The sequence below is a fragment of the Lentzea albidocapillata subsp. violacea genome, assembly GCF_900100275.1.
In the GTDB taxonomy this organism is placed as follows: domain Bacteria; phylum Actinomycetota; class Actinomycetes; order Mycobacteriales; family Pseudonocardiaceae; genus Lentzea; species Lentzea violacea.
Genome location: NZ_FNET01000004.1, coordinates 227,626 through 285,296 on the forward strand (window position 1 = coordinate 227,626; position 57,671 = coordinate 285,296).

The 57,671-nt window shown below is 70.3% G+C and carries 49 protein-coding genes (2 of these 49 only partly in view); 27 read left to right on the forward strand and 22 right to left on the reverse strand.

What is annotated here, in order from left to right:
• On the reverse strand, nt 1–944 hold the start of the coding sequence (locus BLR21_RS11525) for an alpha-L-fucosidase (RefSeq protein WP_090005824.1). Its footprint begins 1,936 nt before the window's first position; 944 of the gene's 2,880 nt are visible here — the first part of the coding sequence; its start codon is at nt 942–944; its stop codon lies beyond the left edge, outside the window.
• Between the two features lie 201 nt (nt 945–1,145).
• Here BLR21_RS11525 and BLR21_RS11530 point away from each other — a divergent pair, with 201 nt between their 5' ends.
• The gene (locus tag BLR21_RS11530) at nt 1,146–2,012 is read left to right on the forward strand and encodes a DUF4231 domain-containing protein (protein WP_090005825.1); all 867 of its coding nucleotides are present in this window, start codon (nt 1,146–1,148) and stop codon (nt 2,010–2,012) included.
• A 13-nt stretch (nt 2,013–2,025) separates the two neighbouring features.
• On the opposite strand, the gene BLR21_RS11535 is transcribed toward BLR21_RS11530, so the two are convergent.
• Entirely contained in the window at nt 2,026–2,412 is a 387-nt protein-coding gene (locus tag BLR21_RS11535; RefSeq protein WP_090005826.1) for a hypothetical protein, read from the reverse strand.
• Nucleotides 2,413–2,442: 30 nt separating this feature from the next.
• Here BLR21_RS11535 and BLR21_RS11540 point away from each other — a divergent pair, with 30 nt between their 5' ends.
• The 10 genes from BLR21_RS11540 to BLR21_RS11580 are packed head-to-tail and all read left to right on the forward strand — an operon-like array spanning nt 2,443 to nt 11,915.
• Entirely contained in the window at nt 2,443–2,988 is a 546-nt protein-coding gene (locus BLR21_RS11540; RefSeq protein ID WP_090005827.1) for a helix-turn-helix domain-containing protein, read from the forward strand.
• A 27-nt stretch (nt 2,989–3,015) separates the two neighbouring features.
• Nucleotides 3,016–4,095, forward strand: a complete 1,080-nt coding sequence (locus BLR21_RS11545; protein WP_090006044.1) for an NAD(P)/FAD-dependent oxidoreductase — start codon at nt 3,016–3,018, stop codon at nt 4,093–4,095.
• Entirely contained in the window at nt 4,092–4,274 is a 183-nt protein-coding gene (locus tag BLR21_RS44530) for a 2Fe-2S iron-sulfur cluster-binding protein (protein ID WP_090005828.1), read from the forward strand. The genes BLR21_RS11545 and BLR21_RS44530 overlap by 4 nt, the downstream gene beginning before the upstream one ends.
• A complete protein-coding gene (locus tag BLR21_RS11555; RefSeq protein ID WP_090005829.1) occupies nt 4,271–5,464 on the forward strand; it encodes an NAD(P)/FAD-dependent oxidoreductase in 1,194 nt (397 codons plus the stop codon). Before BLR21_RS44530 ends, BLR21_RS11555 begins: the two co-directional genes overlap by 4 nt.
• Nucleotides 5,461–6,354 carry a dihydrodipicolinate synthase family protein gene (locus BLR21_RS11560; protein ID WP_090005830.1) on the forward strand — a complete coding sequence of 298 codons (894 nt, stop codon included), beginning with the start codon at nt 5,461–5,463 and terminating at the stop codon, nt 6,352–6,354. The genes BLR21_RS11555 and BLR21_RS11560 overlap by 4 nt, the downstream gene beginning before the upstream one ends.
• Nucleotides 6,351–7,343 carry a proline racemase family protein gene (locus BLR21_RS11565; protein WP_090005831.1) on the forward strand — a complete coding sequence of 331 codons (993 nt, stop codon included), beginning with the start codon at nt 6,351–6,353 and terminating at the stop codon, nt 7,341–7,343. Before BLR21_RS11560 ends, BLR21_RS11565 begins: the two co-directional genes overlap by 4 nt.
• A gap of 17 nt (nt 7,344–7,360) precedes the next feature.
• Nucleotides 7,361–8,227: a hypothetical protein gene (locus BLR21_RS11570; protein ID WP_090005832.1), complete on the forward strand. Its 867-nt coding sequence runs from the start codon at nt 7,361–7,363 to the stop codon at nt 8,225–8,227.
• Nucleotides 8,228–8,281: 54 nt separating this feature from the next.
• Entirely contained in the window at nt 8,282–10,726 is a 2,445-nt protein-coding gene (locus tag BLR21_RS42405) for an ABC transporter permease (protein WP_176929591.1), read from the forward strand.
• 20 nt (nt 10,727–10,746) lie between these two features.
• Nucleotides 10,747–11,322, forward strand: coding sequence for an ATP-binding cassette domain-containing protein (locus BLR21_RS11575; RefSeq protein ID WP_256334636.1), 576 nt, complete (start codon nt 10,747–10,749; stop codon nt 11,320–11,322).
• Nucleotides 11,319–11,915, forward strand: coding sequence for an ABC transporter ATP-binding protein (locus BLR21_RS11580; protein ID WP_030477166.1), 597 nt, complete (start codon nt 11,319–11,321; stop codon nt 11,913–11,915). Before BLR21_RS11575 ends, BLR21_RS11580 begins: the two co-directional genes overlap by 4 nt.
• A gap of 51 nt (nt 11,916–11,966) precedes the next feature.
• Here the strand turns inward: BLR21_RS11580 and BLR21_RS11585 are convergent, their stop codons facing one another.
• Together BLR21_RS11585 and BLR21_RS11590 are read right to left on the reverse strand one after the other, a co-directional pair.
• Nucleotides 11,967–12,413: an Lrp/AsnC family transcriptional regulator gene (locus BLR21_RS11585; RefSeq protein WP_030477165.1), complete on the reverse strand. Its 447-nt coding sequence runs from the start codon at nt 12,411–12,413 to the stop codon at nt 11,967–11,969.
• Nucleotides 12,410–13,531, reverse strand: coding sequence for a M24 family metallopeptidase (locus tag BLR21_RS11590; RefSeq protein ID WP_090005833.1), 1,122 nt, complete (start codon nt 13,529–13,531; stop codon nt 12,410–12,412). The genes BLR21_RS11585 and BLR21_RS11590 overlap by 4 nt, the downstream gene beginning before the upstream one ends.
• 28 nt (nt 13,532–13,559) lie before the next feature.
• Between BLR21_RS11590 and BLR21_RS11595 the strand changes: the two genes are divergently transcribed.
• Entirely contained in the window at nt 13,560–14,504 is a 945-nt protein-coding gene (locus BLR21_RS11595) for a 5'-3' exonuclease (RefSeq protein ID WP_176929593.1), read from the forward strand.
• A 16-nt stretch (nt 14,505–14,520) separates the two neighbouring features.
• On the opposite strand, the gene BLR21_RS11600 is transcribed toward BLR21_RS11595, so the two are convergent.
• The 16 genes from BLR21_RS11600 to BLR21_RS11675 form a co-directional block, all read right to left on the reverse strand.
• Nucleotides 14,521–15,177, reverse strand: coding sequence for a hypothetical protein (locus BLR21_RS11600; RefSeq protein ID WP_143027686.1), 657 nt, complete (start codon nt 15,175–15,177; stop codon nt 14,521–14,523).
• Nucleotides 15,178–15,205: 28 nt separating this feature from the next.
• On the reverse strand, nt 15,206–16,375 hold the full coding sequence (locus tag BLR21_RS11605; RefSeq protein WP_176929594.1) for a GNAT family N-acetyltransferase: 1,170 nt from the start codon (nt 16,373–16,375) through the stop codon (nt 15,206–15,208).
• Between the two features lie 104 nt (nt 16,376–16,479).
• Entirely contained in the window at nt 16,480–17,190 is a 711-nt protein-coding gene (locus BLR21_RS11610; protein ID WP_090005836.1) for a DUF4333 domain-containing protein, read from the reverse strand.
• A 181-nt stretch (nt 17,191–17,371) separates the two neighbouring features.
• Nucleotides 17,372–20,113, reverse strand: coding sequence for a DEAD/DEAH box helicase (locus BLR21_RS11615; RefSeq protein WP_090005837.1), 2,742 nt, complete (start codon nt 20,111–20,113; stop codon nt 17,372–17,374).
• A gap of 379 nt (nt 20,114–20,492) precedes the next feature.
• Nucleotides 20,493–22,337, reverse strand: a complete 1,845-nt coding sequence (gene htpG / locus BLR21_RS11620; protein ID WP_090005838.1) for a molecular chaperone HtpG — start codon at nt 22,335–22,337, stop codon at nt 20,493–20,495.
• A 45-nt stretch (nt 22,338–22,382) separates the two neighbouring features.
• On the reverse strand, nt 22,383–23,243 hold the full coding sequence (locus BLR21_RS11625) for a diacylglycerol/lipid kinase family protein (protein WP_090005839.1): 861 nt from the start codon (nt 23,241–23,243) through the stop codon (nt 22,383–22,385).
• Nucleotides 23,240–24,148: a twin-arginine translocase subunit TatC gene (gene tatC / locus BLR21_RS11630; protein WP_090006047.1), complete on the reverse strand. Its 909-nt coding sequence runs from the start codon at nt 24,146–24,148 to the stop codon at nt 23,240–23,242. The genes BLR21_RS11625 and tatC overlap by 4 nt, the downstream gene beginning before the upstream one ends.
• Nucleotides 24,149–24,261: 113 nt before the next feature.
• The gene (gene tatA, locus BLR21_RS11635) at nt 24,262–24,552 is read right to left on the reverse strand and encodes a Sec-independent protein translocase subunit TatA (protein WP_030477156.1); all 291 of its coding nucleotides are present in this window, start codon (nt 24,550–24,552) and stop codon (nt 24,262–24,264) included.
• Nucleotides 24,545–24,817 carry a bacteriophage holin gene (locus tag BLR21_RS11640; RefSeq protein WP_143027687.1) on the reverse strand — a complete coding sequence of 91 codons (273 nt, stop codon included), beginning with the start codon at nt 24,815–24,817 and terminating at the stop codon, nt 24,545–24,547. Before BLR21_RS11640 ends, tatA begins: the two co-directional genes overlap by 8 nt.
• A gap of 9 nt (nt 24,818–24,826) precedes the next feature.
• Nucleotides 24,827–25,807 (reverse strand): helix-turn-helix transcriptional regulator, encoded by a 981-nt coding sequence (locus BLR21_RS11645; protein WP_090005841.1) that lies wholly within the window; start codon nt 25,805–25,807, stop codon nt 24,827–24,829.
• Nucleotides 25,804–26,769 (reverse strand): helix-turn-helix transcriptional regulator, encoded by a 966-nt coding sequence (locus tag BLR21_RS11650; RefSeq protein WP_090005842.1) that lies wholly within the window; start codon nt 26,767–26,769, stop codon nt 25,804–25,806. The genes BLR21_RS11645 and BLR21_RS11650 overlap by 4 nt, the downstream gene beginning before the upstream one ends.
• A 61-nt stretch (nt 26,770–26,830) precedes the next feature.
• Nucleotides 26,831–27,682, reverse strand: a complete 852-nt coding sequence (locus tag BLR21_RS11655) for an alpha/beta fold hydrolase (RefSeq protein WP_338061042.1) — start codon at nt 27,680–27,682, stop codon at nt 26,831–26,833.
• Between the two features lie 151 nt (nt 27,683–27,833).
• Nucleotides 27,834–28,835: a WD40/YVTN/BNR-like repeat-containing protein gene (locus BLR21_RS11660; protein WP_090005843.1), complete on the reverse strand. Its 1,002-nt coding sequence runs from the start codon at nt 28,833–28,835 to the stop codon at nt 27,834–27,836.
• Between the two features lie 49 nt (nt 28,836–28,884).
• On the reverse strand, nt 28,885–31,578 hold the full coding sequence (locus BLR21_RS11665) for a helix-turn-helix transcriptional regulator (protein ID WP_090005844.1): 2,694 nt from the start codon (nt 31,576–31,578) through the stop codon (nt 28,885–28,887).
• 770 nt (nt 31,579–32,348) lie between these two features.
• Nucleotides 32,349–33,497: a cytochrome P450 gene (locus tag BLR21_RS11670; RefSeq protein WP_218130850.1), complete on the reverse strand. Its 1,149-nt coding sequence runs from the start codon at nt 33,495–33,497 to the stop codon at nt 32,349–32,351.
• Between the two features lie 71 nt (nt 33,498–33,568).
• A complete protein-coding gene (locus BLR21_RS11675) occupies nt 33,569–34,870 on the reverse strand; it encodes a glycosyltransferase (protein WP_090005845.1) in 1,302 nt (433 codons plus the stop codon).
• 192 nt (nt 34,871–35,062) lie between these two features.
• On the opposite strand from BLR21_RS11675, the gene BLR21_RS11680 reads away from it, so the two are divergent.
• From BLR21_RS11680 to BLR21_RS11730, 11 genes are all read left to right on the forward strand, one after another.
• Nucleotides 35,063–36,655 (forward strand): flavin monoamine oxidase family protein, encoded by a 1,593-nt coding sequence (locus BLR21_RS11680; protein WP_090005846.1) that lies wholly within the window; start codon nt 35,063–35,065, stop codon nt 36,653–36,655.
• Nucleotides 36,652–39,729: a ferritin-like domain-containing protein gene (locus BLR21_RS11685; protein WP_090005847.1), complete on the forward strand. Its 3,078-nt coding sequence runs from the start codon at nt 36,652–36,654 to the stop codon at nt 39,727–39,729. The genes BLR21_RS11680 and BLR21_RS11685 overlap by 4 nt, the downstream gene beginning before the upstream one ends.
• 1 nt (nt 39,730) lies before the next feature.
• Nucleotides 39,731–40,942, forward strand: a complete 1,212-nt coding sequence (locus BLR21_RS11690; protein WP_090005848.1) for a cytochrome P450 — start codon at nt 39,731–39,733, stop codon at nt 40,940–40,942.
• The gene (locus BLR21_RS11695) at nt 40,939–41,748 is read left to right on the forward strand and encodes an SAM-dependent methyltransferase (RefSeq protein WP_090005849.1); all 810 of its coding nucleotides are present in this window, start codon (nt 40,939–40,941) and stop codon (nt 41,746–41,748) included. The genes BLR21_RS11690 and BLR21_RS11695 overlap by 4 nt, the downstream gene beginning before the upstream one ends.
• A gap of 12 nt (nt 41,749–41,760) precedes the next feature.
• Nucleotides 41,761–43,182: an NDP-hexose 2,3-dehydratase family protein gene (locus BLR21_RS11700; protein ID WP_176929595.1), complete on the forward strand. Its 1,422-nt coding sequence runs from the start codon at nt 41,761–41,763 to the stop codon at nt 43,180–43,182.
• A 1-nt stretch (nt 43,183) separates the two neighbouring features.
• A complete protein-coding gene (locus BLR21_RS11705; protein ID WP_090005850.1) occupies nt 43,184–44,146 on the forward strand; it encodes an NAD-dependent epimerase/dehydratase family protein in 963 nt (320 codons plus the stop codon).
• Nucleotides 44,143–45,252 (forward strand): DegT/DnrJ/EryC1/StrS family aminotransferase, encoded by a 1,110-nt coding sequence (locus tag BLR21_RS11710; RefSeq protein WP_090005851.1) that lies wholly within the window; start codon nt 44,143–44,145, stop codon nt 45,250–45,252. Before BLR21_RS11705 ends, BLR21_RS11710 begins: the two co-directional genes overlap by 4 nt.
• A 16-nt stretch (nt 45,253–45,268) precedes the next feature.
• Nucleotides 45,269–45,886: a dTDP-4-dehydrorhamnose 3,5-epimerase family protein gene (locus BLR21_RS11715; RefSeq protein WP_090005852.1), complete on the forward strand. Its 618-nt coding sequence runs from the start codon at nt 45,269–45,271 to the stop codon at nt 45,884–45,886.
• Nucleotides 45,887–45,927: 41 nt separating this feature from the next.
• Nucleotides 45,928–46,761 (forward strand): SAM-dependent methyltransferase, encoded by an 834-nt coding sequence (locus BLR21_RS11720; RefSeq protein ID WP_218130853.1) that lies wholly within the window; start codon nt 45,928–45,930, stop codon nt 46,759–46,761.
• 63 nt (nt 46,762–46,824) lie between these two features.
• On the forward strand, nt 46,825–49,617 hold the full coding sequence (locus tag BLR21_RS44395) for a cytochrome P450 (RefSeq protein ID WP_090005853.1): 2,793 nt from the start codon (nt 46,825–46,827) through the stop codon (nt 49,615–49,617).
• A gap of 1 nt (nt 49,618) precedes the next feature.
• The gene (locus tag BLR21_RS11730) at nt 49,619–50,629 is read left to right on the forward strand and encodes a methyltransferase (protein ID WP_090005854.1); all 1,011 of its coding nucleotides are present in this window, start codon (nt 49,619–49,621) and stop codon (nt 50,627–50,629) included.
• 51 nt (nt 50,630–50,680) lie between these two features.
• Here BLR21_RS11730 and pafA read toward each other — a convergent pair whose 3' ends face one another.
• The gene (pafA, locus tag BLR21_RS11735) at nt 50,681–52,039 is read right to left on the reverse strand and encodes a Pup--protein ligase (RefSeq protein WP_090005855.1); all 1,359 of its coding nucleotides are present in this window, start codon (nt 52,037–52,039) and stop codon (nt 50,681–50,683) included.
• Nucleotides 52,040–52,155: 116 nt separating this feature from the next.
• On the opposite strand from pafA, the gene BLR21_RS11740 reads away from it, so the two are divergent.
• Genes BLR21_RS11740 through BLR21_RS11755 form a run of 4 tightly spaced genes read left to right on the forward strand, consistent with a single transcriptional unit; the run spans nt 52,156 to nt 57,352 of the window.
• Nucleotides 52,156–53,520: a bifunctional phosphatase PAP2/diacylglycerol kinase family protein gene (locus BLR21_RS11740; RefSeq protein WP_090006052.1), complete on the forward strand. Its 1,365-nt coding sequence runs from the start codon at nt 52,156–52,158 to the stop codon at nt 53,518–53,520.
• 40 nt (nt 53,521–53,560) lie between these two features.
• On the forward strand, nt 53,561–54,319 hold the full coding sequence (locus BLR21_RS11745) for an IclR family transcriptional regulator (RefSeq protein WP_090005856.1): 759 nt from the start codon (nt 53,561–53,563) through the stop codon (nt 54,317–54,319).
• A 50-nt stretch (nt 54,320–54,369) separates the two neighbouring features.
• Nucleotides 54,370–55,839 carry a glycerol kinase GlpK gene (gene glpK / locus BLR21_RS11750; protein WP_256334637.1) on the forward strand — a complete coding sequence of 490 codons (1,470 nt, stop codon included), beginning with the start codon at nt 54,370–54,372 and terminating at the stop codon, nt 55,837–55,839.
• Nucleotides 55,832–57,352: a glycerol-3-phosphate dehydrogenase/oxidase gene (locus BLR21_RS11755; protein ID WP_090005858.1), complete on the forward strand. Its 1,521-nt coding sequence runs from the start codon at nt 55,832–55,834 to the stop codon at nt 57,350–57,352. The genes glpK and BLR21_RS11755 overlap by 8 nt, the downstream gene beginning before the upstream one ends.
• Here BLR21_RS11755 and BLR21_RS11760 read toward each other — a convergent pair.
• Nucleotides 57,349–57,671, reverse strand: partial view of a hypothetical protein gene (locus BLR21_RS11760; protein WP_256334638.1) — the 3' end only. It continues 496 nt past the right edge of the window; 323 of the gene's 819 nt are visible here — the last part of the coding sequence; its start codon lies off the right edge, out of view — the gene reads right to left on this strand; it ends in the stop codon at nt 57,349–57,351. The two genes, BLR21_RS11755 and BLR21_RS11760, sit on opposite strands and share 4 nt — an antisense overlap.

Genomic DNA, 57,671 nt, shown 5'->3' on the forward strand with positions numbered 1-57,671 from the left:
GCGGGCATCCTGCCGTTCACCATCGGTGTCTCGGCCATCAGCGACTTGATCGACGAGCCCGCGTTCGTGATGTAACGGCCGGTGTTCAGGCGCGTGTCGACGGCGTGGTTCCCGCCGTCGTACCACCAGGCGCCGGTGCTGGGCAGCTTGTAGCAGGCCTCGGACAGGCGCGGCATCGGCGTGAACGTCGCCGCCGGGTAGTCGTAGGACGGGAACATGCCGGTCTTCTGCTCGTTCGAGACCGTGTCCATGATCGGCGTGTCCTCGTTGTTGTTGCTCAGCAACCACGTCGGCCGCAGCTGCCGGACCTGCTCGTAGAGCCTGTTGCGCTCCCAGTACTCGTTGTCGTTGTCGATCCAGAACCCCGCGAGGTCGTCGTAGTTCCTCATGACCTCGAAGAAGAGGTCGTAGCTGTACCTGCCGAAGCCCTCGCGCGTGGTGAGGTCGACCTGCTCGCCCTTGTGGGCCGAGTAGGCGGCCGAGTCGAGCATCTGGACGCCCTGCTCGCTGTGCCACTGCGGGTCGTCGGTCATGTAGAGGATGACCTTGACACCCTTGGCCTTGCCCGCCCGGACGAGCTCACCGAGCAGGTCGCGTTCGGTGGCACAGCTCCCAGGGATCTTCGACGGCCACGGCCGCGCGTAGCCCAGCCTGCTGTGGAACGTCGCCAGCACGACGTAGGAGGCGCCGAGCTTGCGCGCCTCGTCGATCCAGTAGTCGGCGGTCCAGCCGCCACCGGTGACGTCGCGTTCCCACTCGGCGCAGTTCAGGTGCTTCGGGGCGGTGAACATGCCCCAGTGCAGGAACAACCCGGCGGTGGACTGCCGCAGCCAGTCCTGTCGAGGATGCTGTACCTCGGCCTGCGCCGGCCCCCGGGCCACCACGGTGAGCAGGCTTGCGAGCACCACGGCCACCACGGCCGCGCACACACGACGTAATCCCATGCGCCACGCTCTTCTCGTCCGGGGCGGCGGCGAGAACATCCGATGATTGCAACCGGAACGAGCCCGGTCAAGTCCTCGTCTTGGCGCAAACCCCGCTACTCATCGGAGCAATTCGCGATCACCCGCGCGGTCGGGCGCCGCCGTGGTAATCAAACCCTGGCCTGACCACGATCAACTTCGGCGCGCGAGAGCAGGACCTGGATGAACGACGAGCACCTGCCCGGCTTCTACCACGACGCGGAGGCGGTCTCCCGGCTCGGGCAGCGGCTCACGCTGCTGTTCAGCCGGGTGCGACTGATCGGCGCGGTGGTCGCGGCGGTGGGCGGTGCGTTCAAGTGGCAGATCGGCGGCGGTGTCGACGTCTGGGCCTGGGTGGCGCTGGGCGGGTTCCTCATCGCGCTGTTCGGCGAGCTGCTGCTGTGGGTGATGCATCCGGAGCTGAAGTGGAACGCGGGCCGGACCGTCGCCGAACGGGTGAAGTCGCTGGCATGGCGCTACGCCGTGGCGGGCGCCCCGTTCCAGGGCGGCGCCCAGGACCCCCGCAGGGCCTTCGAGCTCGCCATCGCCGACGCGGTCAGGGACCACCGCGGGAAGGTCCTGCTCACCAGCGAGAACGACACGGGCGAGCAGGTCATGACCGAGCTGCGGACCAGGCCGTTCGACGAGCGCAGGACCACCTACCGCGAAGACCGCGTGCGACCGCAGCTGCAGTGGTACCGCGACAGGTCGGCGATGAACGAGACCCGTGCGAACGTGTTCCGTGTCCTGATGATCGCCGGAGAGCTCGTCGCGATCGTCTTCGCCATCCTGCGCATCAACGGCGTCTGGGACGTCGACCTGTCCGGCGTGATGGCCGCGGCCGTCGCGGGCGGTGCGGCGTGGATCGGGCTGCGCCAGTACGAGAACCTCAGCGTCGGCTACGCGGCGGCGGCCGGCGAGCTTGCGGAGATCTACCACCGGCTCCCCCACGCCATGGAGAGCGACTGGGCCGCCACGGTCGCCGAGACCGAGGCCGTGATCGGCAAGGAGCACTCCGCCTGGCTCGCGTCGCGGCCCAGCGCGACCTGACCGGCGCGTGCCGTCAGCCGAGCGCCTCGACGACCTTGGTCACCATCGCGCGTTCCGCCACCGCCACCTCGCCGTCCGCGCCGGCCACCGAACGGCACATCTCCGACACGGCGGCGCGGAAGATCGCCACGTCACGCGGTTCGTTGGCGTTGATGATCGCCACGGAGTCCCGCAGCGCGGCCAGGACACCGGACTCCACATCGGACGCCGTGCCCTTCGGCAACGAGGGCGGGGCGGCGGCGATGATGGCGCGCAGGTCGTCCGAGAGCAGGGTGATGGCCCTGACACCGGCCTGGCTCTCCTCGTCGACCGAGCCGGGGTCCGCGGTGGACACCAGCACCATGGCACCGAAAACGGCCGTGCGGAGGGTCTGCCCCTCCGCCTCCGTGTACGCAGTCATGGGCGCCAGCCTATGCAACGATCACCGACCATGAGTGCGGGTCAGGTGCTTGGCGCCAACATCAGGGCGTTCCGCGAGCAACGCGGGCTGTCGCTGTCGGAGCTCGCGCGGCGGTCGTCCATCGCCAAGGGCACGCTGTCCCAGCTGGAGAGCGGCGCGGGCAACCCGACGATCGAAACAGTGTTCAGTTTGTCGAACGCTCTGGACGTGCCGGTGTCGGAGCTCGTGACCGAGCGGACGTCGCCGGACGTCGTGCTGGTGCGCGCCCGTGACGTCGAGGTGCTCAGCAGCAACGCCGTCGACCTGCGACTGATGCGGCGGATGGACATCGGGGACACCGTGCTGGAGATCTACGACCAGCGGGTCCGGCCCGGAGCCACGCAGACCAGCGAAGGTCATCCCGGCAAGGAGCACGTGCTGGTCACGAGCGGCCGGCTGCGGGTGGGACCGGTGGACGCGCCGTACGAGCTGGGGCCGGGCGACTACGTGTGCTTCCCCGGCTCGATGCCGCACTCGTACGAGACCGTCGGCGACGAGGTCAGCTCGGTACTGGTGCTGGAGTATCCGAAGCACTAACGTTCATTCTATTGAACGGAGGTGGCGATGCAGCCGGACGTCGTGGTCATGGGCGCGGGCATCATCGGGGCCGCGTGCGCCCAGGCCCTGAGGGCGCGCGGACTCGGTGTGCTCGTCGTCGACCGTCACGGACCGGCGTCGGGCACCAGCGCGGCCGGCGAGGGCAACGTGCTGGTCAGTGACAAGGAGCCCGGTCCGGAACTCGGCCTCGCCCTGGCGAGCCGCGACCTGTGGCCGGAACTCGCGCTGGACGCCGAGTGGGAGGAGAAGGGCGGACTGGTCGTCGCCACGACCTCCGGGGCCGTCGTCCCGCTGCAGTCCTTCGCCGCCGCCCAGCGCGCGGCGGGCGTCGACGCCTGCGAGATCACCGCGGCGGACGCTCTGGCCCGCGAGCCGCACCTCAACCCGGAGATCACCGCCGCCGTCCACTACCTGCAGGACGCGCAGCTCAACCCAGTCAAGGCGACCCGGACCCTGCTGCGCGGCATCGAGGTCAGGCGCACCGAGGTGTCCGCGACGGACGGACGCAGCGTGACGACGCCCGAGGGCGTGATCAGCTGCGGCGCGGTCGTCAACGCCACCGGCCCGTGGGCGCGGAACTTCGGCGTCAACGTGCTGCCCCGGCGTGGCGTGGTGCTCGTGACCACGCCGATCCCCGGCAAGATCCGGCACAAGGTCTACGACGCGGACTACGTCGGCGCGGTCGCGAGCGGCGACGCGGACCTCCAGACGTCCGGTGTGGTCGAGTCGACGCAGGCCGGCACCGTGCTGATCGGGTCGAGCCGCCAGCGCAAGGGCTTCGACGACACGATCGAGAGCAAGGTGCTGAAAGCACTGGCGCGCAAGGCGATCGCGATGTTCCCGATGCTGACGAACGTCCCGGTCATGCGCGCGTACGGCGGTTTCCGCCCGTACGCGCCGGACCACCTGCCGATCATCGGCGAGGACCCCCGCACGCCCGGCCTGTGGCACGCGACCGGCCACGAGGGCGCGGGCGTCGGTCTCGCCCCGGCGACCGGACGCCTGCTCGCCCAGCTGCTCACCGGCGAGAACCCCCTGGTGGACCCCCACCCGTTCCGCGTGGACCGGCCGGAGGTGATGGTGTGAGAGTGACGTTCAACGGCCTGCCCCGCGAGGTCGCGCACGTCGCGGAGTTGTTGCCCGGCAGGTACTTCTGCGGCATCGGCGTGTGCTTCGGCTGCGTCGCGGAGATCAACGGCGTGCCCGAGGTACGCGCGTGCCGCCACCCGCTGCGCGACGGCGACGTGATCAGGACGACGTCATGAGGATCGTGGTCGTGGGGGCGGGCCCCGCCGGAATGGCCGCCGCCCGGACGGCCGCCGACGCGGGTGCCGAAGTCACGATGGTCGACTCGGAACCGGAGGCCGGCGGCCAGTATTTGCGCGGCCGGGCCAGGTTCAGCCACGCCGGGGTCACGCACCTCAAGAACACCGAGGCCTGGCTGGTGGAGGGGAACACGCTCCACCTGCGCGGACCAGCGCAACTGCGGTTCGACGCGCTGGTCATCGCCACCGGCGCCTACGACCGCCCGCTGCCCTTCCCCGGCTGGGACGGCCCCGGCGTGATCACCGCAGGCGCCGCCCAGGCGCTCGCGAAACAGGGCGTCACGCTGGCCGAACGCGTGATCGTCACCGGCACCGGCCCGTTCTTGTTGCCCGTCGCCACGGCGCTGCAGGATCTCGGCGCCACCCTCGTAGGCGTCTACGAGGCGTCGTCCCCCACCCGATGGCTCCGCGAGGCCAAGGCGATCACCGCGAACCGGCACAAGATCGGCGAGCTCGCCGGCTACCGGAAAGTGCTGCCACGCCTGGAAACCCGCACCGCCGTGATCGCCAAGCACGGTGACCGCGTGACGGTCGCGAAGCTCGACAGCCGGTGGCGCCCGGTCAGCCACCGCACCGTGCACGCCGATCTCGTCTGCGTCGGCTACGGCTTCCTCCCCCGCACCGATCTCCTGCCGGACGCCCGGCGCACCAACGACTTCTACGACGTCGACGAACGCCAGCGGACGTCGGTCGAGAACGTCTACGCGGCCGGCGAGGTCACCGGCATCGGCGGCGCCGACCTCGCCGAGGCCGAGGGCGTCGTCGCCGGAGCCGCCGCGGCAGGACTGAACCCGCCCGCGAAGGCGGTGGAAGCCGTGCGCAAAGGCCGCCTGTTCGCCCAGGCCCTGGCCAGAGCGCATGCCGTGCAACCGGGCTGGCAGACGTGGCCGGCCCCGGACACCACCGTGTGCCGCTGCGAGAAGGTCCGTCTCGAAGATCTGACCGGCGCGACCAGCATGCGCGAGCTCAAGCTCACCAGCCGGGTCGCGATGGGCCGCTGTCAGGGCCGCATCTGCGCCCGCAACGCCGCCGAACTGACCGGCGTGCCGTTCGACGGCCAGCGCCGCGTGATCGCGGTCCCGATCCCCCTCGGCGAACTCGCCGCACTCCCGGAGGAGAAGAAGTCATGACCGAACGCCTCGACGGCGTCATCGTCGCCACCGCACTCCCCTACGCCGAGGACCCGAGCGCCCCGGCGGGACTGCGCCCGGACCTCGATCGGTTCGCCGAGCACTGCCGGTGGGTCGTCGACAGCGGCTGCCGCGGCGTCGGCCCGAACGGGTCGCTGGGCGAGTACTCGTCGCTGACCGACGCGGAACGCCGTGAGGTCGCGCGGACCGCCATCGCGGCGGTCAAGGGACGCGGCATCGCGGTCATCGGCGTGCACGGCGTGGGCGCGCACCAGGCCCGGCACTGGGCCGAACTCGCGGCCGAGGACGGCGCGGACGGCGTGCTGTGCCTGCCGCCGACGATGTACCGGGCCAACCGCGGCGAGGTCGTGCACCACTTCCGCGAGGTCGCGAAGGCCGGGCTGCCGATCATGGTCTACAACAACCCGATCGACACCAAGGTCGACCTGACACCGGACCTGCTCGCCGAGCTCGGCCAGATCGAGAACGTCGTGGCGGTCAAGGAGTTCTCCGGTGACGTCCGGCGCGTGCTGGAGATCCGCGCGGCCGCCCCACACCTCACCGTCGTGGCGGGCGCGGACGACGTCGTGCTGGAGAGCCTGCTGATGGGCGCGACGGGCTGGTTCGCGGGCTACCCCAACGTGTTCCCGGCCGAGAGCAAGCAGCTGTTCGACCTGGCGCTGGAGGGCAGGCTCGACGAGGCGCGGGCGTTGTACGAAAAGCTCGTGCCGGCGTTCCGCTGGGACTCGCGCATCGAGTTCGTGCAGGCCATCAAGCGTTCGATGGACTACGTCGGCCGCTACGGCGGTCCGTGCCGTCCGCCGCGTGGCCCGCTGAGCCCCGAGCAGCTCGCCCAGGTCGACGCGGACATGAAGCTGGCGACCTCATGAGGTTCGCCAGGTACTTCAGCGCCGTCGACTCGCACACCGAGGGCATGCCGACGCGGGTGATCACGGGCGGAGTCGGCGTGATCCCCGGCGAGACCATGGCCGAGAAGCGGCTGAACTTCATCAAGAACCACGACCACATCCGCAGGCTGCTGGTCAACGAACCGCGCGGCCACGCGGCGATGAGCGGCGCGATCCTGCAGCCGCCGACCCGCCAGGACGCGGACTGGGGCGTGCTGTTCATCGAGGTCTCCGGCCTGCTGCCGATGTGCGGGCACGGCACGATCGGCGTCGCCACGGTGCTGGTCGAGACCGGCATGGTCGAGATGACAGCGCCTGTCACGACCGTGCGCCTGGACACCCCGGCCGGGCTGGTGCTCGCCGACTACGACACCCGCACGACGCTCGTGACGATCCGCAACGTCCCGTCCTACGCGCACGAGCTGGACGCCGTGGTGACCGTGCCGGGACTGGGCGAGGTCCGGTACGACATGGCGTACGGCGGCAACTTCTACGCGATCGTGCCACTCGCCGACCTGGGCATCCCGTTCGACCGCGCGGAGAAGGACCGGATCCTGGCCGCCGGTCTGTCCATCATGGACGAGATCAACGCGGTGAACCGGCCGGTGCACCCCGTGGACGCGGCGATCGGCGGGTGCAAGCACGTCCAGTTCGTCGCGCCCGGCCAGGACGGCGCCCACTCGCGCAACGCGATGGCGATCCACCCCGGCTGGTTCGACCGATCCCCCTGCGGCACAGGCACCTGCGCCCGGATGGCCCAGCTGCACGCGCGTGGTGAGCTCGGCATCGGCGAGGACTTCGTGAACGAGTCGTTCATCGGCACGAGGTTCGTCGGCCGGCTGCTGGAGGAGGTCCCGCTCGGCGACCGCACGGCCGTCGTGCCCACGGTGGCCGGCCGGGCGTGGATCACCGGCATGGGCCAGTACCTGCTGGACGAGACCGACCCGTTCCCCGAGGGCTTCGCGCTCTAGTCACTAGAGTCAAGTTCGTGACAACGACGCCCAGTCTGGAAGCGCTGCTCCGCATCGGACCGTTCCACTCGGCGCTGCGCGCGGCCATCCGCCGGCGTGGCCTGACGCTGGAACGGCTCCGGCTGCGCCTGGGGCAGCAGGACGTGGCGGTCGCGCTGTCGACGCTGAGCGACTGGCAGCAGGGCCGGGTGCGGCCGGTCTCCCCGAAGTCGCTCAGGGCCGTGGCGGTGCTGGAGGAGCTGCTGGAGGTGCCGCCGCGCTCGCTGCTGGCCCTGCTGGAGCACACCGGCCCGAGCGGCTGGCCGGACGTCGTGCCCGGCATGATTCCCGGCTTCAACGCCAACGACCTGGAGATCCTCTCCCGGCACGACAGGGTGTTCGTGGACGCGGAACGGCACGCGTCCCGCGTCCACACGCAGATGGTCGTCCGCGCGCGCAATGACGGCGTCGACAGGTTCTACGCACACTACTTCTGCGACGACACGGTGGAGACCGCGCAGCTACGGCAGGAGCCCGTCCGCAACTGCCGTCTCGGCCGGTCCACACGTCACGAGGCCGAGCGCGTGGTCGTGCACGAGCTGCTCTTCGACAAGCCGTTGCGGGAAGGCGAGACCTGGGTCTTCGAGTTCGTCGCGCACGACGCCACGCGGATCGACAGCATCGAGTACGCGCACGGCGTGCGCTGTTTCCTCGCGCAGAGCCTGATCGAGGTGCACTTCGACCCGGCGGCGCTGCCCGTCGACCCGCACGTGTACCTGCAGGACTGGGAGGAGCAGGAACCGCACCGGACCATCGACCTGGTGCCGGACCACACGAACTCCGTGCACCACTTCGAGACCGACGTGTCGGTGAACTGGGTCGGTATCCGCTGGAGCTGGGCTTAGGCCGTTACCTTCCGAAGTCTCCCCAAATCGGGGAACGGCGGTTAGCGTGCGCAGGTGCAGTTGCCGTGGAGAGCCGCGCCCAGAGCGGCGCTGTCGAGTCCGCTCACGTTGGTCGTGAGCATCGCGACGACGTTGTTGCTGGGCTTCGTGGTGGCCGCGGCCGCCCTGCACTCCTCCGCCGCGGGCAGTGCCGCTCTCGCCTACCAGCAGAGCCGGATGTGCCCGCATTCCGTGCACCCGTCGCTGGACGGGGACGGGCTCCCGCTGTCCACGGCCGTCTCCCTGGCGGCGCGCAGTGACCTGGGCGGGGCCTACTCGCGGATCGGCCGGCCCGACTTCAACGGCATCGCGACGTACGGCCGGTTCGGGTATCGGCCGGACGCGTTGTCGCACCTGACCGTGGTGCAGGGCGGTGGCACCGGGTTGTGGGTGCCGCAGACGATCGCGACGGCCGCGCAGGTGCAGATCGGCGACCGGCTGACCGGGTCCTCCCTGGTGGTGAGCGCGATCTACGCCGACCTCGCGCAGCCCGTGGACGGCTGGTGGTGCTCCGAGGCGAAGACCGTGGTGCCGAACCCGCTGGCCGGGGACGGTGCCAGCACGTCGGTGATCTGGGTGGCTTCCGCTAACGACCTCTCCGCACTGCCGCCGGAGTTCGAGTCGAACGCCACGGTGTCGTTGCGCTTCCCGGCCGAGGCGCCGGCCACGCTCGCCGAGGCGGAGGCGTTGCGGGACAACGGCAACGCGCGGATGGCGGCGCTCGGACTGCCGCTGACCCGGACCGACCTGCTGTCCGGTGCCGTCGTGGCGGCACGGACCTCGGAACGCAACGTCTCCTCCGCGCTGCTGCCGTTGGTGCTCATCAGCGTGCTCGTCGGGCTCGCCGGCGTGGGCACCGTGACCGTGCAGTGGGCGCAGCGGCGCCATTCCGAGCTGCGGTTGCTGTGGGTGCGCGGGGCGAGTCCGTTGGCGCTGGGTTTCCGCGGCGTGCTGGAGCTGGGGCTGCCGCTGGTCCTGGGCGGTGCGCTCGGGCTGGTGGCCGCCCGGCTGCTGCTGCCGCTGTACGCGCCGGGTGTGGTGCTGGCTCCCGGAACGCTCTGGGTGGCGCTGGGGTTCGTGCTGGCCGTGGTGGTGCTGAGCCTCGCCGTGACGGTGCTGGTGGCGTCCTGGCGCGCGCACCGGACGTTCCAGCGACAGGCCCATTCGCGGCGGCTCGCGCTGGTGCCGTGGGAACTGGTCGTCGCGGGGCTGGCCGTGCTCGCGTGGGTCCGCCTGTCCCAGAACGGACTGGGCACGTCGTTGAAGCCCGGTTCACTGCCCCGCGTCGACGTGGCCGCGCTGGCGTTCCCGCTGCTCGTGGTGCTGGCGGCGGCGTTGCTGGCGACCCGGCTGCTGCGCTGGTCGCTGGAGTGGTCGCACCACGTGCAGTGGTGGCAGGTGCCGGCCGCGCAGCTCGCGTTGCGCCGCCTGGCCGCGGCCGTCGGACCGGTGACCGGCGTGCTGCTCGTGGGCGTGCTGGCGGTCGGCACCATAGCCGTCGGCAGCGCGGTGGCGGGGGCGCAGCAGTCGGCGCTGGACTCCAAGTCCGGTGTGTTCGTCGGAGCCAACAGCACGGTCCAGGTGTCACAGGACATCGCGCTCGGCCGGGTCGCGCTGCCCTCTTCGTTGCGGGGCAACACGACTCTCGTCGGGGTGAGCACGGGCGCGCTGATCGTGGACCCCGCGACGTTCACCGACGCCGCCGTGCTGAACGACGCGACCGAGGTGCGCTCGCTGCTCTCGGGCCTGAAGCGCACCGGCGAGGTCGCGCCCGCCCTGCGCATCGGCCGCTCGGCGAACCAGGAGATCCAGATCGCCGGACTGCCGCTGCTCAAACCCGTGGCGGCGCTGCCGTCGTTCCCGAAGCTCGGCACCCGCGGATACGTCGTCGCCCGCGACTCGGTGCCCGCCGCCGAGCAGGTCGGCTCGTGGCACCTGTGGTCAACGCTTCCGTTGTCCGCCTTGACTTCCGCGCTGCAGGCCGACGGCATCCACTACACGAACGTCGCCGACCGCGCCCGTGTGCTCGACGGCCTGCCGTTCCTGACCGTCGAGTGGACCTTCGGCTTCGTGGCGGCGATCGGCGTCGTCCTGGCCGTGGTGGCCGCCGTGGCGCTGCTGCTGGCCATCGAGGTCCGCCGCCGCCAGAACGCCGTCTCCGGCGCCCTGTCGACCCGCATGGGCATGCGCCCGTCGGTGCTGTGGTCGAGCCATCTCCTGGAAGTGGGCGCGCTGGCGTTGCTGGCCATGGGGATCGGCGTGGTGGCGTCGTTCGTGAGCGCCGGGGCGGCCGTACCGCGCCTGGACCCCGCGCCCTGGCTCAACCCGGCGCCGATGCTGCCGGACCTGCTGCCGTTGCTGGGTTCGATCCTGACGTGCGGCGCCCTGGTGGTCGTCGTGGCGGCCTGGCTTGCGTTGCGCGGTGTGCGAACCGCGCGGATGGGAGAACTGCTCAGGTGATCCGCGCTTGTGGCGTAGGGGTGTCCTACGGTTCCGTGCACGCCGTCGCGGACGTGTCGCTGTCGATCGCGCCCGGCCTCACCGTCCTGTCCGGTCCGTCCGGCTCGGGCAAGTCGAGCCTGCTGCGCGTCCTCTCGCTGGTCGAACGCCCTTCGCTGGGTGAGGTGTACGTCCACGACGTGCCGACCTCGTCGTTGTCGTGGTCGGAGCTGCGTGTGTTGCGGCGCAAGGAGATCGCGGTCGTCTTCCAGAACCCGGCCGACAACCTGATCTCGCACCTGACCGTGGGCGAGAACCTGCGCGCGGCCGGTGCCACTGACCTCTCCCTGCTGGACCGGCTCGGGCTGGGCGGGTCCGCGACCTGGCGGATCGGCGCTCTTTCCGGTGGCCAGCAACAACGTCTGGCGTTCGCCTGCGCGCTCGCCCGCGGCGCTTCCGTCGTGGTGGCCGACGAACCGACCTCGCAGCTCGACACGCGGTCGGCCGATCTCGTGCTGGAGACGCTCGGTTCGCTGCCGGTGCCGGCCGTGGTGGCGTCGCACGACCCGCGGCTGGTGGCGCTGGCGGACCTGTGCGTCCCACTGGCCGCGTCATGATCCGGGCGGCCGGGGTGCACCGGGCCTTCGGCGGCGTGTCCGTGCTGCGCGGGGTGGACCTCGCGGTCTCCTCCGGCGAGCTGGTGACCCTGAGCGGGCCGTCCGGGTCGGGGAAGACCGCGCTGCTGTCCCTGTTGTGCGGGTTCGACTTCCCGGACAGCGGATCGGTGCTGCCCGGCCTCGCCTCGTGGTCCGCGTGCGCCGTTCTGCCGCAGTCGCTCGGGCTGGCCTCGGAGCTGACGCTGGAGGAGAACGTCGCCCTGCCGTTGCGGCTGGCGGGGCGGGACGTGGCCGGCGTCCGTGAGTTGCTGGCGGAGCTGGGAATCGCCGGACTGGGCGCCCGGTATCCGGGGCAGGTCTCGTTCGGGCAGCAGCAGCGGGCGGCGCTGGCACGGGCCGTGGTGACGGGGCCTTCGGCGTTGCTGGCCGACGAGCCCACCGCGCACCTGGACGCCACCAGTGCCGAGGCCGCGGTCGGGCTGCTGCGGCGGGTCGCGGACGAGGGGGCCGCGGTGCTGATCGCCACTCATCACGACGCCGTGCACGCCGTCGCCGACCGGGTGCTGGTGCTGGCCGACGGCCAGGTTCGCTGACGCCGGCCGGTGCTGCGGCGGGTTCTCCCCCGCCGCAGCGAGCAGCCTCCGTCAGACCGCGGGCGGCCTGTCCTCGTACGGCGTCGAGAGCACGACCGTCGTCCTCGTCGACACGTTCGCCGACTCCCGGATCTTCTGCAGCAGCTCCTCCAGCGCGACCGGCGAGCCGACGCGGACGCGCAGGACGTAGGAGGCGTCACCCGCCACCGAGTAGCAGGCCTCGATCTCCTGGAGGTGTTCGAGGCGCTTCGGGTAGTCGTCCGGCTCGGCCGGGTTGATCGGGAACAGCGAGATGAACGCCGACATCGGCAGGCCGATCTCGGCGCCGTCCAGGCGGGCCGCGTAGCCCTTCACGATGCCGCGCTGTTCGAGGCGCTTCACGCGCTGGTGCACGGCCGAGACGGACAGGCCCACGCGTTCGGCCAGGTCGGTGAAGCTGCACCGGCCGTCCGAGGCGAGTTCCTTCAGTATCGCTCTGTCGATCTGCTCGAGGGTCAAAGCACCACCAGGTCGTGAGGTCGGTTGTTGAAGGACTCGACGCCGTCCGGGGTGGCGACCACGATGTCCTCGATGCGGGCGCCCCAGCGGCCGGGCAGGTAGATGCCGGGCTCCACGCTGAACGCCATGCCTGCTTCGAGCGGCAGCGAGTTGCCGCTCACGATGTAGGGCTCCTCGTGCACGTCCAGGCCGATGCCGTGGCCGGTGCGGTGGACGAAGAACTCGCCGAAGCCCGCGTCCGCGATGACGCCGCGGGCGGCGGCGTCCACCTCTTCGCAGGTCACGCCGGGCTTCACGGCGTCGACTGCGGCCTGCTGCGCGGCCTGCAGGACGGCGTAGGTGTCCCGGACGTCGTCGTAAGAGGGCTCGCCCATCACGTACGTCCGGGTCGAGTCGGAGTTGTAGCCCTCGGCGACCGGGCCGCCGATGTCGATGACGACGACGTCGCCCGCCTGGACCACGCGGTCGGAGTCACGGTGGTGCGGGGACGCGCCGTTCGGGCCGGAGCCGACGATCACGAACTCAGCGACGGTGTGGCCCTCCTCGACGATCGCCAGCGCGATGTCGTGCGCGACCTCGCGTTCGGTGCGGCCCACCCGCAGGAACTCGCCCATGCGCGCGTGCACGCGGTCGATCGCGGCACCCGCCTTGCGCAGGGCGTCGATCTCGGCGGCGTCCTTGCGCATGCGCAGTTCGCGGATGATCGGGCCGGCCAGCGACTGCGTGCCGCCGATCGCCTGGCCGAGCTTGATGGTGTGCAGGGCCGGCATCATGTCCGCCACGGCCGTCCGCGAGCCCTTGAGCGCGGCCTTGACCAGCGCGTACGGGTCCTCGCCGTCGACCCACGTGACGACCTCGACCCCGAGTTCGCCGGTCGGGATGGCCGCGTAGCCCGGCTGCTCCAGCTTCGGCACGACCAGCGTCGGCGTGCCGCCCACGGGCAGCGCGAGGCAGGTGAGGCGCTCGAAGGAGTCGCCACCGGCACCGATCAGGTACCGCAGGTCCGAGCCGGGCGAGATGAGGAGGGCGTCGACGCCCGCCTGCTCGGCGGCGGCGCAAGCGCGGTCGAGCCGCGCACGCAGCGCGGACACGTCGATGGGCCCGGTGATCGTTGCCATGGCCGAAAGCCTAGTAGCTTGTCCCTCCGTGAGCTCTCCCCTGGTGCTGCTGGACTCCGCGAGCCTCTACTTCCGGGCGTACTACGCGCTGCCGGACTCGATGACCGCGCCCGACGGCACGCCCGTCAACGCCGTGCGCGGGTTCGTCGACACGATCGCCCGCGTCATCACCGAACGCGGCGCCGCCCGCCTGGTCGCCTGCCTCGACGCCGACTGGCGCCCCGAGTTCCGGGTGAAGGCACTGCCGACCTACAAGGCGCACCGGGTCGCCGAGGACGCCACCGACGGCTCGGAGGAGGTCCCGGACACGCTGACGCCGCAGATCCCGATCATCCTCGACGTACTCGACGCCGCCGGCATCTGCACCGCCGAGGCGGCCGGCCACGAGGCCGACGACGTGATCGGCGCACTCGCCCACCACGAGACGAGGTCGCGCGTCGAGGTCGTCACCGGCGACCGCGACATGTTCCAGGTCGTGCGCTTCGAGCCGACGCCCGTGCACGTCGTCTACGTCGGCCGCGGCTGGAGCAAAGCGGAGGTCCTCGGCCCCGAGGAGCTGGCCGCCAAGTACTCGCTGCCGGTCGAGAACGCGGGCTCGGCGTACGCCGACATGTCCGTGCTGCGCGGCGACCCGTCCGACGGCCTGCCGGGCGTCGCGGGCATCGGCGAGAAGACGGCGGCGAAGCTCATCACTGAGTTCGGCTCACTGGACGCCGTGCTCAAGGCCGTCACGGACCCGATGGACCGCAAGCTCACCACCAAGGCCCGCAACGCGCTCATCGCGGCCGAGGACTACCTGGCGGTGGCGCCCGTGGTCGTCCGGACCGCGCTGGACGCCCCGGTCGTGCTGGACCGCGCCGACGAGGTGCCGCGCGTGCCCGCCGACCCCGAGCGGCTGCGTGAGCTCACGCAGCGCTGGGGTCTGGGCAGCTCGGTGCCGCGCCTGGTGAACGCGATGGAGCGTCGTTCTTAGAAGAACGTCGTCATCGTCACCTGCGGCAGCGATCCTGCGGCGAGGAAACCGCCACAAGATCGCACCGCGCGATCCTGCGGAGCTCTGTCGCCAGCTGCGGGAATTGACCGTAGTCAGCTTGGCTCTCCAGTGTCTGCCCACCGATGTCACGAGGGTCCAGTTCCGGGAGCGCGGCGTCGATCTGTTCGAGGTGGGCCCGAGCGACTTCGCTTCCGTACACCCGAAGTCCTTCCCTGGCGTCCCGGTACTTCGTGAATGAAGCACTGAACGCTTCCGGTGCCAACGGCGTCCGACACGAACCGAGCACCTCTGGTGGGTTCGCGGCGAAAGACTCCGCTACTGCACGATCCACGCAGCCGTACGTGGCGAACACAGCTCGGAAGTACTCGTCAGAAGCCTTGATGTACCCGAAATAAGCCTCGCGACGCTTCTCTCTGTCCTCTCGCGCCGAGTCCGCCTGGAAGAGTCGGTCCTGCTGCTGGAAGAGAGCTGCGGTCGTTCGTTCCGTGGCCACCAAGGTCAGCACCGAGCCGACCACACCTGACACCAGCGCAACAGCTACCTGAATCATAACGCTTCGCAGTTTTCCAGCTTCGCTCGGAGCTTCGGCTCGCTTGCGTCGCTGACCGCGCTCGCGAAGGTCCGTTCGTCGATCGCCGCCCCGGTGGATCACGTGCCTGCTCCCCTCACAATCATCCCGGCTAGAAGAACGTCGAGCAGAGCGGGGCGACGGAGTCGGCGAACAACGCGTCGGCCTCGCCGAACCGCGAGCCCTCGATCCGCTTGGCGGCCGCGAGGTCGGAGAACCTCGTGTCCCCGAGGTAGACGGCCCCGAGCAGGTCGGCCGGGATGGTGATGTCGGGCTGCGCCTCGACGCGTTCGGCACCGTCGGGCGACACGCGGTAGCAGCCGTCGTTGGCGGGCAGCAGCTTGTCGCGCACCTCGACGACGACGGAGTCGGCGCTGCCGTAGGTGCGGGCGGCAAGCATCCGTGGCACGTCCACGAGCCGTAGCCAGATCTGGTCGTAGACGTCCTTCGTGTACACGACGCGCGGGTCCTCGAAGAGCCAGTGGAGCGGGTCGTCGAGGGCGGCGTCGACGGTGATCTCGTCGATCAGGTCCAGCCGCGTCAGGTAGATCCAGAGGTCGCGCCACGCGTCGGCGTTGGCCCACGCGAAGTCCTCGACCTCCATGTAGTGCTTGAAGTCCTTGTCCTCGGACACCTTGTAGCAGACATAGCCGTCGTCGCCGTCCGGTCCACTGTGGACGATCATGACGCGGTTCTCCGCCTCGGTCTTGCGGTCCAGCGCCCTGGCCCACCAGCCCGGCCAGCGCGAGATCTGTCCCGGCCGGTCCAGCCCGAACTCGGCGTGCAACTCTGGCAGCAGCTTGTCCGAGGTGTCGGGGTCGACCATCCGCACCCGTCCGGTCGGCGAGCCGGGGATCACGGCCTTGCGCGCGTCGATCCGCAGGAACCGCACGCGGCCGGCCAGTCCATAGCCGAAACGGCCGTAGATGCGCCCTTCGGACGCTCGGAGCGTCGCGACGGGTTCCGGGAGCGTCGAGAGTTGTTCGCGCATCAGGGCGCTCAGCACGCCACGGCGCGTGTAGTCCGCACGCACACCCACGCGCGACACGGCCGCGTGCGGTACGACGCCGCCGCCGGGCACCACCATGGTGCCGCCGAACGACTGGGTCGTGCCGACCATCTCGTCGCCCTCGAACGCGGCGAGCACCCGGCCGGGCTCGTAGGACGGCAGCACCACCGACCACTGTTCGTCGGTGGGCGGGCCCCAGTGCATCGCGCGGCGGAAAAGCGTGCTGTGGGCTCGGTACTGCGCTTCGTCGGTGAGAACGCGGATCTCCGTCACGCCGCGATCGTCGCTCAGCCCGACGGCGAACGCACCTCAGTTTCCGGCGAGACGCGGAAGGCGCCCCGCAGGAACCCTGGGGACGCCTTCCGGGAAGGAAGGGCTCAGCCGGTGGGCTGGCCGACCTCGTACTCGCCGTCCTCGGTCTTGACGACGATCTTGACCTTCTTGTCCTTGCCGCCGACCTGCACCTTGCACTCGAACGAGGTGTTGGGCTTGACCTCGTTCTCACCGGTGCACGTCGCCGCGCCGACGTCCGAGATCTTGTACTCGTCCTTCAGGATCTGGACGACGCCCTTCTGGACCTCGGTGTTGTTGAAGATCTTCTTCTTGAAGAAGGCCGGCGACACGAAGCCGGTGAACAGCACGCCGCCCACGAGCAGGACCACGACGACAGCGGCCACCCAGATCGCGGCGCTGGACTTCTTCTTCGGCGGCATCGGCGGGCCGTAACCCGGCTGCTGGCCGTACGGGTTGGGCTGCTGCTGGCCAGGCATGCCGTACTGCTGCGTCTGCTGGCCGTACGGGTCCTGGGCGGGAGTGCCGTACGGGTTCGACTGCGGCTGCTGACCGGGCACGCCGTACTGCTGCGTCTGCTGCTGCTGCGACGGGTCGAAACCCGGATACGGCTGCTGCTGGCCCGGCTGGGGCTGCGGCGGGCCGTAGGGGTTCTGCTGCCCCGGGTTCTGGGCCGGGAAGCCGCCAGACGGCGTGCCGGGAGGGAAACCGCCTCCATAGGGCTGCTGCGGCTGTTGCGGCTGGCCCCAGGGCTGCTGCGGATCGTTCCCTCCGGACGGTCCGTACGGGCTGCTCATCAGTCGACCTCCGTGTGTACGACGTTGCGGCGAAATCCAATCACACCGTTGACGTCAGTCTTTACTCCGACTCGCAAAACCTTCGTCAGGACTGGGGTCTGTATCGAAGTCCGTGTTCGCGATAGCCGAGCGACTCTCATCGAACGGGACTTCGATACAGACCCTAGGCCACAACTCGGGGTCACATCATCGCCACCACGCCGCGGCGCAGCGCGTCGACGGCCTTGGCCGCGGCCGCGCCGACCGGCTCCTGGCGGCCGACGACGTCGCGGATCTGGTCCAGCAGGTCGATCACCTGCCTGCACCAGCGCACGAAGTCGCCCGCGCCGAGCTCGTTGCCACCGGCCTCGGCGGCGCTCAGGACCTTCTCCAGCGACTCGCCGCGCGCCCAGCGGTACACCGGCCAGGCGAAACCGGGGTCGGGCTGACGGGTGATGCGTTCAAGCTTGAGGCGGCGCTCGTCGTCCTCGATCTCCGCCCACAGCCGCACCGTCTTGAGCATCGCGTCGGCCACCGCGCCCTGCGGCAGGCGTGCCTCGACGGGACCGTCCCGGCGTGCCTCGTAGACCAGCGACGACACGACGGCGGCGAGTTCCTCCGGCTTGAGGCCCTTCCACACGCCGTGGCGGATGCACTCGGCGGCGAGCAGGTCCGACTCGCTGTAGAGCCTGGTCAGGCGCTTGCCGTCGGCGGTGACCTCCTCGGACTCGCTGAGGTAGCCGCGCTCGCGCAGCAGCGCGCGGATGCGGTCGAACTGGCGCGCCAGCGAGTGCGTCGTCGCCGCGACCTTGCGCTCCAGCTGCTGGTTCTCGGCCAGCAGCCGGTGGTACCGCTCGCCCCACCGGGCGTGGTCCTCGCGCTGGTCACAGCCGTGGCACGGGTGGGCGCGCAGGGCGCGGCGCAGCGTCGCGAGCTCCGGGTCGTCGTCCGCCGTGGTCTGCCTGCGGCCCCGCGACGGCACCGTGATGCCCGTGTTGCGGATCGTGGACGCCAGGTCGCGCCGCGACTTGGGCGAGCGCACGTCGACCTGCTTGGGCAGGCGGATGTGGCCCAGCACCTCGACCGGCGACGGGAAGTCGGCCGACGTGAGGCGGCCCGACCAGCGGTCCTCGGTGACGACCAGCGGCTTCGCCTCGCCCATCGGCTCGAGGCCGGGGTCGACGACGACGGCGAGGCCACTGCGGCGCCCGGACGGCACCGCGATCACGTCGCCCTTGCGCAGCCGTTCGAGCGACTTGGCCGTCTCGATGCGGCGCGAGTTCGTGTTCTGCTTCGCGAGCTGCTTCTCCCGGTCGCCGATGCGGCGGCGCAGCGTCGCGTACTCGGTGAAGTCGCCCAGGTGGCACGTCATCGCCTCGGTGTAGCCGGCGAGCGCCTCCTTGTTGCGCTCGATGCGGCGCGCGAGGCCCACGACCGACCTGTCCGCCTGGAACTGCGCGAACGACTGCTCCAGGATCTCGCGTGCGGACGCGGCCCCGAGCTGGTGCACGAGGTTGACGGCCATGTTGTAGCCCGGCCGGAACGACGACCGCAGCGGGTACGTGCGGGTGGACGCGAGCCCGCCGACCGCCTTGGGGTCGATTCCCGGCTGCCAGACGACGACCGCGTGCCCTTCGACGTCGATGCCGCGACGCCCCGCACGGCCCGTGAGCTGCGTGTACTCGCCCGGCGTGAGGTCGACGTGCGCCTCTCCGTTGTACTTCACGAGCTTTTCGAGCACGACCGTCCGCGCGGGCATGTTGATGCCCAGCGCGAGCGTCTCGGTCGCGAACACGACCTTGACCAGCCCGCGGACGAACAGCTCCTCGACCGTCTCCTTGAAGGCGGGCAGCAGCCCGGCGTGGTGCGACGCGATGCCGCGCTCCAGCGCCTCACGCCACTCCCAGTACCCGAGCACCGTCAGGTCGGCCTCGGGCAGGTCCCGCGTCTTCTCGTCGACGATCCGGCGGACCTCCTCGGTCTCCTCCGGCGAGTTGAGCCGCAGCCCGGCCCGCGCCGTCTGCGCGACCGCCGCGTCACAGCCCGCACGGCTGAACACGAACACGATCGCGGGCAGCAACGACGCCGCGTCGAGCCGCTGGATCATGTCGATGCGCGACGTCGGCTTGAACCCACTGTTGCGCGCCGCGCGCCCATTGCCGCCGGTGCGGTTGCGCCCGCGGCTGAACGGCACGTGGTACCGCACGAGCTCCTCGGTCTTGCGCACCACCTGGGAGTTGATCCGCGCGTGCGTCTGGTCGCCCTCGAACAGGTCGAGCATCTGGTTGCCCACCAGCATGTGCTGCCACAGCGGCACGGGCCGGTGCTCGTCGACCACGACGGAGGTGTCGCCGCGGACCTCGACCAGCCACTCGCCGAACTCCTCGGCGTTGCTGACCGTCGCGGACAGACCGACCACCTGCACGTGCTCGGGCAGGTGCAGGATGACCTCTTCCCACACCGGCCCGCGGAAGCGGTCCGCGAGGTAGTGCACCTCGTCCATCACGACGTACGCCAGTCCGTCCAGAGTGGACGAACCCGAGTACAGCATGTTCCGCAGCACCTCGGTCGTCATGACCACGACCGGCGCGCCGCCGTTCACACTCGTGTCGCCGGTGAGCAGGCCGATGCTCTCCGGCCCGTACCGCGCGGTGAGGTCGGCGAACTTCTGGTTGCTCAGCGCCTTGATCGGCGTCGTGTAGAAGCACTTGCGGCCCTCGGACAGCGCGAGGTGCACAGCGAACTCGCCCACCACCGTCTTACCGGCACCGGTGGGGGCGCAGACGAGCACTCCGTGACCGTCCTCCAGGGCCTCACAGGCCTGGCGCTGGAACGGGTCCAGCTCGAACGAGATCACGGACAGGAAATCGGTCAGCTTGGGCCGCTGGGCATTGCGCCGGGAGTGGGCGTAGGCCTCGGCCGGGGACCGCGAAGCGCTTGACACCCCATCAGGCTTTCACATCGCACCGACAATTGCCGTCGAGATAGATTAACTTCAACCGACACTGAAACGACAGAGGGCGATGTCCCCAGGACATCGCCCTCTACCTGCGGTTTCACGTCAGGCTTCGACTTGCGCAAGACGACGGTCGTATGGCAGGCGCCCGCCCTCGCAAGCCCACCACGCACGCAGCCTGGCGTGGCGATGCGAAACGAGCCGTACGAACCCTTCAGGGCTGGGTAGCGGTGCACCCCGAACACAACCCCGCGCAGTTCCGCCACGACCCGCGCGCCCACCCCCGCAAGGCGACCACCCGCACGGCAGGCGACCCCTCCGCTGGAACAACCACCCGCAAGCCGACCCGCACGGGCCACCACCAGCGTCAGAACGTGCGCTGCACCCGGTCCGCCACCAGCTTCACGAAGCGGGACGGGTCGGCAAGCTCTCCACCCTCAGCCAGCAACGCCAACCCGTGGATCAGCTCCGCGGTGTCAGCCAGCCCGTCGCGTTCGCCGCCCGCGAACGCCTTGTGCAGCCCCTCCACCAACGGGTGCGACGGGTTGAGCTCCAGGATCCGCTTGATCTTCGGCAGCTCCTGCCCCATCGCCTTGTACATCTTCTCCAGCGTCGGGGTGATGTCGTACGAGTCACCGACGACACACGCCGGGGAGGTCGTCAGACGGGACGAGAGGCGGACCTCCTTGACGCTGTCCTCCAACTGCTCCTTCATCCACGTGAGCAGGTCGGCGAACTCCGCGGCCCTGGCCTCGTTGGCCGACTTCTCCTCGTCGGTCTCCAGGTCCACCTGGCCCTTGGCGACCGACTGGAACGTCCTCCCGTCGAAGGCGGGGACGGAGTCGACCCACATCTCGTCGATCGTGTCGGTGAGGATCAGCACCTCGAAGTCCTTGGCGCGCAACGCTTCCAGGTGCGGCGACTTCTCGACGGCCACTCGTGAGTCGCCGGTCATGAAGTAGATGTGCTCCTGGCCGTCCTTCATCCGGGAGACGTACTCGGCGAGGGTGGTCAGCGACTCTTCGGAGTGCGTGGACGCGAAGGAGCAGACGTCCAGGATCGCGTCGCGGTTGTCCGTGTCGGAGAGCAGGCCCTCCTTCAGGGCCGCGCCTACCTCGCCCCACAGCTTCGCGTAGTCGTCCGGGCGCGTGCCCATCAGCGACTTGATCGAGGACAGCACCTTCTTGACCAGGCGGCGGCGCATCAGCTGGATCTGGCGGTCCTGCTGCAGGATCTCGCGCGAGACGTTCAGCGAGAGGTCCGCCGCGTCGACGACACCCTTCACGAAGCGCAGGTACTCCGGCATCAGCTCGGCGCAGTCCTCCATGATGAAGACGCGCTTCACGTAGAGCTGGACGCCGCGCTTGCCGTCGCGCATGAACAGGTCCATCGGCGCCTGCGCGGGCAGGAACAGCAGGGCCTGGTACTCGAACGTGCCCTCCGCCTGCATGCGGATGGTCTCGAGCGGCGCGTTCCAGTCGTGGCTGATGTGCCGGTAGAACTCGGCGTACTCCTCCTCCGTCACCTCGGAGGCCGGGCGCGCCCACAGGGCCTTGCGCGAGTTGATGTCCTCGCCGCCCAGGCGCACCGGCCAGGTGATGAAGTCCGAGTAGCGCTTGACGATCTCGCGGATCTTCGCCGGCTCCGTGTAGTCGGGCAGGCGGTCCTCGTCGTCGGACGGCTTGAGGTGCAACGTGACCGAGGTGCCCTGGGGCGCGTCGTCCACGTCGTCGATCGTGTACGTGGCCTCGCCGGTCGACTCCCAGCGCACGCCCTTCTCGGCGTGCGGGTACCTCGTCACGAGGGTGACCTTGTCCGCCACCATGAACGACGAGTAGAAGCCGATGCCGAACTGGCCGATCAGGTCGGACGCGCTGCCGGACTGCTGTTCCTTGAGCTGCTTGAGGAACTCCGCGGTGCCGGACTTCGCGATCGTGCCGATGAGCCCGACGACGTCCTCGCGCGTCATGCCGATGCCGTTGTCCCGCACCGTCAGCGTGCGCTCGGCCGGATCGGACTCGATCACGATGTGCAGGTCGTCGACGTCGACCTGCATGTCCTTGTCGCGGAACGACTCCAGCCGCAGCTTGTCGAGCGCGTCGGAGGCGTTCGAGACCAGCTCGCGCAGGAACGTGTCCTTGTTCGAGTAGATCGAGTGGATCATCAGCTGCAGCAGCTGACGTGCCTCGGACTGAAACTCCAGCGTCTCCATGAATCCCTACCGAAAACCGTGAAACGAACCGAACAGCCCCATAACTTAGCGACCCATGACCGTGAGGGCGCCAGGAACCGTATGAACCGCGACGGGCAACGCCTCCTGGCGTTCGCCGTCGGCGTAAGCGACCCAGCCGTTGCCGCCGGACAGCGAGACCTCACGCGCGCGGAACGTCCGCACGGCCGGGTGCTCGGTGTGCTTGCCCGTGCGCAACGTCGGCAGCATCCGGGCCAGCATCGCGCGGCTGCCGCCCTCGACGACCGTGACGTCGAACAACCCGTCGCCGGCATCGGCCGCCGGGCACACGGGGATGCCCCCGCCGTAGTTCGGTGTGTTGCCGATCGCGACCAGCGTCGCGTCCAGCTCGAACGTCCCGGACTCGGTGGTCACGACCAGCGGCGCCGGCTTCAGCGACGCGAGCTCGGCGACGATCGCCAGGTCGTAGCGGCTTCGGCCGGCGGGCCAGCGCATCGCGTTCGCCCGCTCGTTCACCGCGGAGTCGAACCCGGCGCACAGCACCGTCGCGAACCACTGCCCCGTCGACAACCGCCCGAGGTCGAGCTGTTTGCGGGTGCCGTGCACGACGTCCTCGACCGACCGCGCGCCCACGGCCGCGGCCAGGTCGTTGCCGGTGCCCGCCGGGACGATGCCCAGCGCCGTCGAGGTGCCCGCGACCGCCTGCACGCCCAGGTGGGCGGCGCCGTCACCGCCCAGGACGACCAGCAGGTCGACGCCGTCCGCGACGGCCCGGCGCGCCATCGCCAGCGCGCCCTCGGCGTCGAGCGCGACCATCTGCCTCAACGACGACACGTGCGGCCGCAACGCCGCGGCGGTCGACCCGGCCATCCGGGCCGCCCGCCCCTTGCCCGACGCGGGGCAGACCAGTAAGGCAGCCCGCGTCACGTGGCATCGTCGTAGTTCACGCGCTTCGGGGGCTCCGTGGCGATGGCCTTCTCACCGGGGTCGTTGCCGTCCGCGTCGGACGCGACGTAGTCGAACGGCGCCGCCTCGTCGTCGTCGAGCGCGTCCCAGCCCTCGGCCACGCGGAGCTTCGCCTTGCGCTTGTCGTGCACGCGGGCGATCTGGATCGCCATCTCGAACAGCACCGACAACGCGAGGGCCAGCACGACCATGGAGATCGGGTCGGTGCCCGGCGTCGCGATCGCGGCGAACACGAACAGGCCCATCATCAGGCCGCGGCGCCACTTGCGCAGCTTCTCGTAGGACAGCACACCCGCGCGGTTGAGCATCACCACGACCAGCGGGATCAGGAAGCTCACACCGAAGATGAACAACATCGTGATGACGAAGTTGATGTACTTGCTACCGGTGAGCGCCGTGACCCAGTTGTCGCCACCGAACCCCAGCAGCACCTTCAGGCCCTCGGGTACCACGAGGTACGCGAGCACCGCGCCGGCCACGAACAGCAGAGCACCGGCGCCGACGAACACCCGCGCGAAGTTGCGTTCCTTCGTGTACAGGCCAGGCGTGATGAAGGCCCAGACCTGGTACAGCCACAGCGGGCTGAGCAGCACCGCACCTGCCGCCGCACCGACCTGCAGCTGCACGAGGAAGATCTCGAACGGCTCGGTCTGCAGCAACGCGCAGGTGCCGTCGTTGGTGATCTTGGCCCGGTACTTCGCCAGGTCCTCGTGGCAGTACGGCCCCGTCAGGATGTCGCCCAGCGACGGAATCGGGCCGAGGCGCACCTGGAACCAGATGAAGCCGAAGATGGCGCCGACGGCGATGACCAGCATGGCCAGGCCGAGCCGGTACCTCAGCTCGTACAGGTGCTCTTTGAGCGACATGGTGCCGTCGGCGTTGCCCCGACGGCGCTTGCCGCGCTCCCGGCGCTCGGCGAACCACCGGAACGGACTTGCCACCGCGTCGACCGTCCTTACAAGTCAGGAGAGCAGGAAGGTCAGTTGTTCGCGGCCTTGTTCTGGCTGGTCTGCTCGATGGGAGGCGCGACCTGGGGCTGCTGCGCCGGCTGCGGCTGGGCAGGCGGGAGCTGCTGGACCGGCTGCTGCACGGGCTGCTGCTGCACCGGCGCGTCGTCCGCGTCCTGGTCGCGCAGGCCCTTGGTCTCAGCCTTGAAGATCTTCGCCGACTTGCCGAGCGAACGGGCCATGTCGGGAAGCTTCTTCGCACCGAACAGCAGAATGATCACCACAGCGATGATGATCAGCTCGGTGGGTCCGAGGTTACCCATTGGTGATCCTCCTGTCTGCCCCGCTACGACGATCGTACGCGGGGTTTGCCCTGGTGCGGGCCTGTTCCCTGGGCCGCCGTTCGGCGATGGCCACCTTCAGCGCCGCGGAGCGCGCCTTGAGCAGGCCGACGCCGTTGCCGAGCCCGTCCCCCACCAGAGTGCGGGCACGGGCGAATCGACGCAAGGATCGGATGACTCGGATCGCGATCGCGATGAGCACGATCAGGCCGAGAGCGATCAGCGCCAGGGTCGGTGTGGACGGCACACGCACACGTTATACGTCTTGGGTGGACAGCAGGTGATCTGCCCGGCGCAATGCCTCTGCCGCTTGGCGAACAACCTCCTCCGCGAGCTCCGCCGGCTTTTCGACGTGCACGTCACCGCCGAGCCCGAGAAGCAGGCGGACCATCCAGGACGGGTCGTCGTAGCGCATGAGGACACGCGTGCGGCCGTCCGAGAGCTCCGCCGCGTGGTCGACCGGGTAGTACTCGGCGACCCAGTGCGCGTCCGGTTCGAGCAGCAGCACGGCGACCTTCTGGTCGTCCCGGGGGTGGAACAACCCCTCCGATGTATCGGTCAGCTGGGCGTGCGGCGGAGGCGACGACGGCTCGTCGAGCACCTGCACGTCGTCGATGCGGTCGAGCCGGAACAACCGCACGCCGAGCGCCGAACGGCACCATCCTTCGAGGTAACCGCGCCCTTCGACGAGCAGCAGACGCATCGGATCGACCACTCGGTCGCTCATGGCGTCGTGCGACTGCGAGTAGTAACGGATGCGCACGGCCCGTTCGCGCTTCACGGCGTCCTGCACGGCGGCGCGGACCTCGGCGGTCTCCCCGCGTTCGAACGCGCCGAGCCCGACGACCATGCCCGCAGGCTGGGCCTTGCCGACCGCCGCCTCGATCTTGGCCAGCGCCCGCTGCACCGCGTCCGTGTCGACGACGCCCGGAGTGTCCGCCAGCGCGCGCAGCGCGACCAGCAGCGACGCCGCCTCGGCCGCGGTCAGGCGCAGCGGCCGGTCGAGGCCGGCGTCGAACGAGACGGTGATCGTCTCGCCCTCGAACGACAGGTCGATCAGGTCGCCCGGGCCGTAGCCGGGCAGTCCGCACATCCACAGCAGCTCGAGGTCCTTACGCAGCTGCTTGGGCGTGATGCCGAAGTCGGCCGCGGCCTCCTTGACGGTGATCGCGGGCCGGTTGAGCAGGTACGGCACGAGTGCGAGCAGCCGCGGCAGCCGTTCGTTCGACGCGGTCACCGCGCTCCTTCCAGTGCGCCCTGCAGGCGGTCGCGGACCGACTTGGCCAGGACCTCGGGCTCCAGCACGACGACGTCGGGCCCGAACCCGGCGAGCCACTTGGCCGCCGAGTCGGGGAACTTCAGGTCGATCTCGACGACGTCGCCGCCGTCGCGTTCCTCGACGACCTTCGCGTGCCGCCGCAGCCCTTGCGCCCGGTCCTTGGCCACCCAGATCTTGGCGGGCGACGTGTGGTGCGGATCGGCCTGCGTGCGCGCGATGAGGCTCATCAGGTCCGTGCCCTCGGGCACGGTGAAAGCGCCGGGCTTGCCGACGGTCCGAACCGCGCCCACGACGCGGGAGAGACGGAAGCACCGCGTGTCCTGGCGTTCACGGTCCCAGCCGACGAGGTACCACTTGCCGCGCCACGCGACCACGCCCCACGGTTCGACCGTTCGTTCCTTCTGCCCGCCCGGCGGCGGCTTGCGGTAGCCGAACGCGACGACCTGCCCCGCCTGCACGGCCTGCAGCAGCGGCGGGAACGCGGGCTCGTTGGCCCGCACCTTGGGTTCGACGGCCGCGGGCGTGTCCTGGTCGACGTCCACCCCGGCGGCCCGCAGCTTGATCAACGCGCCGTGCACGGCGCCCGTGAGCTGCGGCGAGTCCCACAGCCGGGCGGCCAGCGCCACGGCGGCGGCCTCGTCGGGTTCGAGGTCGATGTCACCCAGCTCGTAATCGCGTCGCGCGATCCGGTAGCCGTCCTCCGCTCCCTCGGCGTTGGACTGCCGCCCGGTCTCGAGCGGCACGCCGAGATCGCGCAGCTCGGACTTGTCCCGTTCGAACATGCGGAAGAACGCCTCGTCCGTCGGCGCTTCGTGATAGCCGGGGACGATGGCGCGGATGCGCTCCGCTGTCAGGTACTGACGGGTCGACAGCAGGCACAGCACCAGGTTGACAAGGCGTTCGGCACGTGCGATGGCCACGGACAGACCCTAACGCGTGCGCGCGCCGAAACCTCATCACCACCTGTCGTCAACGGTCCGTTCAGAACAACTCGCGTAACTCGCGGACCAGTTCGACGGGTGCTTCCTCGGCCATGTGGTGCCCGCAGTCGAGGGAACGAACCCGCACGTCGTCCGCCCATTCGGCCCAGATCGCGGGCAGGTCGCCGTACAGGTCGCCGAGGTCGTCCTTGGCCGAGGAGAGAGCGAGCACCGGACACGTGATCCTGCGTCCCGCGGCCAGGTCCTCGTCGTCGTGGTGGCGGTCGATCTCCAGCCCGGCGCGGTAGTCACCGCACATCGCGAGCACGGTCTCGGGGTCGTGGATCGCCCGCTGGAAGTCGGCCCAGTTCTCCACGCCCATCGCGAGTGGCGTGTCGTGGTGGCGGCCGCCGTACCAGAGACCGGGGTTCTCGTTGATCATCGCGGCGGCGAGCTCCTGCCGGGCCAGGAAGAACCAGTGGTACCAGGCCTGGGCGAACCGGGCGTCGCACCGGCTCAGGTGGGCACCGATCGGCAGTCCGTCCAGCACGGCCAGGTGCGTGACCCGGTCCGGGTGGTCGAGCGCCAGCCTGATCGCCGCGGCGGCCCCGCGGTCGTGGCCGACGACGGCGAACTCCTCGTGGCCGAGCCCCCGCATCAGGTTCACGAAGTCGCGGGCCATCGCCCGTTTCGAGTAGTCACCGGGTTTGCTGGATTCGCCGTAACCGCGCAGATCCGGGCACACGACCGTGTGGTCCTCCGCGAGCAGCGGCGCGACACGGTGCCAGGTGGTGTGGGTACGGGGGTGGCCGTGCAAGAGGAGGACCGGCGGCCCTGCACCGCCGGTCCTCACTCGCAGATTGGCCTCGCCGACGTCCCTGCAACGCAACGAGAATCCGTCGAACACCTGCATCGGCTACCCCGCACGGGAGCAGCCGACACGTCCTTTTTCGCCGGAGGCCCGGCCGGCGTTACACCGCGACGAGGAGGGGCCTCCTCGCCCAGTCGCCGCACGACATCGGTCCGCCACCCCGTGCGGACGCCGACGCAATGCGGCACTCCACTCACGTGCGACCGACACGGCCCTTCTCGCCGGCCGCCCAGCAGGTGTGCCCGACGCAGTCCACGGTGTCGAAACTCCCCGTGTCCGCGACCTTCCAGGTCCTGCCGTCCCTGCTGGTGTCCGTCCCGGACGGACCGACCGCGACCAAGCCGTTGCCGCGGTAGGCGATACCCGACCGGTACCCGACGGGAGCCTGCCTGCCCGCCGTCCAGCCGCGTCCGTCGTTGGTCGCGAACGCCGGCGTCGGGTCGGTCGGCTTGAGGTAGTCGCCACCGATCGCCACACCGCGCCACGGCGTCTTGAACGCCACCGCGAACACCCCGGCCGCCTCGCCGGACGGCAACGGCACCTCGCTCGCCTGCCACGACCGGCCGCCGTCGCGCGACTCCAGCACCCGTGCCTTCGCGCCACCGCCGGTCGCGATCCACGCGTGGTTGCCGCTGGTCGTCACGCACTGCCCGGACGCCGCGAACGCGAACTCGCCCGGCAGCGCGTCCGGCATGCCCACCGTGGCGTTGACGTGCCACGACCGTCCGCCGTCCCACGTCCGCAGCACCCGGAACTTGCCGTCGACGGGGTCGCTCAGCGCCAGCCCGCGGAACCGGTCGAAGAACGCCACGCAGTCGTAGAACGCCTTCGGGTCGGTGTTGCGGAACTCCTCGTGCCAGGTCCGGCCGCCGTCGGACGTGCGATAGATCCGTGACGACTCGCCCTCCCCGATCGACAGCGCCACGGCGTTGCGCGCGTCGAAGGCCTCGATGTCGCGGAACTCGAGCGCCTCGGTGCCGGGCGGGCCCACCGACTCCCACGTCCGGCCGGCGTTCACGGTGCGCAGGACGGTGCCCTTGGAGCCGCTCGCCCACGCGACCTGACCGGACACGGCGGACAGGCCGCGCAGGCGGGCGTCGGTGCCGGTCGGCTTCAGTTCCCAGTAGGTGTCCGTCGCCGCAGCCACCCCGGGAAGAACCAGAAGTGCGGCGAGCGCCGCCGCGATGATCCTCATGCGGTCACTCTGGTCGAGCCGGTGATCGCTTCCTACCCCCGATCGGCGGTCAGGGCGCGATCCGGGCCAGGTCCACCCTGGAGCCGATGGCGAGCTTGCGGTAGATCTGCCGCAGGTGGAACCCGACCGTGTGCGGTGAGATGAAGAGTTCCTTCGCCACCTGGCGGTTGGTCAGGCCGTCCGCGACGAGCCGGGCGACCTTCTGCTCGGTGCCGGTGAGGCTGTCCCAGCCGGTGCGCGGCCTGGGTTCCGGTTCGTGGTCGTCCTGACGCCGCGCCGTGGTGCGGCGCCGCCGGACGCCGAGCCTGCGCAGGGTGCGGCGCACTCGGGCGGAGTCGAGCTCGGCCTCGATCTCGTCGTAGCCGCCGAGCGCGTGGTTGAGCTCGAGGACCGCCTGCTCCCGGTCGGTGTCGAGGTGGACGGCCGCGATGTCCTCCGCGAGAGAGGCTTTCGTCCACGGGTCGGTGCATCTGTCCCGCAGTTCCGCCAGCGCGCCGGTGTCCTGTTTCACCAATGCACGGCCGTGTGCGGCAGCGACGACGACCGACTCGTGCTTCGGGTTGGCGCGGGCCAGGTCCTCGGCCGTGCTCGCGAACAGTTCGGCGAGGACGTGGTCGTCGGCGGCCATGGCGGTGCGCACGCACCACGCCGTCGCGGTCGGTGCCTCCATCAGCAGCTGCGGGCAGAGCCCCGGGTCTTCCGCGAACGGGCGGATCTCGTCGATCGCCGCCGCCGCGCCGTCGCCGGCCGCGGCCACCTGACCCGCGATCAGCCGCAGCGTCACCGCGCACGGGTGGGTGGGCCCGGCGGGGATCGACTCCTCCAGCCGGCGCAGCCCGTCGGTGGCGGTGACCAGATCGCCCCGGCGAAGTGCGCAGAGCACCAGCACCGCGCCGAGCTGGGGCTGGAACAACGGCATCTCGGCGCTCTCGGAGGCCGCGAGACCGGTGGTCGCGGCCGCTTCGGCGGCGGCGACCTCGCCCTGGGCCAGCAGCACGGCCGCGCGCAGCGTGAGCGGGACCGACGTCATCACACCTGTTCCGTGCGCTTCCGCCGTGCCGCAGGCCTCGTCCACCGCGGCGAGCGCCTCGTCGAGCCGGCCGAGCCTGGTGAGGAGCCACACCTTCGTCCACAGTGGATCGCTCTGCCAGATCCTGGTCAGCTCGTCGCGCACGGCCACGGCCGCCTCGGCGGCCTCGATCGCCACGTCGAGGTTCCCCTCGCGCCAGCTCGCCATCGCCCGCACGGTCAGCGCGGCGGCCAGCACGTCCGAGTTGAACTGGCCGGCCTGCGCCAGCACCTGGTCCGCCATGCCGATCGCCGCGGTGAGGTTGTGCAGCGACAAGATGTTGAGCAGCAACAACTCCGGGGACAGGTCGTGCCCGTCGGTGGCGGCCTCGGTGACCTCCAGACCGACGGTGCACACCGTCGTGGCGTCACCGCGCAGCATCTGGGCGATGGCCTGCCAGGTGCGCAGCACGGACGCCGACTGCACGTGGCCGGGGTCGTCGGGGTGCAGCAGGTCCCGCGCGAGCTCCACGGCCTGGCTGAGTCTGCCCATCCGGACAAGGGCCGCGGCCGCCGTGACGCCGAGCGCGATCCGGTTCGGCTCGCCCGGTGCGGTGATCCTCAGGCCGTTGATCGCGAGCGCCGCGGCCGCCTCCGGGGAGTCCGGCAGCAGGCTCTGCGCGGCCGCGTCGACAGCGCTGACGGCCTCCGCGTCCCCGGTGCGCGCGCAGTGCACCAGGTGCACCGCGACGGACACGGCGTCCCGGTGCTCACGGCCGAGCAGCATCGTCACCGCCTGCCGGTGCAACGCCGAGCGCATCGGCTCCGGCACGGACCCGAGCACGGCCCGCCACACCGGTTCCCGGTGGAAGAGGAACTCGGCACCGCCACCGCGCAGGAACCCGGCGGCGAGTGCTTCGCGCAGCGGCCGCAGCAGCACGGCCACGGGCTCGCCCAGCATCTCCGCCAGGTCCTCCGGGGCGAAGCCGCAGCCGAGCACCGCCGCGACCTGGAGCACGTCCTGCGCCTGGGGCGACAGCCCGTGCAGCCGCTCGCCCATCATCCGCCGGAACGGCCACGGTAGTTGCCCGGCCGGTTCCGGTGACACGGCGCAGGCGATGCCGCGCTCCATCGGGCCCGCCATCAGCCGGGCGACGCCGCCGACGGCCTGGACCTGGTGGTCCCGCACCAGGTCCAGCACCACCTCGACGACCTGCAGCGGCGTGGTGCCGGCACTGCCGACCAGCGCGGCGACGTCCTGGTCCGGCTCCGCGCCCAGCACGTCCGCGGCGATGGCCAGCGCCGCGTCGTCCGGCAGTGGCGTGAGTGGTTCGATCCAGTCGCACGGAAGAACGCGCGCCATGTCCTGCAGCATCGCGTTTGCGGCCGTGGCGAACTGCTCGGCGTGCACGGCGATAAGCCAGCACACGGGCAGATCCTTGAGCTTGGCCATCACCGCGCTCACGGCGCCGAGCACCGACGGCGGCGTCCGGTGAGCGTCGTCGAGCGTGACCAGCACCGGTCCGTGCCGGAGCCGCTGGACCAGCCGCGGCTCGATCTGGGCGGCCAGCGCGCTCACGCTGACGACGTGGGGATGGTCCGTCCTGGAACCCTCCGCCGGAAAGGCGCCCGGCGACAGGTCCAGCGAGGAGAAGCCCTGCAGCGCGGCCAGGGACGTGCCTTCGGCCACCAGCCTGGTGTTGCCCGTGCCCGCGGGGGACGCCACCACCAGCATCCGTGCCTGCCGGGACTCCGCCGCCGCCTGGATGAACCGCCTTATCCTCCGCGTTTCCTCGTCACGTCCGCGCAACGGGAGCGATACGGGCAGATCAACCGACTGCTCCCACGCCGCGAGATTCTCACCGAGAGGTGTGCACGACACTTAATTTTCCCTGTCCTGTGAGCACAGTGGAGAAGGATGAAAAGCGAACTTCTACGGCTCGGACAAATCTGGTTCACGCAGCCAATCAAGACGCGGATATCCAGTGGACGTGCGACCCATCGACTTCACCCCGAAAACCTCCCACCTCGTCCGCTGGGAGACTCGCGCGACCTCACCCACCATGTCAACACCCCTGGCGGACCGCGCACAGGAGCGTTCTTCAATGCTCCTGCGCGATCCGCTGCAATCACCGCGTGGAATTCCACTGCTGCCATCGGGTGATGCCGACAATCGTGACCAGCACGATCACGTCCTGATCACCGGGAGCACGCGGGGCCGTCGCGATCGGAATCCGGGGAGAGCGCTCCCATGGGACGGGGCCGAAGTGGGCCCCATTCGAGACGCGGCGCGCCGGTCCCATCGGCGAAAATTCGAAGGCCGCGCCCGTTCACACGGGGGGCGAGTTGTGAAATGTCCGGCCGGGCAGCGGCCGGCTCGTTGGACCACCTGCGCGAAACAAACGTTTGCAGCCGGGCGGATCAGTCCCGCCATCACCGTGACGCCGCAACGAGTTCGGCGTTCTCCCCGGCGGACCGGTCCTGCGACCGGCCCGCCGGCCTCCGTCAGCGCAGGGTCGCCGGCAGCACGCTCATCCGGCGGATCATCCACTCGGACTCCCACTCGAACGGCGTGGCCGTGCTCAGCCGAGCCTGCGGGAAACGGCGCAGGAACCCGCTCACCGCGATCTGGGCTTCCAGGCGCACCAGCGACGCGCCGATGCAGTAGTGCATGCCCAGGCCGAACGAGAGGTGCCCGTGGCCGCCCCGCGCGGAGTCGAAGCTGTCCGCCCCCTCCCCCGGTTCCCGGTTGGCCGCGGCGATGCTGACCTGCACGGGGGCGCCCTTGGGGATCAGGTAGCCGCCGAGCTCGATGTCCTCCAGCGGGAAGCGCCAGGTCGGGTGCGGGAACGGCGGGTGCACGCGCAGCGCCTCCTCGATCCACGACTTGATCTCGTCGTCGGTCTTCGGCCGCTCCTCCACCGGGCGCCGCAACGCCTCGAAGAGGGACGCCGAGATCAGGCTGCCCGTCGTCTCGTAGCCCGTGATGATCATGCCCAGCGTCCACACGATCACCTCGCCCTCCGTCACGGCGGCGTCGATGCCGTTGGAGGAGGCCAGCAGCCCGGTGATGACGCCGTCGCGCAGCGGCGCCGGGTCGGCCACCCAGCCCTCGACCGCCCCGTACAACGCCCGCACCGCAAGGGTCCTGGCCTCGTAGTCCGACGAGTAGAGCATCACGTCGGTGATGCTGCGCAGCTGCCGTTCCGCCTCGTCGGGCAGGCCCAGCATCTCCGAGATGAACGCCAGCGGGATCTTGTGGGTGTAGTCGGTCACGACGTTGACCTCGTTGTCCCCGAGGACACCGCGCTGTTCGAGCTCGTCGAGGAAGCCCTCGACCTTCACGCTGACGCGTTCGCCCCACCTCTCGGTGTTGCGCGGGCTCAGCACGGGCGCGTGCAGCCGCCTGATCCGCGCGTGGTCCTCCCCGTCACTCATGATCATGGCCCGCGCGTACTCCGGTGGCGGCTGGGAGCCCACCATCAGGCCCGGCTGCTTCATGAAGTCCGGTACGAGGGTGATGTCCTTGCCCATCTTCGGATGCGCGAGCGCGACCTTGACGAGCTCCCGGTCGCACACCACCCACGCGTGCTGCCCGAGGTAGGGGATCCGTACGACCGGGGCCACCCGCGCGGCGGCAAGCAGCTCGGGCATGCAGTCGAAAGGACCAGGGTCGATGGGCATGGTCGTCTCGGGGGCCTGCGGCCACGTCTTCGTCGTCCCGTTCAACGTGCGATACCTCCGGTGGGAATCTGGTCCTGGAAAACGACAGCGGACTCGATCAGGTCGGCGGCCCGCTTCGGCGCGTCGCTGCTGTTGAGGTCCACCGCGATCTCGGCGGCGCGACGCCGATAGCGCTCGTCGGTCCGCACGGTGGTGACGGCGGCGCGCAGGCTGGACTCGGTGACAGCACGGGGTTTCACGACCACGCCGACGCCGGCGTACTCGACTCTCGCTGCCACGTCGGGGTTTTCCTCCGTGGCGGGAACGACGACCAGCGGCACCCCGTGCGCGAGAGCGGCGTTGACCCCGTTGTAGCCGCCGTTGGTCATCATCACGTCCACGTGCGGAAGCAGGTGGTGGTACGGCACGAACCGTTCCATCCGGACGTTGCGCGGCAATGGAAGCAGCCGTTCTACGTCCAGTTTGCCGCCGGTGGTCAGCACGACGAGGACGTCCTCGTCGGCGAGAGCGCACACGGCGGGCACCAGCATGCGTTCGACGTCGTTGGCGGTGGTGCCCTGCGTGATCAGGACGACGGGCCGGTCCTCCGACAGCTCGTCCCACCACGACGGCGGGTCGAAGTTCTTCGGTGGCACGCCGAACAGGCCGCCGATGAAGTGGGTGCCCGGCGCCAGGTCGCGGCGCGGGAACTCGAACGACGCCACGGATCCGACCAGGTACAGGTCGGGGTAGCGGGAGATGTTCTCCATCGCCCTCGTCCTCAACCGGGGCAGCCCGACCTGCGCGCGCACGCGGTCGGCTTCCGCGCGCAGGTCCCGCATGGACACCTGGTCGCCGGCGAACCTCAGCGCGGCGTTGCGCAGGCGGTTCCACGGGTTCGTGCTCGGCCCCAGGCCCATGCCGAGCGGCCCGGTGTCGCGGCTGCCCAGGATGTAGATGGAGTTCGCCAGCCACACCAGCGGAATTCCCGTCTTCTCGCTGGCGAAGCAGGCGCCGTAACACATGTCGTCGGCGAGGATTCGGTCGGCGGGAAACCGTTGCAGCAACGCCAGGATGTCCGCGAGCTGGCCGGGAGCGGTGCGGTAGAAGATGTCGCGGACGCCGACCTTGAAGCTCTTGAGCCCGGCCAGTCCGGCGTGCCCGGGAAACGCCTCCTCCCGGCTCCTGCCGCCGAAGTCGAGTCCCTCCGTCATCGGTTCGAAGCGCGCCCCGGTCCGTTCGACCTGCTCCCGGAAGACCTCTCCGGTGTACCAGCGCACCTCGTGACCGCGGCGCGTCAGTTCCGTGGCTATCTCGAACAGGCTGACCACATGTCCTGGGGCCGGTGTCGTCGCGATCAGCACTCGGGTCAACGTCGCCTCCAGCGGCTGCTCCGGGGTGGCCGCTGAGCGGCTCGCGTCAGCATCGCCTGTTCACGGCGCTGTCCGGCGTGTCAAGACAAACCCCGCGCACTTGCGCAGGGGCCGGTCGGCTTCCATCCGTCTTGATACCGCTCACACACCCGCGAGCCCGTTCACGACCGGCTCTGTCGGGGGATACGGGCGCACCGCCGCCGCCCCAACAATGGCGCCAGATCGAATTCCCCGCCCGCCGCTAGCGCACCGGAAGGGAAGTCCGCGGTGACAACGCTGCAAGAGGTCAACGGGCTCGACGCCATCGGTGAGAGGAAGAACGTCACCGTCATCGGCGCGGGTGTCGCCGGGCTCGTGGCGGCTTACGAGCTGGAGCGTCTCGGCCACGAGGTGGAGATCGTCGAGGCCGGCGACAGGATCGGCGGGCGCGTCCACACCCACCGCTTCACGGGCGAGGGCGAGGCCGGGCCGTTCGCCGAGCTCGGTGCGATGCGCATTCCTTCCGCACACCGCCTGACCCTGCACTACATCGCGGAACTCGGCCTGCGGGACCAGGTGCTGCCGTTCCACACGATCTTCTCCGACGACGCGGCCTATCTGCCCAGCTCGTCCGGCTATCTGCGCGTGCGCGACGCACACGACGTGCTCGTCAGCGACTTCGCCTCCGGGGTGCCCGCGGGGCGGTACCGCGACGGCACCCTGCTGTTCGGTGCCTGGCTGGACGCGACCATCAGGGCCATCGCGCCGCGCCAGTTCTACAACGGCATGCACGGCGAGATCGGCACCGGTCTGCTCGACCTGGTCGAGCAGGTCGACCTGACGCCGTACCGCCGCGGCCACAACGGCACCATGATCGACCTGCACGCCTTCTACGCGGGCAACCCGCGCATCCGTTCGCTGGTGCCGCCGCACCTGGAGCGCTTCCTCGACGACGTGCTCGACGAGACCAGCTCCGACATCGTGCGGCTGCGCGACGGCATGGACCTGATCCCCCGCAGCCTCGCGACCCGCCTGCTCGGCAGGATCACCCTCGGGCAGGAGGTCACCGGGATCGAGGTCCGCGACCGGGACGTGGTCCTGAACCTGAGGCAGGGCAGCAGGTCCTTCACCAGGACCTGTGACTACGTGGTGTGCACGGTGCCGTTCACGGTGCTGCGAGGCATGCGTCTCAGCGGGTTCGACGACGAGAAGCTCGACATCATCCACGAGACGAAGTACTGGCCTGCCACGAAGGTCGCCTTCCACTGCCGCGAGGCGTTCTGGCACGAGGACGGCATCCGGGGCGGCGGCTCGTTCACCGGCGGGCACGTGCGGCAGACCTACTACCCGCCCGTCGACGGCGATCCGGCGCACGGCGCGGTGATGCTCGCCAGCTACAGCATCGGCCCGGACGCCGACGCGTTGAGCGAGCTCACCGAGCAGGAGCGAATCACGCTCATCACCAGGGAACTCGGCGTCATGCACCCCGAACTGCGCCGCCCCGGCATGGTTCTCGGCGTCGCCACGAAGGCCTGGGGCGAGCACCGCTGGTCTCTCGGCGCCGCGACGATCCGCTGGGAACAGGACTCCGCGCTGCGGGAGGCGCAGCGCCGCGAGGCGACGAGGCCGCAGAAGGGGCTCTTCTTCGCCGGGGAGCACTGCTCGTCGAAGCCCGCGTGGATCGAGGGCGCGATCGAGTCGGCGATCGACGCGGCGCACGAGATCGAGTGGTGCGAACGACGGACGGGCGTGGCGTTCCCCGCGCGCCGGCTCACGCACACGGAGAAGTCCGCATGAGCGTCTTCGACCTGCCCAGGCTGCACTTCCGCGGTACCGCCTCCACGCGCCTGCCGACGGGACCGCGCAACGGCCTGGCCGACCTGGCCACGAATACCGCCCTGACAGCGGACGGCGAACCGTTCCCGGTCCACCGCCCGCCCGCCGAGTACCACGCCCACCTCGACGAGACGGGGCCCCGGTACGACAGCGCGGGCCGCGAGACGCCCGACGGGCCGTTCAGCGCCGCCAAGGGCCGTGACTTCGCCGGCAACGGGCACTTCTCGATCAACGCGCGGGTCGTCAGCACCGAACTCGTCGCGGGCCGGCCCGGCATCGAGGATCCGGTGGTGGGCAGGGCCGTCGATTTCTGGGGCCACTACAACGAGTACCTGGCGACCACGGTCAACCGGGCGCGGATCTTCGACGTGGACCCCGCCTCGGACTGGACGACGACCCTCATGGTCGGCCAGGTGGGCTTCGGCCGCGAGGGGCGGTCGCACGACGTCGGGTACATGGCGACCGGTGCGGTCAAAGGCTTCTCGCCGCCGCGCTGGCACGCCACCGGACGTGGCTGCGGCCACTGGCAACTCGGCCGCTCGGTGGTGCACCAGTTCGTCGTGACCGACGACGACCTGCGCTGGCTGGACGAGGCGGACGTGTCGCCGGTCGCGCGGCTGCTCCGCGAGGCCGGGACCGGTGGTCTCGTCGTGCAGTTCGCCCTCGACGGCCAGTCCGCTCCCCAGGCACCGGACCAACCCTCCCAGTGGCGGCTGCACGGCACGATCGCGCCGTGGCGGCCCGGCGAGCTGCGCACGTACCCGGCCGGACGGCTGCTCGTGCCGGATCGCGGCACCCGCAACCGACTGGGCAACCTCACCGTCGCGACCTCGCCGGGCCAGGTCACGCTGAACATGATCACGGCGCCCGTACCGGCGGCCGCGGCTCGTGACCTCGAACTGCGCACGGTCCGCGACGACCGGCTGGTGGCCCGCATCCCGGCCACGGCGTACACCGAGGACGCGGCGGTGACCTCCGGCGTGGTCACGGTTCCCGGTCTGCTGTCCGAAGAGGACACCGCGGGTGACGCGCTGCGGATCGTCGCCTCGGACGGCGTGCTCCTCCTGCGGGAGCAGGAGATCAACCTCCAGGTCGACGACGCGAGCGTGTTCGTGGAGCACCCCCGGAGCGCCGACGACGCCGAGCACGACGTCGAGGTGGCGGTGCGGTCGTTCGTCCGGGGCCGCCCCGCCCCGGTGCGCGACATCGCGGTCCGGCAGTTCGCCAACCCGGCGGCCCGTCCCCGTGGGCCGGTCGGCGCCGTCGTCTCGCTGGACACCGACGTGCTCGAGACCGATGACCGCGGGCACGGCTGGTTCACCCTGCGCGGCAAGGCGGCCGGCACCGCACGGGTGCTGCTGACGGCCGTGCCCGAGCCCGCCGCGCTCGACTACGACAACGACGACAAGCTCGGTTTCTGGTCCGGTGCCGGGTACCTGAGCGTGCGGGTGCTGCCGGACGACTGGCACCTCGAAGACGTGGAGCAGGCCGACTACGACCTGGTCTACCGCGAGGTGTTCGCCTACTACGAACACCTCTTCTCCTTCATGGACAAGGAGGTCTTCAGCCTCGCGAACCGCAGCCGCACCGAGACCTACGCCAAGCTGATCTGGCAGATGTGCGATCCGCAGAACAAGTCGAAGACCTACTACATGCCGCCGACGCGCGACCTCTCCGAAGCGAAGTCGCGGCTGCTGCTGAAGTTCCTCCGCAACCAGCAGGCTCCCGGCCACCTGCTGCTGCCGGCCGAGACGACCGTGCCGAGCCGCAACCGGATCGCCACGCGCGGCCGGTTGGTCGAGATCCTGCGCGAGGCGGCGCTGATCGAGCTGGCCGTCATGCTGCAGTACCTCTACGCGGCCTACTCCGTGCCCACCTACGGCGCCGGAGCGGAGTACGTGCGGCTCGGCCTGTGGACACCCGATCAGTTGCAGCTCGCCTGCGGTGACGGCGGGGAGACCCTCGACGAGGGCATCCGGAGCATGCTGCTCGGCATCGCCCGCGAGGAGATGATCCACTTCCTGCTGGTCAACAACATCATCATGGCGCTGGGCGAACCGTTCCACGTGCCGCGGGTCGACTTCGGCACCATCAACCACGCACTGCCGGTGCCGCTGGACTTCGCGCTGGAACGGCTGGGCCTGGGCAGCGTCGAGCGCTTCACCCAGATCGAGAAGCCCGAGCACCAGGTCAGTGACGTGCGGCCGCGCGACGGTGAGCCTCAGGCACAGCGACAGGAACACGGCTACGCCTCGCTGAGCGAGCTGTACGCGGACATCCGTGAGGCCCTGCAACAGATCCCGGACCTGTTCCTGGTCGACCAGGGCAGGGGCGGCGGCGAGCACCACCTGTTCCTGCGGGAGTCGATCAACCACGAGCACCCCGACTACCAGCTGGAGGTCGACGACCTCCCGAGCGCCCTGTACGCGATCGACGTGATCACCGAGCAGGGCGAGGGTGGGGTGCTCGACGAGGACGCCGTCGAGGACTCGCACTACACGTCGTTCCTGCTGATCGGTGAACTGCTGCGCAAGGCACCGGTGACGGGCCCGCACGGCGAGCTGTGGAACCCCGCGTACCCGGTGGCCCGCAACCCGTCGTTGAACCCCGCGAGCCCCGCCGTCGAGACGGTGACGGACCCGGACGCCCGCACGGTCATGCAGATCTTCAACGAGTCGTACTTCATGGCCCTGCAGCTGATGGCCCAGCACTTCGGCGAACGCCCGGACGCGAGCCTGCGCCGGTCCGACCTGATGAACGCGGCCATCGACATCATGGCGGGGCTGATGCGCCCGCTGGCCGAACTGCTGGTGACGCTCCCGTCCGGGCGGCGCGGCACGACGGCCGGGCCCTCGTTCGAACTCCCCGACGTGCCCGCCGCGATCTCACGGCCGGACGTGGCCCGGCGGTCGATCGCGTTGCGGCTGGACGACATCGCGGCCCAGTGCGCCAAGTGCGCCCTCGTGCCCGCGCGAGTCGGCGAGCTGAGCACGTTCTGGGCGGACCACTTCCGCGCACAGGCCGGAGGGCTGTGACATGACGCTGCCCCGGTTCAGCCTCCAGGGCTGGTCCGCCGAGGACATCTCCGACCCGTACCCGGTGTACCGGCGCTACCGCGAGGTCCGGTCCGTCCACGAGGGCGCGGACGCGTTCTACGTCTTCGGCTACGACGACGTGGTGAAAGTGCTGTCCGACCGCAACTTCGGCCGCGTGGCAAGCTCCACTGAGGACGGTGTGCCGCTGTCCCTGCCGGTGCCGCCGGAGTTCGTCACCCTGCGCTCGGTCGTGGAGAACTGGCTCGTCTTCCTCGACCCGCCCGAGCACACGCGGCTGCGGTCGTCGCTGCAGAAGGAGTTCTCGGCCGGGGTGGTCACCGCGTTGCGGCCGCGCATCGCCCGCATCGCCGGGGAGTTGCTGTCACGGCTCGGGGGCCGGGCCGACCTGGTCGAGGGCTTCGCGGCGCCGTTCCCGATCATGGTGATCTGCGAGCTCCTCGGTGTTCCCGCCCAGGACCACCAACGGCTGCGTGACCTGGCCGTGGCGTTGCAGGGCGCCAGCACCACCCGGACCGGCGAGTCGAGGCACGTCGACGCGGAGGACGCCGCGCGGGAACTCACCGACTACTTCCGCGACCAGGCGGAGCGACGGCAGCCAGGCGCGGACGACCTGATCGCGTTGATGCTCGGCATCCCGCTGAGCACGGAACGCATCGTCGGCACCTGCGTCCACCTGCTGACGGCAGGACACGAGACCACGACCAACTCGCTGGCCAAGGCGGCACTGGTCCTGCGCGCCCACCCGGAGCTGATCGCCGACCTGCGCGACTACCCGGACCTGGTGCCGACCGCCGTGGAGGAACTGCTGCGTTACGACCCGCCGGTGCAGGCGGTGACGCGCTGGGCCCGCGAGGACACCGTCGTCGGCGGCATCTCCATCCCCGCCGACAGCCGCGTGATCGCGTTGCTCGGCTCGGCGAACAGGGACCCCTCCCGCTTCTCCCGGCCGGACGTCGTGGACGTGCACCGGCCGGCGGAACGGCAACTCGCGTTCGGCATCGGCATCCACTACTGCCTCGGCGCGACGCTGGCCCGCGCCGAGCTGGAGATCGGCCTGCGCGCGCTGCTGGACGGCCTGCCCGGCTGGGAACGAGCGGCCCACCACGTCGAGTACGCCGCCGACATGGTCTTCCACGGCCCGGCACGACTCCTGCTCGACCTGACCGACAGCTTGGAAGGGACGCACCCGTGACATCGCAGACCGACGCCGTCGGCGGCAAGTACGACCAGTTCGCGCAGGCCGGCACGACGGAGGCCCTGGGCGGCAACATCCACGCGGGCTACTGGGACTCGGGCGCCGAGCACGTGCCGATGGCCGCAGCGACCGACCGGCTCACCGACCTGGTCGGCGAACGCCTCGCCCTGCGCCCCGGCGACCGGGTCCTCGACGTGGGCTGCGGCAACGGTTTCCCGGCCATGCGCATCGCCGGGACCCACGACGTGCACGTCACCGGGATCACGGTGTCGCAGCAGGAGGTGGACCGCGCGACCGAACTCGCGGCGGGCTCGGACCGTGTCACGTTCCGGCTCGCCGACGCCGCCTCCCTGCCCGGCGACCTCGGCACGTTCGACGCCGTCTTCGCGATCGAGTCGTTGCTGCACCTGCCGGACCAGGCGTCGGCCTTGGCGCGGCTGCGCCGTTTCGTCCGTCCCGGTGGACGGCTGGTCGTGGCGGACCTGTGCCAGCGCGAACCCTTCACCGGCGCGGGCGAGGCGGTGCTGGCCGGGATGATCCGCACGCTCGAGATCGCCGGGATCAACTCCGAGCAGGAACACCGGGCGAGTCTGCAGAAGGCCGGGTGGGACCTGCTGGAGCTGCTCGACATCGGCGAGAACGTGCGGCCGAGCTACGAGCAGGCGGCCGCCGCGTTCCGCCGGATCGCCGACTCGGCACCACCCTTCGCGGCCGCGGACATCATCACGGCCGCGGAGCTCATGGCGGCGTTCGGGGAGAACCCGAGCAGTGGCTACGTCCTGATCACCGCCCGACGGCCGTAGAAGGGCTCCGCCATGACTGCCCAGCTGAGCGAGCCCGCCACCCTGCGCGCTCGCGGAAACGCCGGCCACCTGCACCGCATCGCCCTGTCCGCCGCTACCCGGCAGGGCGCGCACATGCGCACCTCGGACGTGCGCGCCTGGCTCGCGCAACGCCGCCAGGCCAACGTTCTGCAGGTCGAACGCGTCCCGTTCGCCGACCTCGACCAGTGGCACTTCGTGAGGTCCACCGGTGATCTCGTGCACGCGAGCGGCCGGTTCTTCGCGATCGAGGGCCTGCACGTGGTGGAGCACGACGGCCCGCACGGCGACGGCCCGTACCGCGAATGGCAGCAGCCCGTCATCAAGCAGCCCGAAGTCGGGATCCTGGGCATTCTGTGCAAGGAGATCGACGGCGTCCTGCACTTCCTGATGCAGGCCAAGATGGAGCCGGGCAATCCCAACCTGGTGCAGCTGTCCCCCACCGTCCAGGCGACCCGCAGCAACTACACCGGGGCGCACGGCGGCTCCAGCGTGAAGCTGCTGGAGCACTTCGCCGACCTCGACCGCGACCAGGTCGTCGTCGACGTCCTGCAGGCCGAGCAGGGGTCGTGGTTCTTCCGCAAGTCCAACCGCAACATGATCGTCGAGACCTCCGCGGAGATCGCCGAGGACGACGACTTCCGCTGGCTCACCCTCGGGCAGATCGCGGAGCTGCTGCACGAGGACGAGACGGTGAACATGAACGCGCGCAGCGTGCTGTCCTGTCTTCCTTACTACGACCCGAATCCCGGCGCGCTGCACTCCGACGTCCAGCTGCTGTCGTGGTTCACCGGCGAACGGGCGCGCCACGACGTGCGGACCACGCGCATCCCGCTGGCGTCCGTGGAGGGCTGGAAGCGCGGACCCGACGCCGTCGAGCACGAGGACGGCCGGTACTTCAAGGTCGTGGCGGTCGCCGTGCACGGCAGCAACCGGGAGCGGATCAGCTGGACCCAGCCGCTGCTGGAGTCGGTCGACATGGGTGTCTCCGCGTTCCTGGTGCGCGACTTCGGCGGCGTCCAGCACGTGCTGGTGCACGCCCGTGCCGACGGAGGTTTCCTCGACACCGTCGAGCTCGCGCCCACCGTGCAGTGCACGCCGCGCAACTACGAGCACCTCCCCGCCGACGACCGGCCGCCGTTCCTCGACGTGGTGCTGCGGGCCGAGCGCTCCCGCATCCGTTACGACGCAGTGCATTCAGAGGAGGGCGGCCGGTTCCTGAACACCCGGTGCCGCTACCTCACCGTCGAGGCCGATCCCTCGCTGGTGCCGTCCGAGCCGCCTCGCGGCTTCGTCTGGGCCACGCCCGCGCAGCTGACCACGCTGGCACGGCACGGCCACTACCTCAACGTGGAGGCGCGCACGCTGCTGGCGTGCATGAACGCCGCCTCCGCCTGGCCACGGGGACTGGTGTGAGATGAAGAGGATCACTGTGCTCGGCGCGACGGGCTTCATCGGCTCGGCGGTGCTGAAAACCCTGGCACGCCGGGAAATCCGCCTTCGGGCCGTGGCCCGCAAACCGGCCGAGGTACCGCCCGGCCCGGCCGAGGTCGAGGTGGTGACCGCCGACCTCACCGACCGCGCCGAACTCGCGCACGCGGTCGAGGGCTCGGACGCGGTCGTCTACCTGCTGCTCGGCGACGGTGGCTGGCGCGCCGCCGAGGAGGGCTCCGCCGAGCGCGTGAACGTCGGTGTCATGCAGGACCTGCTCGACGTGCTGGGCCGCGACGACGGCGTTCGCCCGGTGGTCGTCTACGGCGGCGCGGCGTCGCAGGTCGGTGTGCCGCAACGGGAACCGCTCGACGGCAGCGAACCGGACAGGCCCGAGACCGCGTACGACCGGCAGAAGCTGCGCGCCGAAGTGCTGCTGGAGCGGGCGACGGCCGCCGGCCGGGTGCGGGGCATCAGCCTGCGGCTGCCCACCGTGTTCGGCGAGAGCACGCCGGGCGGTGGTCACGACCGCGGTGTCGTGTCCGCGATGGCGGCCAGGGCGCTCGACGGGCAGCCGCTCACGATGTGGCACGACGGCACCGTGCGCCGCGATCTGGTGCACGTCGACGACATCGCCGCCGCGTTCGCCGCGGCACTCGCCCGCCCCGATCCGTTGTCCGGCAGGCATTGGCTGCTCGGGGCGGGCCGCGGTGACGCGCTCGGCGACGTGTTCCGGCTCATCTCCGCCATCACGTCCGAGCACACCGGGGCGCCGCCGGTCGAGGTGACCTCGGTCCAGGCCCCCTCGCACGCCCCCGTGACCGACTTCCGCAGCGTGACCATCGACTCCTCCGCGTTCCGGGCCGTCACCGGCTGGCGCCCGGAGATCCCGCTGGGGGAAGGGATCCACCGAACCATCGCCGCACTCGCCCGAAAGGCTCGCCCATGACCACGCGTGTTTGGGACTACCTCCTCGAATACCAGAACGAACGGCTCGACATCCTCGACGCCGTCGAGAAGGTGTTCGACTCCGGGCAGCTCGTGCTCGGGGAGAGCGTGCGCGGGTTCGAGGAGGAGTTCGCCACCTACCACGGCGTCGGGCACTGCGTCGGTGTCGACAACGGCACGAACGCGATCACGCTCGGGCTGCAGGCGCTGGGCGTCCAGCCGGGCGACGAGGTGATCACGGTGTCGAACACCGCGGCGCCGACCGTCATCGCGATCGACAACGCGGGTGCCACGCCGGTGTTCGTCGACGTCCGCGAGGAGGACTTCCTCATGGACACCACGCAGATCGAAGCGAAGATCACCGACCGCACGCGTTGCCTGGTGCCGGTGCACCTCTACGGGCAGTGCGTGGACATGACGGCAATCCGGGCGATCGCGGACAAGCACGGTCTGAGCGTGCTGGAGGACTGCGCGCAGGCGCACGGTGCCCGTCAGCACGGCAGGATCGCCGGCTCGACCGGTGACGTGGCGGCGTTCTCCTTCTACCCCACCAAGGTCCTCGGCGCGTACGGCGACGGCGGCGCGGTGATCACCCCGCATGACAACGTCGCCGCCCAGCTGCGCCGGCTGCGCTACTACGGCATGGACAAGATCTACTACACGGTCCAGACCCCGGCGCACAACAGCCGCCTCGACGAGGTCCAGGCGGAGATCCTGCGGCGCAAGCTGACCCGGCTCGACACCTACGTCGCCGCGCGAAGGGCTGTGGCGCAACGGTACGAGGAAGGCCTCGGAGACACCGATCTCCTCCTGCCCAAGACCAACGAGGGCAACGACCACGTGTACTACGTCTACGTCGCAAGGCATCCGCGGCGTGACGACATCATCGAGCGCCTCAAGTCGTACGACATCCACCTGAACATCAGCTATCCCTGGCCCGTGCACACGATGAGCGGTTTCGCCCACCTCGCGGAGCGCACCGGCTCGTTGCCCGTCACCGAGGCACTGGCGGGCGAGATCTTCTCGCTGCCGATGTACCCCTCGCTGTCGCCCGACCTGCAGGACAAGGTCATCCACGCGCTGCGCCAGGTCCTGGCCACGCTCTGAGATCGCAGGAGCTCACATGAAAGTCCGCACGCTCGCAGTGGAAGGCGCGCTGGAGTTCACCCCGCAGGTGTTCGGTGACGACCGGGGCAGGTTCCTCTCCCCGTTCCAGGAAGCGGCGTTCGCCGACGCGCACGGTGCGCCGCTCTTCCCGGTGAGGCAGACGAACCACAGCGTGTCCGCCCGCGGTGTGGTCAGGGGCATCCACTACACCACCGCTCCGCCGGGCTGCGCCAAGTACGTCTACTGCGCGGCCGGGTCGGCCATCGACATCGTGGTCGACATCCGCGTCGGCTCGCCGACGTTCGGCCGGTGGGACTCCGTGCTGATGGACCAGAACCACCACCGCACCCTGTACTTCCCGGTCGGCGTCGGGCACGCGTTCATCGCTCTCGAAGACAACACCGTGATGTCGTACATGATCTCCGGCACCTACGTCGCGGAGCACGAACTCGCCCTCGACGTTCTCGACCCGGCCCTCGGTCTGCCCGTGCCGAAGGACGTCCCGCCGATTCTGTCCGAAAGGGACGGTGTCGCGATCACCCTCGCCCAGGCGAAGGAACAGGGTCTGCTGCCCGGCTACGAGCTCTGCCGGCAGATCGAACAGGAACTGACGCAGGCCGTCGTCTCCCTCTGACCTCCAGACCGAACTCGTTCACCCATCAGGAGAAGCTCGCCATGACCCAGACTCTGCCCCAGCCGCAAGACGTCGGTGCGCTCTACGACAAGCTGACCCTGAGCGCGATGCGCGACGGCAGCTTCAACACCAACGTGCACATCGGTTACTGGGACTCGCCGGACTCCACCGCCACGATCGACGAGGCGATGGACCGGCTCACCGACGTGTTCATCGAGAAGCTCGGCGTCGGCGCGTCCTCGCACGTCCTCGACCTGGGCTGCGGGGTGGGCGGCCCGGGCCTGCGGCTGGCGGGCCGGACCGGCGCGCGGGTGACGGGCGTCAGCATCAGCGCGGAACAGGTCAAGACCGCGAACAAGCTCGCCGCCGAGACGGGTCTCGCCGCCAGGGCGGTCTTCGAGCACGCCGACGCGCTGGACCTGCCGTTCCAGGACGGCTCGTTCGACGCGGTGATGGCGCTGGAGTCGATCTGCCACATGCCCGACCGCGACCAGGTGTTCCGCGAGATCTTCCGCGTCCTCAAGCCCGGCGGCCGGGTGGTGCTGACCGACATCTTCGACCGCTACCCGCGCAAGGAGGTCCGCAGCCCCGGCATCGACAAGTTCTGCCGCGACCTCATGTGCACCACGGCCGACATCGACGACTACGTGCCGATGCTGCACCGCGCGGGCCTGCGCCTGCACAGCATCGACGACATCACCGAGCAGAGCACGCTGCGCCTGGCCGACGAGATCGAGAAGCTCGGTGGCTTCGAGGAACGTCCCGTGGCGATGGACGAGGGCAACTTCGAGTTCTCCGACGACGCCTTCAAGCCGGGTGACCTGTCCGGCGCGGACGACTTCGGCTGCCTGCTGGCCGTCGCGGTCCATCCCTGAAAGCACTGACGCGGCAGGGCGACCCTGGGTCGCCCTGCCTCTCCGACGAAGGGCGCGCACGCGATGACGGGCAAGACAGAGCGGACCGACGTGCTGATCGCGGGTGGCGGTCCGGTCGGAATGGCGCTGGCGATCGACCTGACGTACCGGGGGATCGGCTGCGTGGTCGCCGAGGCCGGTGACGGCGAGGTCCGGCACCCCAAGGTGAGCACGATCGGCCCCCGGTCGATGGAACTGTTCCGCCGCTGGGGACTCGCGGACGCGATCCGGAACGCGGGCTGGCCGTCCGACCACCCGCTGGACATCGCCTGGGTCACCAAGATCGGCGGGTACGAGCTGCACCGCTACCGCCGGGGCACCGCCGCCGACCGGCCGGTGTTCCAGCACACCCCCGAACCCGACCAGATCTGCCCGGCGCACTGGCTCAACCCCGTGCTGGCGCAGGCGACCGGCGCACCGTTGCGGCTGCGGACCTCGCTCAGCGACGTGACGCAGAACGACGACCACGTGCACGCCGTGCTCACCGATCTGGACACCGGCGCGAAGACCGAGGTCCAGGCCCGGTACCTGGTCGCGTGCGACGGCGCGGCGTCCCCGATCCGGCAGGCGTGCGGCATCGGCTCCCCCGCGCGCTTCCAGCCCCAGATCTTCCGCAACATCCTGTTCCGCGCCCCCGAACTGCGCGCCCGCCTCGGCGACAGCACCGCTCTGGTGCACTTCCTCGTCCGCTCACCCGTGCTGCGCTTCCCGTTGCGCTCACTGGACGGCGACGCGCTGTTCAACATGGTCGTCGGCGTCGAGGACGAGCACGCCGAACGGGCCGAGGCGCAGTCCCTCATCCGGGACGCGATCGCGTTCGAGACGCCGTTCGAGGTGCTGAGCGACGGCGACTGGCACCTGACCCACCGCGTCGCCGACCGCTACCGGCACGGCCGCGTGTTCCTCGCGGGCGACGCCGCGCACACCCTGTCCCCCTCCGGCGGCTTCGGCCTCAACACCGGCATCGCCGACGCGGCGGACCTGGGCTGGAAGATCGCCGCCACGCTCGGCGGCTGGGCGGGGCCGCGCCTACTCGACAGCTACGAGGCCGAACGCCGGCCGATCGCCGAGGCGAGCCTGAACGAGGCCAACACGAACCTGCGGCGCACGATGGACCGCGAGGTGCCGCAGGACATCGACGGCCCTGACGGCGAACAAGCCCGCAAGGCCATGTCCGAACGGCTCGCGTCGAGCGGCGCGCACCGCGAGTTCGACGCCCCGGAAATCCACTTCGGACTCCGCTACCGGTCGTCGGTGATCGTCGACGACCCCGGCCAGTCCCCCGCGATCACCGTCCCGGACGCGGCCTGGCGGCCCGGTGGCGAACCGGGCAGGCGAGCGGCGCACGCCTGGTGGGACGCCACGACGTCCACTTTGGACCTCTTCGGTCCGGGCTTCGTCCTGCTCCGCTTCGGTGACGACGAACGGCTTCCGCTCTTCGAGGCCGCGTTCGCCGAACGCGGTGTGCCGCTGAGCGTGCGCCACAGCGACAACGACGAGCTGGCCAAGCTCTACGACCGCGCCTTCGTCCTGGTTCGCCCGGACGGCCACGTGGCGTGGCGGGGTGACGCGCTGCCGGACGACCCGGCGAATCTGGCCGACACGGTGCGCGGAGCCGCGTTGCAGGCACCCCGGGCCGAGATGCCCACGACCCCGGCCTCCGTCGACTCGCTGCCCGCCGTGCTCGCGGCGGGCCAGGTCGCGCCGATCGTCACCGTCGACTACTTCGGTGGCACGAACTGGGTGGTGTGCGACCCGGACCTCGCCCGCACCGCGCTGCTGGACTCCCGGCTCAGCAAGGACATGGCGCTCGCACCGGAGTGGATGCGGATCCCCGGCGCGATGCTCGGTGCCCAGCCACGCGCCGAGGTCGCCAAGGCCATGGTGATGAGCGAGGGCGCGGAGCACACCCGGATCCGGCGCCTGCACGCGAAGTTCTTCACGCCCCGCAAGCTCGGCGAGTGGGGTGAGCGGATCACGAAGCTCGCCGAGGGGCTGCTGGACGACCTCACGTCGGAGCAGGACGAGGTGAACCTCGTCGACCGCTTCACCTTCGCGCTGCCGCTGGGCTTCTTCAGCGAGCTGATCGGCGTGCCACCGCACCTGAGGCCCGCGCTGCGCGAGGTCACCGACAACATCATCTACTCGCAGGACCAGGACGAGCGTGCCGCCGGGGTGGGTGGGCTCGCCGGCACGGTCGCGCAGTGGGCCGCCGAGGGAAACGTGCTGGAACAGGGGTTCGTCACGGACCTGCTGGCGGCGCAGGCCGAGGACGCGGTCAGCCTCAACGAGGTCGTCACGTGGACGACAGGCCTGATCATGGCGGGCTACGAGTCCACCGCCAGCCTGATCGCCTCGTCGATCCACGAGGCCCTGCGCCGCCCGCCCGGCGAACGCCCCCGCACCGACGCCGAACTCGGCGACTGGGTCGAGGAGACCCTGCGCGTGCAGCCGCCGCTGCCGCACGCGACGTGGCGGTTCGCCACCGAGGACGTCGAACTCGGTGGCTACCTGATCCCGAAGGGCGCGCCGGTGCAGGTGAACCTCGCCGCGGCCAACCGCTGCCCGCACCGCACCGCCGGGGACGAGTTCGTGCCCGGCACCGGGGGCGACAACGTGAGCTTCGGCCTCGGCCGGCACCTCTGCCTCGGCGCGCCGCTGGCCCGGCTGGAGGCACGGATCGCCCTCGGCACGTTCCTCACCCGCTTCCCGCACGCCCGCCTGAGCACGACGAACGAGGTGCGGTGGGAGTCCGACTGGATCATCCGCCGCATCAGCGCCCTGCCCGTCGTGCTGTCGCCTGCCCAGGAGGACTGAGATGAACCACGAAGGACCGGACGACTCGGTGAGCCAGATGCTGGTGCACCTGCGCGCGGCACACCTGCTGCGCGCGGCGGTGGTGCTCGACCTGGCCGACACGCTGGAGGACGAGGCGCTCTCCGTGGCGGATCTGGCCGTCCGCACGGGCACCGACCCCGGCGTGCTCGGCAGGCTGCTGGCGGCACTGGCGAGCTTCGGCGTCTTCACCCTGACCGAGGACGGCCGGTACGCGCACACCGCGCTCTCCCGGACGATGTGCTCCACGCACCCGGTGGGCCGCATCCTCGCCCAGGACCTGAAGTCCGACGCCACGTGGCAGGCGTGGAGCAGCCTCGCCGCCGCCGCGAAGGAAGGCCGCAGCCCGTTCGCGGTGGTGCACGGCACCGACTTCTACAGCTACATCAGCGAACACGACCCAGAGCAGGCCGCGAGCTTCCACCAGGCCATGAACAACGCCACCGAAGAGGACAACGGCGACGTCGTCGCGGCACTGGGCCTGCCAGCCACGGGCCTGGTGGTCGACGTCGGCGGTGGCCGCGGCGGGCTGCTGCGCGACGTCCTGCGGGCCGCACCAGAGCTGCGGGGTGTGCTGTTCGACGTCGAGGGGGTCGTCGCCGACGCCCTGCCGGAGCTGGTCAGCGACCCGCTCGCCTCGCGCTGCGAGACCGTGGCCGGGGACGCGCTGGCCGCCGTTCCCGAGGGCGCGGACCTGTACCTGCTGCGGTTCATCCTGCACAACTGGGGCGACGAGGACTGCGTCCGCATCCTGGAGTCCTGTGCCCGCGCGGCGAAGCCGGGTTCCCGGATCGTCGTGGTCGAGGTGCTCCTGGAGAAGTCCGGCACACCCGACGCGTACACCGCGATGGCGGACATGGGGATGTTCGTGCTGTTCGGCAGCCAGGAACGCACCGAGGCCGAGTACGCGGGCCTGTTCGACCGGGCGGGGCTCGAGTACCGCGGCTCGACGGCGACCGAGTCGCTGCACCTGTTCGAGGCCGTCGCACGCTAGCGACGACACGAGGGGCGCGCTCCAGACCGGAGCGCGCCCCTCGTCGTTCGGTCAGAGCGAGGAGATGAGGCGCTCCACGCGCTCGTCCACGGCCCGGAACGGGTCCTTGCACAGCACCGTGCGCTGCGCCTGGTCGTTCAGCTTCAGGTGCACCCAGTCGACGGTGAAGTCGCGACCGGCGGCCTGCGCGGCGGCGATGAAGTCACCGCGCAGCTTGGCGCGCGTGGTCTGCGGTGGGGTGTCCTTGGCGGCCTCGATCTCGCCGTCGTCGGTCACCCGCTCGACCTGGCCCTTGCGCTGCAGCAGGTCGAACACGCCACGGCCGCGGCGGATGTCGTGGTAGGCGAGGTCGAGCTGGGCGATGCGCGGGTTGGACAGGTCCATGTTGTGCTTTTCCATGTACCGGTTCATCAGGCGGTTCTTGATGGCCCAGTCGATCTCGCGGTCGATCTTGGTGAGGTCCTGCGACTCGACGGCGTCGAGCGTGCGGCCCCAGATTTCGAGGACGCGCTCCGCCATCGGGTCCGGCGAGCGCTTCGCGGTGTGCTCGACGGCCTTCTCGAAGTACTCGCGCTGGATGTCGAGCGCGGAGGCCTCCTTGCCGCCCGCGAGGCGGACCGTGCGGCGGCCGGTGAGGTCGTGGGAGATCTCGCGGATGGCGCGGATCGGGTTGTCCAGGGAGAAGTCGCGGAACTGGACGCCCTGCTCGATCATCTCCAGCACCAGGTTCGCGCTGCCGACCTTCAGCAGCGTCGTCACCTCGGACATGTTCGAGTCGCCGACGATGACGTGCAGGCGCCGGTAGCGCTCGGCGTCGGCGTGCGGCTCGTCGCGGGTGTTGATGATCGGGCGGGACCGCGTCGTCGCGGACGACACGCCCTCCCAGATGTGCTCGGCGCGCTGCGAGAGGCAGTACACGGCGCCGCGCGGAGTCTGCAGCACCTTGCCGGCGCCGCAGATGAGCTGGCGGGTCACCAGGAACGGCAGCAGCACGTCCGCGATGCGGGAGAACTCGCCGGCCCGTGCGACCAGGTAGTTCTCGTGGCAGCCGTAGGAGTTGCCCGCCGAGTCGGTGTTGTTCTTGAACAGGAAGATGTCCCCGCCGATGCCCTCGTCGGCGAGCCTGCGCTCGGCGTCGACGAGCAGGTCCTCCAGGATCCGCTCACCGGCCTTGTCGTGCGTGACGAGCTGGGCCAGGTCGTCGCACTCGGCCGTCGCGTACTCCGGGTGGGAGCCGACGTCGAGGTAGAGCCGGGAGCCGTTGCGCAAGAAGACGTTGGAAGAACGCCCCCACGAGACGACGCGGCGGAACAAGTACCGCGCGACCTCGTCCGGGGACAGACGACGCTGCCCGTGGAAGGTGCAGGTCACCCCGAATTCTGTCTCAATGCCGAAGATCCGCCGCTGCATGCCTCAACAGTAGGCGACTCTCAGGCGGAGCAGGGTGATCCGTTCGGGCGGCACGCCGGTTGCGGTTTAGTGTCGGTGGCGTGTGGAAACGGGTCAGCGCTCTCGACAAGAAGCTCATGAGCTCCTCCGCCAGACTGCCTCCGAGCAGGCTCGACACGGGTTTGAAGAGGCTTTCGAAAGCCGCCAACCACAGTCTGCTGTGGTTCGTCATCGCGGCGATTCTGGCGACTAGAAAAGGCCCGTACCGGCGTGGTGCGATGAGAGGCCTTGCGGCCATCACCGGGGCTTCTGCCAGCGCGAACCTGGTCGGGAAGTCGCTTTTCCCGCGCCGGCGGCCCGCCGCCGATCTGCTCGCGATGCGCCGCCGGCTGGCGAAGCGGCCGACGTCGTCGTCATTCCCGTCCGGTCACTCCGCGTCAGCGGCCGCTTTCGCCACCGCGGTGGCGATGGAATCACCCAAAGCAGGCGTGGTGATGGCGCCGATCGCGGCCGCCGTCGCCTATTCACGCGTCCACACGGGCGTTCATTGGCCGACGGATGTCGCGGTCGGCGCGGGCGTGGGCGTCGGCGCCGCGTTGCTGACGCGCCGGTGGTGGCCACTCGGGATCAACGAGCCCGCCTCGGCCTACGAACACGCCGACCTGACGTCGTTGCAGGACGGCGACGGGCTGGTCGTGGTGGTGAACCCGTTCTCGGGCATCGGCCCGGACCCGACGCCGCAGATCACCGAGGAGTGGCCGAAGGCGCAGGTCATCTCGATCGAGGAGATCGACGACCTGCCGGACGCGAAGGCGCTGGGGGTGGCCGGTGGCGACGGGACCGTGGCCGCCGTGGCCGCTGTCGCCGCCGAGCGCGACCTTCCGCTCGTGCTCATCCCCTCCGGCACGTTGAACCACTTCGCGCGGGACGTGGGCATCACCGGCCTGCACGACACGGCGCAGGCGGTCGCGGACGGCGTGGGTGTCCGGGTGGACATGGCGCAGGTCAACGGGCAGTGGTTCGTGAACACGGCGTCGCTGGGCGGCTACCCGGACATGGTGCGGATCCGCGAGAAACTGGAGAAGCGCTGGGGGAAGTGGCCCGCGGCGGGCATGGCGCTGTTCCGCGTGCTGCAACGCGCCAAGCCGCTGGACATCACCATCGACGGCGACAAGCACCTCGTCTGGTTGCTGTTCGTCGGCAACGGGCCGTACCGGCCGAAGGGTTTCGCGCCCACGATGCGGCCGCGGCTGGACGACGGCCTGCTCGACGTCCGGTACGTCCGGGCGGACCGGAAGTACTCGCGGACCAGGTTCTTCCTGGGCGCCCTGCTCGGCGCACTGGAGCACTCGCGCATGTACAAGCACCTCGAGGTCGCCTCGTTGAACGTCGAGGTGCACGGCGCCCCGATCTCGATCGCGACGGACGGCGAGGTGCGCGAGCGGGGCAACCACTTCAAGTTCCGTTCGCGGGCAGCCGCGCTCGGGATCTATCGCCCATAGTGTTCGACATTGTCGAACGTACGCAGGTAGAGTGGGGTGCGTGCCCGGACCCATTCAGTCCATTCAGCGCGCGGCCGAGGTCCTGAAGCTGCTCGCGCACGGTGGCGCGCACCAGCTGAGCGTCGGCGAGATCGCGCGCGCCCTGGACCTCGCGAAACCGACCGTGCACGGCATCCTGCGGACGTTGCAGGAGGTCGGGTTCGTCGAGCAGGAGGTCGAGGGCGGCAAGTACCGCCTGGGCGCCGCGCTGTTCCAGATCGGCACCTCCTACCTCGACGGCAACGAGCTACGCGCCAAGGCGTTGAACTGGTCGGACACGCTGGCGATGCGGGCGCGCGAGGCGGTGCGCATCGGCGTGATGCACGGCAAGCACGTGCTCGTGGTGCATCACGTGTTCCGCCCGGACAACAGCCGGCAGACGCTCGACACCGGCGCCCTGCTGCCGTGGAACGCGACGGCGCTGGGCAAGGCGCTGGTCGCGTTCGGCGACAACTGGCCCGACGGAGACCTGCAGGCCTTCACCCGCCACACGCTCGACCCCGAGCAGCTGCACGCCGACATGAACGTGGTCCGCGTCCGCGACTGGGCCTACGACCTGCACGAACTCGTCGAGGGCGAAGCGTCGGTGGCCGCCCCGATTCGAGACAGGCGTGGCGTGGTCGTGGGGGCGATCGGCATCTCCGGGCCGGTCGAGCGACTGTGCGACTCACCCGATCAGCCGCCGCGCCTCGAACTCGTGTCCTACGTACGTGAGGCAGCTCGCAGCGTTTCGAGGGAGCTCGGCGGGCTCTCCTGGTAGTACTGTGAAATCGTTCGACAATGTCGAATGGCTCGCACAAGGGAGTGCACGTGGCTTACATCGCGGCGATAGACCAGGGCACGACGTCGTCCCGGTGCATCGTGTTCGACCAGGCCGGCGGGATCGTGTCGGTCGCTCAGCGGGAGCACCGCCAGATCTTCCCGAAGCCGGGCTGGGTGGAGCACGACGCCTCCGAGATCTGGACGAACGTGCAGGCCGTCGTGCGCGACGCCCTATCTCACGCTTCTCTCTCGCTCGGTGACATCGCCGCGTTCGGCATCACGAACCAGCGCGAGACGACGGTCGTGTGGGACAAGGCGACCGGCGAGCCCGTACACAACGCGATCGTCTGGCAGGACACGCGCACGGACGCGTTGATCAGGCGGCTCGGCGACCAGGACAGGTTCCGCGAGCGCTCCGGCCTGCCGCTGGCGACCTACTTCTCCGGCCCGAAGCTGCGGTGGCTGCTCGACAACGTCGAAGGGCTGCGCGCACGGGCCGAACGCGGCGAGGTCCTGTTCGGCACCATGGACACCTGGCTGATCTGGAACCTGACCGGCCGCCACGTCACCGACGTCACCAACGCCTCGCGCACCATGCTGATGAACCTGGAGACCCTCGACTGGGACCAGGAGCTGGTGGACGCGATGGACGTCCCGCGCGAGATGCTGCCCGAGATCCGGTCCTCCTCCGAGGTCTACGGCACCTACGAGGGCGTGCCCGTCGCGTCGGCGCTCGGTGACCAGCAGGCCGCGCTGTTCGGCCAGACCTGCTTCGAGCCCGGCGAAGGCAAGTGCACCTACGGCACGGGCGCGTTCCTGCTGATCAACACCGGCGGCAAGCCGGTGCACTCGCAGAACGGCCTGCTCACCACCGTGGGCTACCAGATCGGCGACCAGCCGGCCGCGTACGCGCTGGAAGGCGCCGTGGCTGTGACGGGCGCGCTGGTGCAGTGGTTCCGTGACAAGGTCGGGCTGATCTCGTCGGCGGCCGAGATCGAGACTCTCGCGCGCACGGTGGACGACAACGGCGGCGCGTACTTCGTGCCCGCGTTCTCGGGCCTCTTCGCACCGCACTGGCGCAGCGACGCGCGTGGCGTGATCGCCGGCCTGACGGGCTACATCTCGCGCGGGCACCTCGCACGGGCCGTGCTGGAGGCATCGGCCTGGCAGACGCGTGAGGTCGTGGACGCGATGAACGCCGATTCCGGTGTGGACCTCACAACGTTGCGCGTCGACGGCGGCATGACGGCGAACAACCTGCTCATGCAGTTCCTGTCGGACGTGCTGGACGTGCCGGTGGTGCGCCCGATCGTGGCCGAGACGACGTGCCTGGGCGCGGCGTACGCGGCCGGTCTCGCGGTGGGCTACTGGAGCGGCACCGACGAACTGAAAGCCAACTGGCACAAGGCGGCCGAGTGGGAGCCGTCGATGGAACCGGCGGCGCGGGCTCGCGGCTACCGGAAGTGGAAGAAGGCGGTCGAGCGGACCGTCGGGTGGATGGACGAGGACGATGACTGACTCAACACAGCGAATCCGCGCTCGCGAAGAGCTGCAGCACGGCAAGTTCGACGTAGTCGTGATCGGCGGTGGCATCCTGGGCATCGCGACCACGTGGGCCGCGGCCCGTTCGGGGCTGCGGGTCGCGCTGGTCGAGAGCGGCGACTTCGCGGGCGCCACGTCGTCCGCGTCGTCCAAGCTCGTGCACGGCGGCCTGCGCTACCTCGCGATGGGCCCGTCGGCGGTGCCGATGGTGCACGAGAACCACAAGGAACGCCGCGCGCTGGGCGACCACCTGGCCCCGCACCTGGTGCGCCCGTTGCCGTTCCTCGTCCCCGTCTACAAGGGCGGCCCGCACAGCCGGTTCGTGCTGGGCGCGGGCGTCACGTTGTACTCCGCGCTGTCGGGCTTCGGCGACGGCATGGGGAAGGTGCTGTCGGCGCGCAGGGCCGCGGAGTGGGTGCCTGACCTGCGCGCCGACGGTCTGCGCGGTGCCGCGATGTACTACGACCACCAGATGAACGACAGCCGAGTGGCGATCACCGCCGCCCGCGCCGCCGCCGAGGCCGGTGCCGTGCTGCTCAACCACATCTCGGTCGTGGGCCTGCGCAGGACCGGCGGGCAGGTCACCGGTGTCGACCTGCGTGACTCGCTCGGCGAGTTCGGCGTGGACGCTCGCGTGGTGGTGAACGCGACCGGCCCGTGGCTCGATGTGCTGCGGCGCATGGAAGATCCCGCCGCCGACCCGTCGATCCGCCTGTCCAAGGGCTCGCACCTGGTGCTGAAGCAGACCTCGGAGTGGAAGGCCGCGCTGACGATCCCCGTCGACGACGTGCGCGTGTCGTTCGCGATCCCGTGGGAGGGCCACCTCCTGCTCGGCACCACCGACGAGGCCTACGAGGGCGACCCGGCTCAGGTCGCCTGCACCGACGCCGACATCGACCAGATCCTCGACGAGGCGGGCGTCGCGGTGTCCGGTTTGGACCGTGCGCGCATCGCGTACACGTTCGCGGGCTTGAGGGTTCTGCCCGGCGGCCCCGGCGACACCTCCCATGCCAAGCGCGAGACGGTGATCACCGCCGGCTCCGGCGGCATGATCAGCGTGGCCGGCGGCAAGTGGACGACGTTCCGCAAGATCGGCGCCACCGTCCTGGCCCGCGTGAACTCCGAACTAGGCCGCACCTTCGACGGCCCGCTCGACGGCGTGGCGCTGCCCGGCTCGGCGCAGCCCGACACCGTGGGTTCCGTGCTGGGCCACGCTTTCGACGCGCTGCCCGACGACGTGGTCCGCCACCTCGCCACGCACTACGGCACGACGTCGCACGAGGTCGTCGCCCTCGGCCTGGAGAACCCGGCGCTGCTGGAGCGCGTCCATCCGGACGGCCCGGACATCTGGGCCCAGGTCGAGCACGCCCGCCGCACCGAGTGGGCGTCCGAAGTGGACGATGTGCTGCGCCGCCGCACCACCGTGATGGTGCGCGGGCTCGACTCCCCCGAGGTCCGTTCGCGGGTGTCGGAGCTGCTGGCTTCCTAGAGTTTTAGGGCGCGTTCCACGAGGTAGTCGGCCAGTTCGGGTGCCGAGTGGAACGCGCTGCGCAGCGCCAGCGTCCCGTCGCAGCCGAGCACGACCTCTTCCCGTGACACCGCACGGTGTTCGAGGTGCAGTCCCTCCAGGTAGGCGTCGATGATCGCCTCGCGCACGGGCGGCAGGCGGGCGACCGCCATCCGTCCCGCCTGCGCGAGCCCCACGAGCAGCTGACCGAGGTCCGCGCCGACCGGGCACGGGCACTGCCAGGCCACGTCGATCACGACGAACGACTCCGGGTCTTCGACCGGCACCAGCAGGTTCTGCG

Bases quoted from the DNA above. Each gene is read 5' to 3' on its own strand.
- BLR21_RS11530 (WP_090005825.1), top strand. From the start codon at position 1,146: ATGAACGACGAGCACCTGCCCGGCTTCTACCACGACGCGGAGGCGGTC.
- BLR21_RS11535 (WP_090005826.1), bottom strand. From the start codon at position 2,412: ATGACTGCGTACACGGAGGCGGAGGGGCAGACCCTCCGCACGGCCGTT.
- BLR21_RS11540 (WP_090005827.1), top strand. From the start codon at position 2,443: ATGAGTGCGGGTCAGGTGCTTGGCGCCAACATCAGGGCGTTCCGCGAG.
- BLR21_RS11545 (WP_090006044.1), top strand. From the start codon at position 3,016: ATGCAGCCGGACGTCGTGGTCATGGGCGCGGGCATCATCGGGGCCGCG.
- BLR21_RS11555 (WP_090005829.1), top strand. From the start codon at position 4,271: ATGAGGATCGTGGTCGTGGGGGCGGGCCCCGCCGGAATGGCCGCCGCC.
- BLR21_RS11560 (WP_090005830.1), top strand. From the start codon at position 5,461: ATGACCGAACGCCTCGACGGCGTCATCGTCGCCACCGCACTCCCCTAC.
- BLR21_RS11565 (WP_090005831.1), top strand. From the start codon at position 6,351: ATGAGGTTCGCCAGGTACTTCAGCGCCGTCGACTCGCACACCGAGGGC.
- BLR21_RS11580 (WP_030477166.1), top strand. From the start codon at position 11,319: ATGATCCGGGCGGCCGGGGTGCACCGGGCCTTCGGCGGCGTGTCCGTG.
- BLR21_RS11590 (WP_090005833.1), bottom strand. From the start codon at position 13,531: ATGGCAACGATCACCGGGCCCATCGACGTGTCCGCGCTGCGTGCGCGG.
- BLR21_RS11610 (WP_090005836.1), bottom strand. From the start codon at position 17,190: ATGAGCAGCCCGTACGGACCGTCCGGAGGGAACGATCCGCAGCAGCCC.
- htpG (WP_090005838.1), bottom strand. From the start codon at position 22,337: ATGGAGACGCTGGAGTTTCAGTCCGAGGCACGTCAGCTGCTGCAGCTG.
- tatC (WP_090006047.1), bottom strand. From the start codon at position 24,148: ATGTCGCTCAAAGAGCACCTGTACGAGCTGAGGTACCGGCTCGGCCTG.
- tatA (WP_030477156.1), bottom strand. From the start codon at position 24,552: ATGGGTAACCTCGGACCCACCGAGCTGATCATCATCGCTGTGGTGATC.
- BLR21_RS11655 (WP_338061042.1), bottom strand. From the start codon at position 27,682: ATGCAGGTGTTCGACGGATTCTCGTTGCGTTGCAGGGACGTCGGCGAG.
- BLR21_RS11660 (WP_090005843.1), bottom strand. From the start codon at position 28,835: ATGAGGATCATCGCGGCGGCGCTCGCCGCACTTCTGGTTCTTCCCGGG.
- BLR21_RS11665 (WP_090005844.1), bottom strand. From the start codon at position 31,578: ATGCTGGTGGTGGCGTCCCCCGCGGGCACGGGCAACACCAGGCTGGTG.
- BLR21_RS11670 (WP_218130850.1), bottom strand. From the start codon at position 33,497: ATGCCCGAGCTGCTTGCCGCCGCGCGGGTGGCCCCGGTCGTACGGATC.
- BLR21_RS11685 (WP_090005847.1), top strand. From the start codon at position 36,652: ATGAGCGTCTTCGACCTGCCCAGGCTGCACTTCCGCGGTACCGCCTCC.
- BLR21_RS11690 (WP_090005848.1), top strand. From the start codon at position 39,731: ATGACGCTGCCCCGGTTCAGCCTCCAGGGCTGGTCCGCCGAGGACATC.
- BLR21_RS11700 (WP_176929595.1), top strand. From the start codon at position 41,761: ATGACTGCCCAGCTGAGCGAGCCCGCCACCCTGCGCGCTCGCGGAAAC.
- BLR21_RS11705 (WP_090005850.1), top strand. From the start codon at position 43,184: ATGAAGAGGATCACTGTGCTCGGCGCGACGGGCTTCATCGGCTCGGCG.
- BLR21_RS11710 (WP_090005851.1), top strand. From the start codon at position 44,143: ATGACCACGCGTGTTTGGGACTACCTCCTCGAATACCAGAACGAACGG.
- BLR21_RS11715 (WP_090005852.1), top strand. From the start codon at position 45,269: ATGAAAGTCCGCACGCTCGCAGTGGAAGGCGCGCTGGAGTTCACCCCG.
- BLR21_RS11720 (WP_218130853.1), top strand. From the start codon at position 45,928: ATGACCCAGACTCTGCCCCAGCCGCAAGACGTCGGTGCGCTCTACGAC.
- BLR21_RS44395 (WP_090005853.1), top strand. From the start codon at position 46,825: ATGACGGGCAAGACAGAGCGGACCGACGTGCTGATCGCGGGTGGCGGT.
- BLR21_RS11730 (WP_090005854.1), top strand. From the start codon at position 49,619: ATGAACCACGAAGGACCGGACGACTCGGTGAGCCAGATGCTGGTGCAC.
- pafA (WP_090005855.1), bottom strand. From the start codon at position 52,039: ATGCAGCGGCGGATCTTCGGCATTGAGACAGAATTCGGGGTGACCTGC.
- BLR21_RS11740 (WP_090006052.1), top strand. From the start codon at position 52,156: ATGAGCTCCTCCGCCAGACTGCCTCCGAGCAGGCTCGACACGGGTTTG.
- BLR21_RS11755 (WP_090005858.1), top strand. From the start codon at position 55,832: ATGACTGACTCAACACAGCGAATCCGCGCTCGCGAAGAGCTGCAGCAC.